Annotated in this window: 46 protein-coding genes and 1 pseudogene (1 of these 47 running past the window's edge); 13 read left to right on the top strand and 34 right to left on the bottom strand. The window is 71.9% G+C overall.

What is annotated here, in order from left to right; translation table 11 throughout:
- Nucleotides 1–13: 13 nt before the first annotated feature.
- Both IAG44_RS10480 and dapA read right to left on the bottom strand, forming a co-directional pair.
- Nucleotides 14–1,699, bottom strand: coding sequence for a ribonuclease J (locus IAG44_RS10480; RefSeq protein ID WP_187746863.1), 1,686 nt, complete (start codon nucleotides 1,697–1,699; stop codon nucleotides 14–16).
- 150 nt (nucleotides 1,700–1,849) lie between these two features.
- Nucleotides 1,850–2,749 carry a 4-hydroxy-tetrahydrodipicolinate synthase gene (gene dapA / locus IAG44_RS10485; protein ID WP_187746864.1) on the bottom strand — a complete coding sequence of 300 codons (900 nt, stop codon included), beginning with the start codon at nucleotides 2,747–2,749 and terminating at the stop codon, nucleotides 1,850–1,852.
- A 315-nt stretch (nucleotides 2,750–3,064) separates the two neighbouring features.
- Between dapA and IAG44_RS10490 the strand changes: the two genes are divergently transcribed.
- Nucleotides 3,065–3,631 carry a hypothetical protein gene (locus tag IAG44_RS10490; protein WP_187746865.1) on the top strand — a complete coding sequence of 189 codons (567 nt, stop codon included), beginning with the start codon at nucleotides 3,065–3,067 and terminating at the stop codon, nucleotides 3,629–3,631.
- On the opposite strand, the gene IAG44_RS10495 is transcribed toward IAG44_RS10490, so the two are convergent.
- The 5 genes from IAG44_RS10495 to rpsO form a co-directional block, all read right to left on the bottom strand.
- A complete protein-coding gene (locus IAG44_RS10495; RefSeq protein WP_187746866.1) occupies nucleotides 3,618–4,076 on the bottom strand; it encodes a tetratricopeptide repeat protein in 459 nt (152 codons plus the stop codon). The genes IAG44_RS10490 and IAG44_RS10495 overlap by 14 nt on opposite strands.
- A 1-nt stretch (nucleotide 4,077) precedes the next feature.
- Complete coding sequence (gene dapB, locus IAG44_RS10500) at nucleotides 4,078–4,830, bottom strand: 4-hydroxy-tetrahydrodipicolinate reductase (RefSeq protein WP_187746867.1); 753 nt, start codon at nucleotides 4,828–4,830, stop codon at nucleotides 4,078–4,080.
- A 28-nt stretch (nucleotides 4,831–4,858) separates the two neighbouring features.
- Complete coding sequence (locus IAG44_RS10505; protein ID WP_187746868.1) at nucleotides 4,859–6,238, bottom strand: M16 family metallopeptidase; 1,380 nt, start codon at nucleotides 6,236–6,238, stop codon at nucleotides 4,859–4,861.
- The gene (locus IAG44_RS10510; RefSeq protein ID WP_187752610.1) at nucleotides 6,235–8,454 is read right to left on the bottom strand and encodes a polyribonucleotide nucleotidyltransferase; all 2,220 of its coding nucleotides are present in this window, start codon (nucleotides 8,452–8,454) and stop codon (nucleotides 6,235–6,237) included. The genes IAG44_RS10505 and IAG44_RS10510 overlap by 4 nt, the downstream gene beginning before the upstream one ends.
- A 302-nt stretch (nucleotides 8,455–8,756) precedes the next feature.
- On the bottom strand, nucleotides 8,757–9,047 hold the full coding sequence (rpsO, locus tag IAG44_RS10515) for a 30S ribosomal protein S15 (RefSeq protein ID WP_187746869.1): 291 nt from the start codon (nucleotides 9,045–9,047) through the stop codon (nucleotides 8,757–8,759).
- A 271-nt stretch (nucleotides 9,048–9,318) separates the two neighbouring features.
- On the opposite strand from rpsO, the gene IAG44_RS10520 reads away from it, so the two are divergent.
- Nucleotides 9,319–9,618 carry a DUF397 domain-containing protein gene (locus IAG44_RS10520; RefSeq protein ID WP_187746870.1) on the top strand — a complete coding sequence of 100 codons (300 nt, stop codon included), beginning with the start codon at nucleotides 9,319–9,321 and terminating at the stop codon, nucleotides 9,616–9,618.
- A gap of 58 nt (nucleotides 9,619–9,676) precedes the next feature.
- On the opposite strand, the gene eccD is transcribed toward IAG44_RS10520, so the two are convergent.
- Entirely contained in the window at nucleotides 9,677–11,158 is a 1,482-nt protein-coding gene (gene eccD / locus IAG44_RS10525) for a type VII secretion integral membrane protein EccD (RefSeq protein ID WP_187746871.1), read from the bottom strand.
- Nucleotides 11,159–11,458: 300 nt separating this feature from the next.
- Here eccD and eccCa point away from each other — a divergent pair, with 300 nt between their 5' ends.
- Complete coding sequence (eccCa, locus tag IAG44_RS10530) at nucleotides 11,459–15,427, top strand: type VII secretion protein EccCa (RefSeq protein WP_187746872.1); 3,969 nt, start codon at nucleotides 11,459–11,461, stop codon at nucleotides 15,425–15,427.
- A gap of 72 nt (nucleotides 15,428–15,499) precedes the next feature.
- On the opposite strand, the gene IAG44_RS10535 is transcribed toward eccCa, so the two are convergent.
- The 8 genes from IAG44_RS10535 to eccB form a co-directional block, all read right to left on the bottom strand.
- On the bottom strand, nucleotides 15,500–15,799 hold the full coding sequence (locus IAG44_RS10535) for a WXG100 family type VII secretion target (protein ID WP_187746873.1): 300 nt from the start codon (nucleotides 15,797–15,799) through the stop codon (nucleotides 15,500–15,502).
- A gap of 45 nt (nucleotides 15,800–15,844) precedes the next feature.
- Nucleotides 15,845–16,183 carry a WXG100 family type VII secretion target gene (locus IAG44_RS10540; RefSeq protein ID WP_187746874.1) on the bottom strand — a complete coding sequence of 113 codons (339 nt, stop codon included), beginning with the start codon at nucleotides 16,181–16,183 and terminating at the stop codon, nucleotides 15,845–15,847.
- A gap of 469 nt (nucleotides 16,184–16,652) precedes the next feature.
- Nucleotides 16,653–17,195, bottom strand: coding sequence for a hypothetical protein (locus IAG44_RS10545; RefSeq protein WP_187746875.1), 543 nt, complete (start codon nucleotides 17,193–17,195; stop codon nucleotides 16,653–16,655).
- Nucleotides 17,173–18,429: a WXG100 family type VII secretion target gene (locus IAG44_RS10550; RefSeq protein ID WP_187746876.1), complete on the bottom strand. Its 1,257-nt coding sequence runs from the start codon at nucleotides 18,427–18,429 to the stop codon at nucleotides 17,173–17,175. Before IAG44_RS10550 ends, IAG44_RS10545 begins: the two co-directional genes overlap by 23 nt.
- Nucleotides 18,429–18,725 carry a DUF6317 family protein gene (locus IAG44_RS10555; RefSeq protein WP_187746877.1) on the bottom strand — a complete coding sequence of 99 codons (297 nt, stop codon included), beginning with the start codon at nucleotides 18,723–18,725 and terminating at the stop codon, nucleotides 18,429–18,431. Before IAG44_RS10555 ends, IAG44_RS10550 begins: the two co-directional genes overlap by 1 nt.
- Nucleotides 18,725–19,138, bottom strand: a complete 414-nt coding sequence (locus IAG44_RS43420; protein ID WP_246561629.1) for an SAV_915 family protein — start codon at nucleotides 19,136–19,138, stop codon at nucleotides 18,725–18,727. Before IAG44_RS43420 ends, IAG44_RS10555 begins: the two co-directional genes overlap by 1 nt.
- Nucleotides 19,139–19,315: 177 nt before the next feature.
- Entirely contained in the window at nucleotides 19,316–20,572 is a 1,257-nt protein-coding gene (mycP, locus tag IAG44_RS10565; RefSeq protein WP_187746878.1) for a type VII secretion-associated serine protease mycosin, read from the bottom strand.
- 1 nt (nucleotide 20,573) lies between these two features.
- On the bottom strand, nucleotides 20,574–22,097 hold the full coding sequence (eccB, locus tag IAG44_RS10570; protein ID WP_187746879.1) for a type VII secretion protein EccB: 1,524 nt from the start codon (nucleotides 22,095–22,097) through the stop codon (nucleotides 20,574–20,576).
- 204 nt (nucleotides 22,098–22,301) lie between these two features.
- Here eccB and eccE point away from each other — a divergent pair, with 204 nt between their 5' ends.
- The 4 genes and pseudogenes from eccE to IAG44_RS10585 all read left to right on the top strand — a co-directional run bounded on the left by eccE (nucleotide 22,302) and on the right by IAG44_RS10585 (nucleotide 28,327).
- Complete coding sequence (gene eccE / locus IAG44_RS10575) at nucleotides 22,302–23,564, top strand: type VII secretion protein EccE (protein WP_246561632.1); 1,263 nt, start codon at nucleotides 22,302–22,304, stop codon at nucleotides 23,562–23,564.
- Nucleotides 23,561–24,304: a hypothetical protein gene (locus IAG44_RS10580; protein WP_187746881.1), complete on the top strand. Its 744-nt coding sequence runs from the start codon at nucleotides 23,561–23,563 to the stop codon at nucleotides 24,302–24,304. The genes eccE and IAG44_RS10580 overlap by 4 nt, the downstream gene beginning before the upstream one ends.
- 747 nt (nucleotides 24,305–25,051) lie before the next feature.
- Nucleotides 25,052–25,180, top strand: a pseudogene (locus tag IAG44_RS44730) (SCO5717 family growth-regulating ATPase); the annotation flags it as partial.
- A gap of 189 nt (nucleotides 25,181–25,369) precedes the next feature.
- Complete coding sequence (locus IAG44_RS10585) at nucleotides 25,370–28,327, top strand: nucleotide-binding protein (protein ID WP_246561634.1); 2,958 nt, start codon at nucleotides 25,370–25,372, stop codon at nucleotides 28,325–28,327.
- Between the two features lie 51 nt (nucleotides 28,328–28,378).
- Here the strand turns inward: IAG44_RS10585 and IAG44_RS10590 are convergent, their stop codons facing one another.
- From IAG44_RS10590 to rimP, 9 genes are all read right to left on the bottom strand, one after another.
- On the bottom strand, nucleotides 28,379–29,332 hold the full coding sequence (locus IAG44_RS10590) for a bifunctional riboflavin kinase/FAD synthetase (RefSeq protein ID WP_187746883.1): 954 nt from the start codon (nucleotides 29,330–29,332) through the stop codon (nucleotides 28,379–28,381).
- A 118-nt stretch (nucleotides 29,333–29,450) separates the two neighbouring features.
- On the bottom strand, nucleotides 29,451–32,999 hold the full coding sequence (locus tag IAG44_RS10595) for a trypsin-like peptidase domain-containing protein (protein WP_187746884.1): 3,549 nt from the start codon (nucleotides 32,997–32,999) through the stop codon (nucleotides 29,451–29,453).
- A 252-nt stretch (nucleotides 33,000–33,251) separates the two neighbouring features.
- Complete coding sequence (gene truB, locus IAG44_RS10600) at nucleotides 33,252–34,157, bottom strand: tRNA pseudouridine(55) synthase TruB (RefSeq protein ID WP_187746885.1); 906 nt, start codon at nucleotides 34,155–34,157, stop codon at nucleotides 33,252–33,254.
- Nucleotides 34,154–34,600 carry a 30S ribosome-binding factor RbfA gene (gene rbfA, locus IAG44_RS10605; protein ID WP_187746886.1) on the bottom strand — a complete coding sequence of 149 codons (447 nt, stop codon included), beginning with the start codon at nucleotides 34,598–34,600 and terminating at the stop codon, nucleotides 34,154–34,156. Before rbfA ends, truB begins: the two co-directional genes overlap by 4 nt.
- Before the next feature lie 39 nt (nucleotides 34,601–34,639).
- Nucleotides 34,640–34,933, bottom strand: coding sequence for a DUF503 domain-containing protein (locus IAG44_RS10610; RefSeq protein ID WP_055719360.1), 294 nt, complete (start codon nucleotides 34,931–34,933; stop codon nucleotides 34,640–34,642).
- A gap of 233 nt (nucleotides 34,934–35,166) precedes the next feature.
- Nucleotides 35,167–38,274: a translation initiation factor IF-2 gene (infB, locus tag IAG44_RS10615; RefSeq protein WP_187746887.1), complete on the bottom strand. Its 3,108-nt coding sequence runs from the start codon at nucleotides 38,272–38,274 to the stop codon at nucleotides 35,167–35,169.
- Nucleotides 38,275–38,422: 148 nt separating this feature from the next.
- Nucleotides 38,423–38,719 carry a YlxR family protein gene (locus IAG44_RS10620; protein ID WP_187746888.1) on the bottom strand — a complete coding sequence of 99 codons (297 nt, stop codon included), beginning with the start codon at nucleotides 38,717–38,719 and terminating at the stop codon, nucleotides 38,423–38,425.
- Nucleotides 38,720–38,819: 100 nt separating this feature from the next.
- Complete coding sequence (gene nusA, locus IAG44_RS10625) at nucleotides 38,820–39,818, bottom strand: transcription termination factor NusA (RefSeq protein WP_187746889.1); 999 nt, start codon at nucleotides 39,816–39,818, stop codon at nucleotides 38,820–38,822.
- Between the two features lie 2 nt (nucleotides 39,819–39,820).
- Nucleotides 39,821–40,354 (bottom strand): ribosome maturation factor RimP, encoded by a 534-nt coding sequence (gene rimP, locus IAG44_RS10630; RefSeq protein ID WP_187746890.1) that lies wholly within the window; start codon nucleotides 40,352–40,354, stop codon nucleotides 39,821–39,823.
- Between the two features lie 196 nt (nucleotides 40,355–40,550).
- Between rimP and IAG44_RS10635 the strand changes: the two genes are divergently transcribed.
- The 3 genes from IAG44_RS10635 to IAG44_RS10645 are packed head-to-tail and all read left to right on the top strand — an operon-like array spanning nucleotide 40,551 to nucleotide 42,462.
- Nucleotides 40,551–41,078: a hypothetical protein gene (locus tag IAG44_RS10635; protein WP_187746891.1), complete on the top strand. Its 528-nt coding sequence runs from the start codon at nucleotides 40,551–40,553 to the stop codon at nucleotides 41,076–41,078.
- The gene (locus IAG44_RS10640) at nucleotides 41,075–41,509 is read left to right on the top strand and encodes a ferritin-like domain-containing protein (RefSeq protein WP_187746892.1); all 435 of its coding nucleotides are present in this window, start codon (nucleotides 41,075–41,077) and stop codon (nucleotides 41,507–41,509) included. Before IAG44_RS10635 ends, IAG44_RS10640 begins: the two co-directional genes overlap by 4 nt.
- Before the next feature lie 38 nt (nucleotides 41,510–41,547).
- A complete protein-coding gene (locus tag IAG44_RS10645; RefSeq protein WP_187746893.1) occupies nucleotides 41,548–42,462 on the top strand; it encodes an aminoglycoside phosphotransferase family protein in 915 nt (304 codons plus the stop codon).
- 71 nt (nucleotides 42,463–42,533) lie between these two features.
- Here the strand turns inward: IAG44_RS10645 and IAG44_RS10650 are convergent, their stop codons facing one another.
- The 6 genes from IAG44_RS10650 to dxr form a co-directional block, all read right to left on the bottom strand.
- Entirely contained in the window at nucleotides 42,534–44,234 is a 1,701-nt protein-coding gene (locus IAG44_RS10650; RefSeq protein WP_187746894.1) for a proline--tRNA ligase, read from the bottom strand.
- 42 nt (nucleotides 44,235–44,276) lie between these two features.
- Nucleotides 44,277–44,843, bottom strand: coding sequence for a GNAT family N-acetyltransferase (locus IAG44_RS10655; RefSeq protein ID WP_187746895.1), 567 nt, complete (start codon nucleotides 44,841–44,843; stop codon nucleotides 44,277–44,279).
- A 78-nt stretch (nucleotides 44,844–44,921) separates the two neighbouring features.
- Nucleotides 44,922–45,770, bottom strand: coding sequence for a GNAT family N-acetyltransferase (locus tag IAG44_RS10660; protein WP_187746896.1), 849 nt, complete (start codon nucleotides 45,768–45,770; stop codon nucleotides 44,922–44,924).
- 734 nt (nucleotides 45,771–46,504) lie between these two features.
- On the bottom strand, nucleotides 46,505–47,665 hold the full coding sequence (ispG, locus tag IAG44_RS10665; RefSeq protein WP_187746897.1) for a flavodoxin-dependent (E)-4-hydroxy-3-methylbut-2-enyl-diphosphate synthase: 1,161 nt from the start codon (nucleotides 47,663–47,665) through the stop codon (nucleotides 46,505–46,507).
- Nucleotides 47,666–47,837: 172 nt separating this feature from the next.
- Nucleotides 47,838–49,142 (bottom strand): M50 family metallopeptidase, encoded by a 1,305-nt coding sequence (locus IAG44_RS10670; RefSeq protein WP_187746898.1) that lies wholly within the window; start codon nucleotides 49,140–49,142, stop codon nucleotides 47,838–47,840.
- Nucleotides 49,139–50,386 (bottom strand): 1-deoxy-D-xylulose-5-phosphate reductoisomerase, encoded by a 1,248-nt coding sequence (dxr, locus tag IAG44_RS10675; RefSeq protein WP_187746899.1) that lies wholly within the window; start codon nucleotides 50,384–50,386, stop codon nucleotides 49,139–49,141. Before dxr ends, IAG44_RS10670 begins: the two co-directional genes overlap by 4 nt.
- A gap of 141 nt (nucleotides 50,387–50,527) precedes the next feature.
- On the opposite strand from dxr, the gene IAG44_RS10680 reads away from it, so the two are divergent.
- Nucleotides 50,528–50,980 carry a lamin tail domain-containing protein gene (locus IAG44_RS10680; protein WP_187746900.1) on the top strand — a complete coding sequence of 151 codons (453 nt, stop codon included), beginning with the start codon at nucleotides 50,528–50,530 and terminating at the stop codon, nucleotides 50,978–50,980.
- A gap of 47 nt (nucleotides 50,981–51,027) precedes the next feature.
- On the opposite strand, the gene IAG44_RS10685 is transcribed toward IAG44_RS10680, so the two are convergent.
- Entirely contained in the window at nucleotides 51,028–52,977 is a 1,950-nt protein-coding gene (locus IAG44_RS10685; protein ID WP_187746901.1) for an acyl-CoA dehydrogenase family protein, read from the bottom strand.
- Between the two features lie 253 nt (nucleotides 52,978–53,230).
- Between IAG44_RS10685 and IAG44_RS10690 the strand changes: the two genes are divergently transcribed.
- Nucleotides 53,231–54,238, top strand: a complete 1,008-nt coding sequence (locus IAG44_RS10690) for a LacI family DNA-binding transcriptional regulator (RefSeq protein WP_187746902.1) — start codon at nucleotides 53,231–53,233, stop codon at nucleotides 54,236–54,238.
- A 78-nt stretch (nucleotides 54,239–54,316) separates the two neighbouring features.
- Nucleotides 54,317–56,371: a glycoside hydrolase family 31 protein gene (locus tag IAG44_RS10695; RefSeq protein ID WP_187746903.1), complete on the top strand. Its 2,055-nt coding sequence runs from the start codon at nucleotides 54,317–54,319 to the stop codon at nucleotides 56,369–56,371.
- Between the two features lie 67 nt (nucleotides 56,372–56,438).
- Here IAG44_RS10695 and IAG44_RS10700 read toward each other — a convergent pair whose 3' ends face one another.
- Entirely contained in the window at nucleotides 56,439–57,068 is a 630-nt protein-coding gene (locus IAG44_RS10700) for a chorismate mutase (protein ID WP_187746904.1), read from the bottom strand.
- 34 nt (nucleotides 57,069–57,102) lie between these two features.
- Nucleotides 57,103–57,671, bottom strand: partial view of a glycoside hydrolase family 12 protein gene (locus tag IAG44_RS10705; protein WP_187746905.1) — the 3' portion only. Its footprint extends 145 nt past the window's final position; only the last 569 of its 714 coding nucleotides appear in the window; the start codon falls outside the window, past its right edge — the gene reads right to left on this strand; it ends in the stop codon at nucleotides 57,103–57,105.

A 57,671-nucleotide genomic window follows, 5' to 3' on the forward strand; every position in this document is an offset into this window, starting at 1 on the left:
ACTCAGGCTTCGCTCAGACCTCGACGACCACCGGCAGGATCATCGGCCTGCGCCGGTACGTGTCGGAGACCCACTTGCCCAGCGTCCGGCGGATGAGCTGCTGGAGCTGGTGGGGTTCGACCACGCCGTCCTGGGCGGAGCGCTCCAGGACCTCGGTGATCTTCGGGAGGACCGCGTCGAAGGCGGCGTCCTCGATGCCGGAGCCGCGGGCCTGGACGTGCGGGCCCGCGGTGATCTTGCCGGTGGAGGCGTCGACGACCACGAAGACCGAGATGATGCCCTCGTCGCCGAGGATCTTCCGGTCCTTCAGCGCCGGCTCGCCGACTCCGCCGACGGAGAGGCCGTCGACGTAGACGTAACCCGCCTGGACCTTGCCGGAGATCTTGGCCTTGCCCTCGATGAGGTCGACGGCGACGCCGTCCTCGGCGATGACGATGCGGTCGTGGGGGACGCCGGTCATGGCGCCCAGTTCGGCGTTGGCGCGCAGGTGGCGCCATTCGCCGTGGACCGGCATCAGGTTCTTCGGGCGGCAGATGTTGTAGAAGTACAGCAGCTCGCCGGCCGAGGCGTGGCCCGAGACGTGGACCTTGGCGTTGCCCTTGTGGACGACGTTGGCGCCCCAGCGGGTCAGGCCGTTGATCACGCGGTAGACCGCGTTCTCGTTGCCGGGGATGAGGGACGACGCCAGGATCACGGTGTCGCCGTCGACGATCCGGATCTGGTGGTCGCGGTTGGCCATCCGGGAGAGGGCGGCCATCGGTTCGCCCTGGGAGCCCGTGCAGACCAGGACGACCTCGTGGTCGGGCAGGTCGTCGAGGGTCTTGACGTCGACGACCAGGCCCGGGGGGACCTTGAGGTAGCCGAGGTCGCGGGCGATGCCCATGTTGCGGACCATGGAGCGGCCGACGAAGGCGACCCGGCGGCCGTACTCGTGGGCGGCGTCCAGGATCTGCTGGATGCGGTGGACGTGGCTGGCGAAGCTGGCCACGATGATCCGCTTGCGGGCGCCGGCGAAGACCTGCCGCAGGACGTTGGAGATGTCCCGCTCGGGCGGGACGAAGCCCGGGACCTCGGCGTTCGTGGAGTCGGCGAGGAGGAGGTCGATGCCTTCCTCGCTGAGCCGCGCGAAGGCGTGCAGGTCGGTGAGGCGGCCGTCCAGCGGGAGCTGGTCCATCTTGAAGTCGCCGGTGTGGACGACCATGCCCGCCGGGGTGCGGATGGCCACGGCCAGCGCGTCCGGGATGGAGTGGTTGACGGCGATGAACTCGCAGTCGAAGGGGCCGATGCGCTCGCGGTTCCCCTCGGCGACTTCGAGGGTGTACGGGCGGATGCGGTGTTCCTGGAGCTTGGCCTCGATGAGGGCGAGGGTCAGCTTGGAGCCGATCAGCGGGATGTCCGGCTTCTCGCGCAGGAGGAAGGGGACGCCGCCGATGTGGTCCTCGTGGCCATGGGTCAGGACGATGCCCTCGATGTCGTCGAGGCGGTCCCTGATGGACGAGAAGTCCGGCAGGATGAGGTCGATTCCGGGCTGCTCCTCCTCGGGGAAGAGCACTCCGCAGTCGACGATCAGGAGACGGCCGCCGTACTCGAAGACCGTCATGTTGCGGCCGATCTCGCCGAGGCCGCCGAGCGGCGTGACGCGCAGGCCGCCTTCGGGGAGCACCGGGGGACGGCCCAGTTCGGGATGCGGATGACTCAAAAGACTCTCCTCACCACGACACGCCACGTACCCGGGGCACGTGGCGCGTGTGACGTTCGTGCTTGAACAGTTGTCGGTGAATGACGGCGGGCGCTGTCGGCCCGTTCCGTTTTCTTTTCGGTTATGGGGATTCAGTTGTGAAGTCCGTTGTCAGAGCTGTACCCCGCCCGCGGCAAGATCGATCTTGAGCTGGGCGACCTCTTCGGGTGAGCACTCGACCATGGGCGCGCGCAGCGGTCCCGCCGGCAGGCCCTGGAGGGTGAGCGCGGCCTTGGTGGTCATGACGCCCTGGGTGCGGAAGACGCCCGTGTAGACGGGCAGCAGCCGGTGGTGGATCTCGGCGGCCTTCTGGACGTCGCCCGCGGTGTACGCGTCGACGAGGGCGCGCAGTTCGGGGGTGACGAGGTGGCCGACGACCGAGACGAAGCCGACCGCGCCGATGGACAGCAGCGGGAGGTTGAGCATGTCGTCGCCGGAGTACCAGGCGAGGCCGGAGCGGGAGAGGGCCCAGCTCGCGGCGGCGAGGTCGCCCTTGGCGTCCTTGTTGGCGACGATCCGTGGGTGCTCGGCGAGTCTGACGAGGGTGTCGGTGCTGATGGGGACGCCACTGCGGCCGGGGATGTCGTAGAGCATGACCGGCAGGCCGGTCGCGTCGGCGACGGTGGTGAAGTGGCGGTACAGGCCCTCTTGCGGGGGCTTGTTGTAGTACGGGGTGACGACGAGGAGGCCGTGGGCGCCGGTCTTCTCGGCGGCCCTGGCCAGTTCGGCGCTGTGGTGGGTGTCGTTGGTGCCGACGCCGGCGATGACGTGGGCGCGGTCTCCGACGGCCTCCCGGACGGCTCGTACCAGGTCCGATTTCTCCGCGTCCGACGTGGTCGGGGACTCGCCGGTGGTGCCGTTGACGATCAGTCCGTCGTTGCCGGCGTCCACCAGGTGGGTAGCGAGTCGCTGCGCGCCGTCGAGGTCGATCGCGCCGTCCGCCGCGAAGGGCGTGACCATGGCGGTGAGGACCCGCCCGAAGGGGGTCTGCGGAGTGGAGGTCGGAGCCATGGGTTACACGCTACTCGGTGTGCATGGCGCGGTCTGCCCTCGGCCCGGGGAAAAGTCATGACAAAGGTGGAGCCCGGCACTGCCTGCTCGGGGGTTCAAGCAGTGCCGGGTCCGTTTGATCAGGCTAGATGAACTTCGCTAAATGCCGCAATACGGACACTTCGCTCGGCTGATCCGTACATCTGTGCCCGCGCACGCCGGAGCACCCGGGGGCGCCCGGCCGACGCGGCACGCGCACCCGATGGTGGTGGGCGGGGACGGCGGCGGATAGCCTCACCGGCACTGCCCCCTGTGCACAGCGAGTGAGGACCAGTCGTGCCCCTGCCCTTCCTGACGGCCGACCGCACCTTCGAGTCCGTGGACCCCGAGGACGGCGAGGCGCTGCCCTTCGCCGGCCGTGAGCAGTGGCGGCGGCCCTACCGCCCCGGGCCCTGGCGGGTCGGGGTGGCGGCCGTGTGGCTGCTCGTCGCGTCGTTCGTGCTGTTCGCGGCGGTGCTGATCGCGCTCACCGGGTCCGTGTCCGAGGCGGGCGCCGTGTTCGCCGTCGCCGGGGTCGTCATCGGCTGTGCGCTGCGGTTGCTCCGGGTGGGGGTGTGGGTGAGCGCGCGGGGGCTTCGGCACGTCGGGTTCTTCGTGACGCGGACCGTCGCGTGGAGTGACGTGAGCGGGGTGCGGACCGTGCAGCAGCCGGTGCGGTGGCTGGGGTTGCCGCGGACCGTCCAGGGGCAGGCCCTGGTGCTGGCGCGGCGCGGTGCGGAGGGCGTGGCGGTGCTGCTGACCACGCACAACGCGGACTTCCTGGCGCGCGGCGAGGCGTTCGACCGGGCGGCGGACACGGTGGAGGCGTGGGCGGCGGAGAGCCGTGGGGTCACGGCGTCGTAGCGGCCTGGTCGTGCTCGTGCAGCGCTATCGCCCGCTGCATCGCCTTGCGCGCCCTCGGGGTGTCCCGGGCGTCGTGGTAGGCCACCGCCAGGCGGAACCAGGTGCGCCAGTCCTGGGGGGACGCCTCCGTCTCGGCCTTGCGTCTGGCGAAGACCTCGTCGGCGGAGTCGCGGTCGATACGGCCGGACGGGGTGCGCTTGAGTTCGTCGACCGGCAGGCCGCCCTCGGCCTCCAGCTCCGCGGCGAGCGCGTTGGCCCTGCGGACGAACTGGGTGTTCTTCCACAGGAACCAGACGCCGATGACCGGCAGGATCAGGACGGCGACACCGAAGGTGACCGTCAGGAGCGTGCCGGTCTGGATGAGCATGACGCCACGGCTGCCGACCAGCGCGAAGTAGAAGAGCAGGACGGCGGCCGTGACGGCGTAGGAGAGCTTGGCGCGCATGTCAGCCGAGGTCCAGGAAGTGCTCCAGGCCGAAGGTGATGCCGGGGGCCGACACCACGCGGCGGGCGCCCAGGAGGATGCCCGGCATGAAGCTGCTGTGGTGCAGAGAGTCGTGCCGGACGGTCAGGGTCTCCCCCTCGCCGCCGAGCAGGACCTCCTGGTGGGCCAGCAGACCGCGCAGCCGGACCGCGTGGACGGGGACGCCGTCGACGTCGGCGCCGCGCGCGCCGTCCAGGGCCGTCACCGTGGCGTCGGGGGCCGGGGCGGTGCCGGCGGCGCGGCGGGCCTCGGCGATGAGCTGGGCCGTGCGGGTGGCGGTGCCCGAGGGGGCGTCGACCTTGTTCGGGTGGTGGAGTTCGACGACCTCCACCGACTCGAACCACGGCGCCGCGATCTGGGCGAACTTCATGGTGAGGACCGCGCCGATGGAGAAGTTCGGGGCGATCAGGACACCGGTCCTCGGGGACTGGGCGAGCCAGCCCCTCAGCTGTGCGAGGCGGTCGTCGGTCCAGCCCGTCGTCCCGACGACGGCGTGGATGCCGTGCCGGACGCAGAAGTCGAGGTTGCCCATCACCGAGGCGGGGGTGGTGAGTTCGACGGCGACCTGGGCGCCGGTCTCGGCCAGCGTCTCCAGTTTGTCGCCGCGGCCGAGGGCGGCCACCAGCTCCATGTCCTCGGCGGCCTCGACGGCCTTGACGGCCTCGGAGCCGATGCGGCCCTTGCAGCCGATGACCGCCACGCGCAGCTTGCTCATGTTCGTGCTTCCTTCAACCAGGAGGGGGTTAGGCGACGGCGTCGTGCAGACGGGCCGCCTGCTTGTCCTTCAGGGGGCCGATGACCGACAGCGACGGACGCTGTCCCAGGATGTCGCGGGCCACCGCGCGGACGTCGTCCGGGGTGACCGACGCGATGCGGGCCAGCATGTCGTCGACGGACATCTGGTCGCCCCAGCACAGCTCGCTCTTGCCGATGCGGTTCATCAGGGCGCCGGTGTCCTCGAGGCCGAGGACGGTGGAGCCGCGGAGCTGGCCGATGGCGCGGACGATCTCGTCGTCCGTCAGACCGTGCTGGGCGACCTGGTCGAGTTCGTCGCGGCAGATCTTCAGGACGTCGTGGACCTGGGAGGGGCGGCAGCCCGCGTACACGCCGAACAGGCCGCAGTCGGCGAAGCCGGAGGTGTACGAGTAGACGCTGTACGCAAGCCCCCGCTTCTCGCGGACCTCCTGGAAGAGGCGCGAGGACATGCCGCCGCCGAGGGCGGTGTTGAGGACGCCGAGGGCCCAGCGGCGGTCGTCGGTGCGGGCGAGGCCCGGCATGCCGAGGACGACGTGGGCCTGCTCGGTCTTGCGGGCGGTCAGCTCCACGCGTCCGGCGGTGCGGATCGTCCGCTTGCCGTCGCGCGGGGCGATCGGCGTCGCGTCGAGGTTCTTGAGGGCGCCCGCCTTCTCGAAGGCGGCGCGGACCTGGCGGACGACCTTGTTGTGGTCGATGTTGCCGGCCGCGGCGACGACGAGGTGGGTGGGGTCGTAGTGCTTCTTGTAGAAGCGGCGGATGCGGTCGGCGGTGAGGGCGTTGACCGTGTCGACCGTGCCGAGGACCGGGCGGCCCAGCGGGTTGTCGCCGAACATCGTGTGGGCGAAGAGGTCGTGGACGCAGTCGCCCGGGTCGTCCTCGGTCATCGCGATCTCTTCGAGGATGGCGCCGCGTTCGACGTCGACGTCCTCCTCCAGGATCAGGGAGCCGGTCAGCATGTCGCAGACGACGTCGATGGCGAGGGGGAGGTCGGTGTCGAGCACGCGTGCGTAGTAGCACGTGTACTCCTTGGCGGTGAACGCGTTCATCTCGCCGCCGACCGCGTCGAGCGCGGCGGAGATGTCGAGGGCGCTGCGCCGGGTGGTGCCCTTGAAGAGCAGGTGCTCCAGGTAGTGCGTGGCGCCGTTGAGGGCCGGGGTCTCGTCGCGGGAGCCGACGTGGGCCCAGATGCCGAAGGTCGCGGAGCGCACGGAGGGCAGGGTCTCGGTGACGATGCGCAGGCCGCCCGGGAGGGTGGTCTTGCGGACCGTGCCGATGCCGTTCTCGCCGGTGATCAGGGTTTGGGTACGGGCGACGGCCCGCGCCTTCGAGGAGGCGCGGGCCGTCGTCGCAGAACTGCTCGACGTCACTTGTCGGTGTCGTCCTTCTTGTCGTCAGAAGCGTCTTCGCCCTCGACCACGGGGATCAGGGAGAGCTTGCCGCGGGAGTCGATCTCGGCGATCTCGACCTGGACCTTGGCGCCGACGCCGAGGACGTCCTCGACGTTCTCCACGCGCTTGCCGCCGGCGAGCTTGCGGATCTGCGAGATGTGCAGCAGGCCGTCCTTGCCGGGGAGCAGGGAGACGAACGCGCCGAAGGTGGTCGTCTTGACGACCGTGCCCAGGTAGCGCTCGCCGACCTCCGGCATGGTCGGGTTGGCGATCGAGTTGATCGTGGTGCGGGCGGCCTCGGCAGCCGGGCCGTCGGCGGCACCGATGTAGATGGTGCCGTCGTCCTCGATCGTGATCTCGGCGCCGGTGTCCTCCTGGATCTGGTTGATCATCTTGCCCTTCGGGCCGATGACCTCGCCGATCTTGTCCACGGGGATCTTGACGGTGATGATCCGCGGGGCGTTGGGGGACATCTCGTCCGGCGTGTCGATCGCTTCCATCATCACGTCGAGGATGTGGAGGCGGGCGTCACGGGCCTGCTTGAGGGCGGCGGCCAGGACGGAGGCGGGGATGCCGTCGAGCTTCGTGTCGAGCTGGAGGGCCGTCACGAACTCCTTGGTGCCGGCGACCTTGAAGTCCATGTCGCCGAAGGCGTCCTCCGCACCGAGGATGTCGGTGAGGGTGACGTAGTGCGTCTCGCCGTCGATCTCCTGGGAGATCAGGCCCATGGCGATGCCGGCGACCGGGGCCTTGAGGGGCACACCGGCGTTCAGCAGCGACATGGTGGAGGCGCAGACCGAGCCCATGGACGTCGAGCCGTTGGAGCTCAGCGCCTCGGAGACCTGGCGGATCGCGTAGGGGAACTCCTCGCGGGTCGGCAGGACCGGGACGAGGGCGCGCTCGGCGAGGGCGCCGTGGCCGATCTCGCGGCGCTTCGGGGAGCCGACGCGGCCGGTCTCGCCGGTGGAGTACGGCGGGAAGTTGTAGTTGTGCATGTAGCGCTTGCGGGTCACCGGGGAGAGGGTGTCCAGCTGCTGCTCCATGCGGAGCATGTTCAGCGTGGTGACGCCCAGGATCTGGGTCTCACCGCGCTCGAACACCGCGGAGCCGTGCACGCGCGGGATCGCCTCGACCTCGGCGGCGAGCGTACGGATGTCCGTGAGGCCACGGCCGTCGATGCGCTTCTTCTCCTTGATCACGCGCTCGCGGACGAGCTGCTTGGTCAGGGAGCGGTAGGCGGCGGAGATCTCCTTCTCGCGGCCCTCGAACTGCGGGAGCAGCTTCTCGGCGGCGAGGCCCTTGACGCGGTCCAGCTCGGCCTCGCGCTCCTGCTTGCCGGCGATGGTGAGCGCGGCGGCCAGCTCGGAGCGGACGGCGGCGGAGAGCGCGTCCAGGACGTCGTCCTGGTAGTCCAGGAAGATCGGGAACTCGGCGGTCGGCTTGGCGGCCTTCGCGGCGAGGTCGGCCTGGGCCTTGCACAGGACCTTGATGAAGGGCTTGGAGGCTTCCAGGCCGGCGGCGACGACCTCCTCGGTGGGGGCCTCGACACCGCCCTTGACCAGCTGGATGGTCTTCTCGGTGGCCTCGGCCTCGACCATCATGATCGCGACGTCGCCGTCCTCCAGGGTGCGGCCCGCGACGACCATGTCGAAGACGGCGTCCTCGAGCTCGGTGTGCGTCGGGAACGCCACCCACTGGCCGCGGATCAGCGCGACGCGGACGCCGCCGATCGGGCCGGAGAAGGGCAGGCCGGCCAGCTGCGTGGACGCGGAGGCGGCGTTGATCGCCACGACGTCGTACAGGTGGTCGGGGTTGAGGGCCATGATCGTCGCGACGACCTGGATCTCGTTGCGCAGGCCCTTCTTGAAGGACGGGCGCAGCGGGCGGTCGATCAGGCGGCAGGTGAGGATCGCGTCCTCGGAGGGGCGGCCCTCGCGGCGGAAGAAGCTGCCGGGGATCTTGCCGGCGGCGTACATCCGCTCCTCGACGTCCACCGTGAGGGGGAAGAAGTCGAGCTGGTCCTTGGGGTTCTTGGAGGCGGTGGTGGCCGACAGCACCATGGTGTCGTCGTCCAGGTAGGCCACCGCGCTGCCGGCGGCCTGCTTGGCGAGGCGGCCGGTCTCGAAGCGGATGGTGCGGGTGCCGAAGGCGCCGTTGTCGATGACGGCCTCGGCGTAGTGGGTCTCGTTCTCCACTAGCGTTTTCTCCATTTTTTCGTCTGTTTGTCGTCTTTTGTCCCGGCTGCCCGTGTGACAGGGGGACGGTGTGGAGAAGCGCGCCGTGCGGTGCGGGCCGGTCTTCGATCGAAGCCTCCGGGCCGATTGCCCGGGGGCCACTACCGAGGACCGGCGGCGGTCGAGGTGCGCTTCTCCCCGTTACGTACTGCGTTGTGCTACCACACTACAAAGGGGCGGTGACACTCCGCACGTTTCCGTACCTGCGTACAGCAAAAGGAGCGGTTCCCGATGATCACGGGAACCGCTCCCTGCGCGCTGTGCTACTTCGCGCCGCCGGCCGCGCCGCGGCGGATGCCGAGGCGGTCGACCAGCGTACGGAAGCGCTGGATGTCCTTCTTCGCCAGGTACTGGAGAAGACGGCGGCGCTGACCGACCAGGATCAGCAGACCCCGGCGGGAGTGGTGGTCGTGCTTGTGCGTCTTCAGGTGCTCCGTCAGGTCGGAGATCCGACGGGAGAGCAGCGCGACCTGGACCTCGGGGGAGCCGGTGTCGCCCTCCTTGGTACCGAACTCGGAGATGATCTGCTTCTTCACCGCTGCGTCGAGCGACACGCTGTACTCCTCAATGCTGTGTGGTTGCCCGCGAGTGCCCCCGGTCTGACTCTCGGGGGAGCTTCGGTTACTCGCCTGGGCGATGCCGCCGGGTCCACCCGGTGAGGGGTGCGTGCACGCGACGGCCGAGGGCAAGGGTACCAGGGTACGGACCGCGCCCCGTCCGGATTTCCGTCGCCCCGGTGACCTCGGGGAACCTCCGACCTGGGGCATTGACCGCAAGTAGGGTGTCCGTACCGCCTGTTGGCACCGAGGAAAGGACCGAGCCGCCATGGCCGAGACCGAAGAGGAACGCAAGGCCCGCAAGGACCGGGAGCGGGACGAGTTGTACGCGCTCGACATCTCCGGCGTCGAGTGGCGCAGCGCGCCCGGTACCGAGGAGCACGAGGAGCGCGTCGAGATCGCCGACCTGCCGGGCGGCGCCGTCGCCATGCGCTCCTCCCTCGACCACGACACCGTGCTGCGCTACACGGAGGCCGAGTGGACGGCGTTCGTGCTGGGCGCGCGGGACGGGGAGTTCGACCTGGAGCCCACCGAGCGCAACGGGGGTCTGGCCGCGCAGGAGGGCTGAGACCGACGCGAAAGGGGGGCGGTGTGAATGTCATACCGCCCCCCTCGCATGTCCGGCCTCAGCTCGTCAGTGACCGCACCGTCGCGTACACGTCGAAGACGGCCAGCGCGAGCGGGATCAGGGTCAGCAGGACGAACGCCTCGGCGATCTCCAGGAAGCGGCCCCAGAACGGGGTGAGGGCGCCCCGGGAGAGCATGAGGCCGACCATGGTGACGAGGGCGATGGCGAGGCCGGTCGCGGCGACGAGCCAGATCGTGCGCAGGTCGAAGCCCGAGAGGTCGCCGTTCGCCGCCGACTTCTGGACCGACTCGGGCGGGTTGAGCGCGAGCCCGAGGCCGAGCAGGACGAGCGAGGCGAGGCCGGCGGCGACGACCGGGGCGACCTGGGCGGTGTAGCGGAAGAGGTGGGCGCGCATCAGCAGGGCGACGCCGGTCGCGAAGGCGAGGAGCTGGGCCCAGACGTTCGTGGAGAAGCCGAGGACCGCGGTGGCGCCGACGGCGACGACCGCGCAGCCGCCGACGAGGCCGACGAGCAGTTCGTGGCCGCGCCGGGCCTGGGCGGCGACGCGTTCGGCGTCGACCGGTTCCGGCGCGGGCGCCTCCGTCTCGTAGCGGCTGCGGGCGGCGCCGCTGGGGGCGTCGAAGCCGATCGGCAGGCGGGCGAAGCGCATCGAGAGGCCCGGCAGGAAGGCGAGGCCCACGACGGCGACGGGCGCGCACAGCGCGGCGGTCTCGGCGGGCGTCCAGTCCTTCGCGAGGAGCGCCAGGAACACGGCGGCCAGGCCGACGGTGGAGGCGAGGACGAAGGCGACGAAGGGGCCGTCGCCGCTGGGTGAGCAGAGGGTGAGGACGACGGCGGCGACCAGGACGGCCGCGCAGGCCAGCAGGAACTGGAGCTTGCCGATGCCGTGGCCGTCGGTGAGCGGGAGCAGGCCGGAGCCGGCGACGGCGGCGTTGGGCAGGGCGCCGAGGCCGAGGGCGACGGCGGAGGCACGGTCGTCGTAGATCCGGGCCCGGACGCAGCCGAGGACGAGCAGGAGGGCGCCCGCGACGCCGGCGAGGATGCCGGGCAGGCCGTGCATGTCGTGGCGGGGATCGCCGTTCCAGGCGACGAAGGCGAGCAGGGCGGACAGGACGCCTGCGCCGGTGAGGCCCGCGGCGCGGGTCAGGCCGCCGTCCCACAGGGTGCGCTCGCCGGTGACGGCGGAGGCGACGGCCTCGGAGACGTCGTCGAAGACGGCGGGCGGCAGGGAGTCGGAGAAGGGGCGCAGGGTGAGGAGTTCGCCGTCGAGGAGGCGCTGGGCGGCGAAGGAGCGGGAGCTGTCGAGGACGGTGCCGTCGCGGCGTACGAGGTGGTAGCCGACGGGGGCGCCCTCGGCGGGGCTCTGCTGGGCGAGGCGCAGGACCTCGGGGTAGAGGTCGGCGACGGGGACGTCGTCGGGCAGGGCGACGTCGATGCGGCTGTCGGGGGCGACGATGGTGACCCGGCAGAAGCCGAGCCCTGTGCCGGCTCCTGTCGCGCCGGGTGCCGTGATGCTCACCTGCTGATCCCCCTCGGTGACGATGGTGCGGCTGTGGTGTGAAGGTTTGGGTCCTTGGTGCGCGCGTGGGTGCGGATGGTGGTCGCACATGTGCGATCGCGTCGGCCTCGGTGCCCGCCACCGCACCGGATTGCCCGGTACTCCCGGCTTTGTCCGGCCCCCGCTCGTGTGTGCTCACGCGAACATCCGGCACCCTACCGCCCTCCCGTCCCGGGCGAGGTCAGTAGGATCGCGCGGCGGCCCGCGTCCGGTTCTGACGGACGGACTTCCGGGGGCCGGCCAGTGAATCTTGGGGGAGCAGTGAGCCACATCGTCGTCAAGCGCCCGCCGAGGGTGCTGCCGTCCGAGGTGCCCACGCACGAGATCGTCCTTCAGCCGCCGCCGGAGCTGCCGCGCGGGCCCCAGGAGAGCGTGCTGATGCAGCTCCTGCCGACGCTCGGCATGGGCGGCTCGGTCGTCTTCTTCTTCACCAGCGGCCAGCCGTTCATGCGGATCATGGGCATGGTGATGATCGCCTCGACGATCGCCATGACGGTCGCGATGGTGGTGCGCTTCCGGCGCGGCTCGCAGGGGCAGCTCGCGGACATGCGGCGCGACTACCTGAGCTACCTGTCGCAGACCCGGCGCGCGGCGCTCGGCACCGCGCGGGCGCAGCGTGACGCCCAGTACTTCCTGAACCCCTCCCCCGAACAGTTGTGGGCGCTGGTCGCCGAGGGCAGCCGGGTGTGGGAGCGGCGGCCCGGCGACGAGGACTTCGCGCAGGTGCGGGTCGGGCTCGGCGCGCAGGCGCTGTCGACGGCGCTGGTGGCGCCGGAGACCGCGCCCGTCGAGCAGTTGGAGCCGCTGACCGCGGGCGCCCTTCAGCGGTTCCTCGCCGTGCACGGCACGCTGGAGGACCTGCCGATGGCGGTGTCCCTGCGCGCCTTCTACCACGTCACGATCAGCGGCGACCCGCAGTGCGTGCGCTCTTCCGCGCGCGCGATGGCCGGTTCGCTGGCCGCGCTGCACTCCCCCGAGGACCTGGTGCTGGCCGTCGCCGCGGGCCGGGACGTGCTCCCGCACTGGGAGTGGGCCAAGTGGCTGCCGCACGCCCAGTCCCCCGGTGACGTGGACGGCGCCGGCAGCCGCCGGCTCATCGGCTGCGACGTCCAGGAGCTGGAGGACCTGCTCGCCGGGCGGCTGACCGGCAGGCCGCGGTTCCACCCCAACGGGGCGCCGGTGCCGGACATGCCGCACCTGGTCGTCGTCCTGGACGGTATCTCGCTGCCGCCGAACTCGGTCCTCGCGAACCCCGAGGGGTTGCAGGGCGTCACGGTCGTCGAGGTGATCGCCGGGGAGCTGACCGGGGCCGGCGGGGAGCTGGACATCGTGGTGCGGCCCGGGGAGCTGCGGCTGGAGTCCGGGCCCGGCGGGATGGTGTACGAGGGGACGCCGGACGCGCTGTCGCAGGAGTCCGCCGAGGCGCTGGCCCGGCAGCTCGCGCCGCTGCGGATGGCGTCCGGCGGGGACGACGACGAGCCGCTGCTGGCCAACCTGGAGTTCACCGACCTGCTGAACCTGGGCGACGCGGCGTCCGTCGACACCAAGCGGACCTGGCGTCCGCGTTCGCTGGCCGAGCGGCTGCGGGTGCCGATCGGGGTCGGCGAGGACGGCCGTCCGGTGATGCTGGACCTCAAGGAGGCGGCGCAGGAGGGCATGGGTCCGCACGGGCTGTGCGTGGGCGCCACCGGGTCCGGGAAGTCGGAGCTGCTGCGGACGCTGGTGCTCGGGCTCGCCGTCACGCACTCCTCGGAGACGCTGAACTTCGTCCTCGCGGACTTCAAGGGCGGGGCGACGTTCGCGGGCATGGCGCAGATGCCGCACGTCGCGGCCGTGATCACCAACCTCGCGGACGACCTCACGCTGGTCGACCGGATGCGGGACTCCATCAGCGGTGAGCTGAACCGCCGGCAGGAGATGCTGCGCGACGCGGGCAACTACTCCAACATCCACGACTACGAGAAGGCGCGGGCGGCGGGCGCGGCGCTCCAGCCGATCCCGACGCTGGTCCTCGTGATCGACGAGTTCAGCGAACTGCTGTCCGCGAAGCCGGACTTCATCGAGATGTTCGTGCAGATCGGGCGCATCGGCCGCTCGCTCGGCGTGCACCTGCTGCTGGCCTCGCAGCGCCTGGAGGAGGGCCGGCTGCGCGGGCTGGACACCTACCTCTCCTACCGGATCGGGCTGCGGACGTTCTCCGCCGCCGAGTCGCGGGCCGCGCTCGGGGTGCCCGACGCGTACGAGCTGCCGAACGTGCCCGGCTCCGGGTTCCTCAAGTTCGGCACGGACGAGATGGTGCGGTTCAAGGCCGCGTACGTGTCCGGGGTGTACCGCACCGGGCCGCAGCGGACGGCCGTCGGCGGGCCGCTGCCCGTGGACCGGCGTCCGGTGCTGTTCACGGCGGCCGAGGTGCCGGTCAGCTATGTGCGGGCGCCTGCACGGCGGACGGCGGCGGAGCCCGAGGTGGACGACGCGCTCGCCGACACCGTGCTCGACGTGATCGTGCGCCGGCTGGAGGCGCAGGGGCCCGCCGCGCACCAGGTGTGGCTGCCGCCGCTGGACAGCCCGCCGTCGCTGGACGCGCTGCTGCCGGGGCTGACGGCGGTGCCGGGACGCGGGCTCACGCAGCCGGGGTACGAGGGTGCCGGGCGGCTGGTGGTGCCGATCGGGATCGTCGACAAGCCGTTCGAGCAGCGCCGGGATCCGCTCTGGCTGGACTTCTCGGGGGCGGCCGGGCACATGCAGATCGTGGGCGGGCCGCAGTCCGGGAAGTCGACGCTGCTGCGCACGATCATCTCGTCGTTCGCGCTCACCCACACGCCGCACGAGGTGCAGATCTACGGCCTCGACTTCGGTGGCGGCGGCATGGTGTCCGTGGAGGGGCTGCCGCACGTCGGCGGGGTCGCCTCGCGGCTCGATCCCGAGCGGGTGCGGCGGACGGTCGCCGAGGTGTACGGGGTGCTGACCCGGCGCGAGGAGTACTTCCGCTCCGCCGGGATCCCGTCCATCGCGGACTTCCGCGCGCGGCGGGCCCGGGGGGACATCTCGGTCGCCGACCAGCCGTGGGGGGACGTGTTCCTCGTCATCGACGGGTGGGGGAGCTTCCGCACCGAGTACGAGGCGCTCGACCCGGTCGTCCTCGACATGGCGGCGCGGGGGCTCGGGTACGGCGTCCATGTGATCCTCACGGCGTCGCGGTCCATGGAGGTGCGGTCCTCGCTCAAGGACCATCTGATGAACCGGCTGGAGCTGCGGCTCGGCGACACGATGGACTCCGAGCTGGACCGGAAGGTCGCGGCGAACGTGCCCACGGGGGTGCCGGGGCGGGGGCAGACTCCGCAGAAGCTGCACTTCATGGCGGCGGTGCCGCGGATCGACGGGCTCACCTCCGACAGTGACCTGTCCGACGCGACGCAGGCCCTCGCGACCGAGGTCACCCGGCACTGGCAGTCCTCGCCGGCGCCGGCCGTGCGGCTGCTGCCGCGGGAGTTCCCCGCGAAGGAACTGCCGTCCGGGGAGCGGTTCCCGGCGCGCGGGGTCGCCTTCGCGCTCGACGAGGACAACCTCGAACCCGTCTTCGTCGACTTCGAGCAGGACCCCTTCTTCCTCGTCTTCGGGGAGAGCGAGTCCGGGAAGTCGAACCTGCTGCGGCTGCTGATCAAGCAGATCACCCAGCGGTACGGCGGGGACGAGTGCAAGCTGTTCGTCGTCGACAACCGGCGTTCGCTGCTCGATGTGACGCCGGCCTCGCATCTCGCCGAGTACATCCCGATGTCCAACAACATGGACCATCACATGGCGGCGCTGGCCGACCTGATGACGCGGCGCACGCCCACCGCGGACGTGACGGCCCAGCAGCTCCGGGAGCGCAGCTGGTGGCGGGGGCCGACCGTGTACGTCGTCATCGACGACTACGACCTCGTCTCCACCTCCAGCGGCAATCCGCTCGCCGGGCTCACGGAACTCCTGCCCTTCGCCCGCGACGTCGGCGTCCGCTTCATCATCGCCCGGTCCACCGCCGGGGCCGGGCGGGCGGCCTACGAGCCCTTCATGCAGCGCATGAAGGAACTCGGCGCGCAAGGTGTCGTCCTCGCGGGCGACCCCTCCGAGGGAGACCTCCTCGCGGGCGTCCGCCCCCGGCCCATGCCGGCCGGGCGCGGCGTCTTCGTCTCCCGACGCCGGGGGAAGCCGTTGGTTCAGGTGGGGTGGGTGCCGGAGGGGGCTTACTGAGGGGCGGCGGGTACGCGCAAGGGGTGGGCACCTCCCGTGTGTGCCCACCCCTTCGTTTGTCGCGTGGTGCGGTCAGAAGTAGCTGGCTGCCTTCAGGTCGCTGCCGCGGTAGTCGCCGCTCGCGTCGGTGACCTTGTGGCCGATGGTGACGAGGGCGGAGTGGATGTTGGCGGCGTTGGTGTCCCACTCCTTCATCTTCTGGCCGAATGCCTCGGCGGCCTCGCCCTCCCAGCCGGCGGCGACGCGCAGGACGGCGGACTTGAGGGCCTGGAGGTCCGCTTCGAGCTTCGCGGCCTGGGCGCCGAGTTCGGTGGTGATCGCGTCGAGACCGCCGTACTTGACGGCCATCTCGCCGTCGTGGACGTTAGCCATGCCGGTACCTCATCTCTGCTCTGTGTCGGTGGGGGTGGAGGGCGCTCAGTAGCTGCTCAGGGCGGACTTCGACGCGCCGTACTGGACGTCGATGCTCTGCACGGAGGCGTGGACCGCGTCGTCGGTCTTGCCGGAGAGCTTGCGGGTCTGGTTGATGTTCTCCAGGAACCAGGTGAGCAGGTCGCCGATGTTCTTGACGCCCTCGTTGATCTCGATCTGCTTCTTGTTGAAGGCGTTGGCGCCGATGCCGCGCCAGTTGGTCTCCATGGTGTCCAGGGTTCCCTGGAGCCGGCTCAGCTGGCCGCGGATCGACTCGTACCGCTCGACCATTTCCTTTTCGAGCGCGATGACTTGCTGGTCATTGAGCTTCTGCCCAGCCACCATTGGCGGACTTCCCTTCGTGAACTGGCCTGAGGGCCTGGTGTAGTGCCTGTCACCGAGCGGTGAGGTACCGGTGCGGGGCAGGGGGGCGGTGCGGGGGAGTCCGTGACGTCTCCCGGACAGGCGCGGCGGCCTCTCCTCGGACAGGCATGACGGCCTCTCCTCCCCCGTTCCGTTCCCCGTTTTCCCCGTTTTCCCTGCTCGCGGTCACGGTCGCGCCGGGCGCCGGACGGCATGTGGCCTGTGCGGCACACTCGACGACCACTGTAGTCTTTGCGGATTTCGCGGCCAACCGAACTTCGTGTTGCCTCAGTTACGAAGTTGTCGAGATGTGGGGGGTGTGGTCAGGTCTCGGGGTCCGCGGTGTGATGAGGGCTGCGAGGACGCGGCCCAGAAGAGCCAAGCCCGTGGCGCGGCCGGTCTCCGCGCGTTTGCGGGTGCGGAACTCGGCCGGGGTCGGGGGGTGGTGAGGTCATGTGAGGTGGGAGTGGGTGTTGAGGCCGGTGGGGGTGTGTTGTGCCAGCCAGCGTCTTGCGCCGACTTCGCTCGGGTACTCGCGGACCAGCGTCCATGCCGTGAGGCGGCTCACGAGGTAGGCGGCGATCGCGGGCATGACGGGAGCGGCGATGAGGAGGACGGCTCGGCCGAGGGCCAGGATGCCGGGGGCGCGGTGGTTGTGGGCGCGTTTGGCGTGCCAGGCGTCGTCGGGGGTGGGCGGGTTGCGCAGGCCCTCGTGGTGGCTTCGGCGTTGGGTGACCCAGCCCGCGACGAGGGCCGCCGCGCACAGGACGGCCTGGATGATGTTCGCCGGGGTGTGGAGGGCGGCCGGGAGGAGGTCGCGGAAGCCTTCGTAGAGGCCCAGCGCGAAGGCGCAGTAGGCGAGCATGAACAGGAGGAAGAAGAGGGTGAGCCCGGCGCGGCGCAGCCAGTACGGGACGCCTCGCCGGTACCAGGTGGTGCCCAGTCGGGGGAGGCTCGGTATCGCCGGGGTCTCAGAAGATGCTCGTGACGCCATGCCAGATGTCCTTCGCCAGTCGTACACCGTCGTCCTTGGTCCCCTCCAGGACGTGCCCCGTCCCGGTCAGCACACCGCCGACGACTCCGTGGTCGTGGATGTCCTCGCTCCAGTGCTCGTGGACGGCGTGGTCGAGGACGCTCGTCGCGAGGACCGTGGCGCCCACACCGACGGCGGCCACCGCCGCGGCGCCCTCGGCCGGCGCGGCGAGGACGGCGACGGCGCCGACGGCGAGCCCGCCGAGCGCGACGCCTCCGTCGACGACCGCGGCGTGTCCCCAGGACCACCCCTTGTCGTGGTCCTCCTTCGCCTCGATCGCCCCGCTCGCCGCTGCCGCCGCGACGTCCAGCACCGGCAGCTCCCGCAGGAACTCGGGGAGTTCGGCCACTCCCCGGCCCAGGCGGAGAGCGTCGGCCGCGTCGCCGAGTTTGAGGTTGAGGACGCGGTCGTAGGGAAGGGCGGTGCTGCCGCGGTCGGCGCGGGTGATGGCTTCTTCGAGGGAGTCGACCTTCATGAGGGCGTCGCGGTAGGCGCTCTTGGCGGGGAGGTCGGCGGGCAGGGAGCGGCCCGCTTTCTGGAAGGCCCTGCGCTCGGCCCGGAGTTCCTTCTTCGCCGCCTGGGCGTCCGCCTTGGCCTGGTCGATCTCCGTGCGGGCCTCCCGGCCCTTGGCGCGGGCGTCCTCCGCGTCGTAGGCGTAGAGACCGCGCAGGGCGTCCGCGAGGGTGATCTTGTCGATGGGGCCGACCGGTTCCGTCACCTCGGCGCACAGGGCCGTCAGCTGCTGGGCCGCCACCAGGCGCGCGTGCTGGGCCGTGTGCTGGATCTCGGTGCGGGCCGTGGTGTATTCGGTGAGGGCGGAGAGGGCTTTGTGGTCGGCAGTGGTCAGGGGGAGGGGGGTGCCTTTGGAGTCGGTGGGGACGCCTTGGCGGGTGGCTGTGTGTTCGGCGTTCTGGAGGGCTGTTTCGCAGGAGGAGAGTTGATCGGCGAGGGTTTCGAGGATGCCGCCGACCGCTTCGACGAGGCCGCCGAAGGCGCCGGCGGTCAGCGCGTCCCGCGTCCAGCTCGCGCGGAACTTCTCGGCGGCCTCGCCCTGCCAGCCGGTGTCCTTCACCAGGGATTCGACCTGGTCGGTGAGGGGGGTGATGACGGCTTCGAGGGAGGGTTTCGCCGTCTTGTAGGACGTGCCCATGGCCCGCAGGCCGCCGATGTCGCCGCCGATCCAGCTGTCGGTCATCAGCCCTCGCCCTTCATGAGGTCCTCGAAGAGGCCGTGGACGTCGATGTCGTGGCGGTGGAAGGAGTCGCGGGCGTAGGCGACCTTGTCGCCGTGGTCGTCGAGGCGGTCGGCGAAGAGGGTGTGGAGGGCGGAGATGAGGTGGGCGGCCTCGGAGATGGCGTGGTCGAGGCCGGGGTCGCCGCCGGCGGCGACGGCGGGGGTGAGCTGGGGGTGGAGGGCGCGGTAGTCGGCCGCCCGGGTGTGGAGGCCGGAGGCCATGGAGGTGAGGTCGGCGAGGACCACCTTGAAGTCCATCAGCGCACCGCCCCGGCGTACGCGGCGAGGTCGTCCGGCGTCCAGTGCGGGGCGGTGACCACGGGGTCGAGGCGGACCGTCACACCGTGCTCGCGCATGCCCTCCGCGAGGACGCCCAGCGAGGTCGCGACCCAGGGCTGGGCCTCGCCGAGGGCGTCCGCGAGGTGGCGCGGGCTCGTGAAGGCGAGGGCGACGGTGCCGGCGTCCGGGTGGGCGAAGAGTTCGTAGACGATGTACGCGGCGCCGTCGGTGTACCGGGGATGCGCGGGTACGAAGACCGGGGTGTGGTACGGCGGGAGGGTGGGGGCGGGGAGGTCGTAGTCGAGGAAGCAGGACCTGCGGGGCGGCTCGGGCGCGGGGGTGGCCGGGGCCTCCAGGTAGTCGAGCAGGCGTGACGCGTTCACTGTCCCCACCACCGTCTCCTTCTGTGTGCGCGGGCGTTGCGGCGCGCTCACAGTAGTCAGCGGGAGAAGGGGCGAATGCCGACATTTCAGGGTCGGGGCAGTGGTCCCACACCTAGCTCATACGGGGGCTTGGGGGCCGCCAGGCCAGCACTTGACCCCACCATGACCAGCACCCCCGTCACCCCCTCACGCCACCCCCCGCACCCGCTCCCGCCTCCTGCGCGCGTCCCTGATCGCCACCGCTCCCCCACCGATCCCGGCAACCAGCACCGCCGCCCCCACCGCGACATACGTCCCGAGCCGCGCGTCCCGCTGGGCCGGCGTCTCGCCGAGGTGGAACTTCGCCGGCGTCGGGGCCTCGGCGCCGGCCAGTCCCCGGTCGGGGTTGGGGGACTCGATCGGGCGGTCGTCCTCGGTCAGCGCGCGGACCGGGTCGACGACGCCCCAGCCGACGAGCCGGTCGTGCCCGGCGATCGTCCGCTCGGCCGTCTGCTCGATCTGCGCGACGACCTCACGGGCGGTCCAGTCGGGGTGCTTCGCCTTGACGAGGGCGGCGACACCGGCGACGTACGGGGCCGAGAAGCTGGTGCCGTTGTCGGAGCAGTGCCCGCCCCCGGGGACCGTGGAGATCATGTCGACGCCGGGCGCGGCGACGCCGACGAAGTCGCCGGACTGGGAGAACGCGGCGCGCTCGTTGTTGCGGTCGGAGGCGGCGACCGCGAGGACGCCGTCGTAGGAGGCGGGGTAGGTCTTCTTGACGTTGCCGCCCGTGCCGTCGTTGCCGGCGGAGGCGACGACCACGACGCCCTTCTCCAGGGCGTCCTCGACGGCCTGCCGCAGACTGTCGGACGGCTTACGGGCGCCCGTCGTGTCCTGGGAGATGTTGATGACGCCGGCCCCGGCGCCCACCGCGTAGCGGATCGCCTGCGCGAGCGTGTCCGGCGTCCCGTGTCCCTCGGCGTCGTTCTGCTTGACCGGGATGATCGTCGCCTCGGGGGCGAGGCCGACGAAGCCGGTGCCCTCGGCGGGGCGGGCCGCGATGATGCCGGCGACCTTGGTGCCGTGGCCGACGGTGTCGGTGGTGCCGCTGTCGTTGCCCCAGTCGAGGGGCTGGCCGTCGTCGCCCTTGGCGCCGGGCGGCTTGAAGGTGCGGCCGTCCTTGACGTCGACGGCGCCCTTGAGCTGCGGGTTCCTGACGTCGACGCCGGTGTCGATGACGGCGACCTTGACGTCCTTGCCCCTCGACTGGGTCCACAGCTCGTCCAGCATGACGCGCTGGAGGGACCAGGGGCGGCCGGGGTACTTGCCGTTGGGGAACGTGCACTGCTCGGAGTACTTGGGCTCGGCGGCGGAGGCGGTGGAGGGCGCGAGGGACAGGCCCGTCGCGAGGACGACCGCCAGCGCCGACGTCGTCCGCGCGCCCTTGTTCACGAGGTCGCGCATGTCAGGACCCCTGCGGCTGGCGGGCCGCCGCCGTCGAGAGGCGGGGGCCGGTGGGCAGGAACTCGGACCACGACGCGGGGATCGGCGTCGGGTCGACGTTCGCGTAGCCGAGGAGGGTCTGCGCCTGCTTGGCCTCCTGCTGTTGCTGCTTCAGCTTCTCGGGGGTGACGCCGATGCCGGCGTCGTCGGTGGCGCTGTCGGCGTTGGACTGCAGGACGTAGCGCAGGCCGGTGTCGGTGACGAGGAAGACCGGGCCCGCCTTGGTCTCGGTGCCCTGGAACTGGCGGTAGAGCTGGCCGGAGCCGGGGGTGACGTAGCCGCTGGAGGAGCCGGTGGGCAGGCTCTCGGGGAACCCGGTGCCGGCCCAGGTGCTGAGGGTCGTCGCGCCGGTGCCGCCGTCCACGGAGCGCAGCACGTTGCAGACGGTGCTGCGGGAACCGGCGTCGGTGGAGGGGTCGTTGACCGGCTGGGGCAGTTCGGTCGGCCAGGTGTACTCGGTACCGAAGGGGGCGCCCGGGACGATCTCGCCGGGGCTCATCGCCTTCGCCTTGCCGTCCTGCCCCAGGGGTTTGGCCAACTCCTTGCTGAACAGCAGGAGTTGGGCGACGAACGGGGTGATCGGGGCGACCCGGCCGGGCAGGACGACGTAGTACTGGTCCTTGTTGAGGTCGGACGCCTTGAGGACCATGCCGACCCGGTCGGTGTCCTCGTCGAGCTGGCCGGGGGCGTTCGCCTTGTCGCCGACGCCGCTGCCGACGGACGGGAACGTGATCGCGTTGCCCGTGTGGAGCGTCGCCATCCACTCCTTGGAGACCTTCTGCGCCTGCCGCCCCGAGCCGACGACCGCGCGCAGCAGCAGTTCGTCGGACTTGTCGACGCCGTACGCGCGCCCGCCCGCGTCGACGACGTACCGCTTGCCCTCGGGGTCCTGGACGTACAGGAGCTGACCGCCGGTGAGCCTGTTCGCGCCCTCGGTGGCGTCCATGTCGCGGGAGGCGAGGACGAGGGCCGCGCGCTGGATGGACTCGCCGCCCGCGCTGGGGCGTTCGCAGATCGCCCAGCGCTTGGCCTTGCCCGCCTCGCCGGGGTCCGGGAGGCGGTCGGGGGCGTAGGGGATGCCGATGGTGACGCCGTGCTTGATCTTGCCGCTGTCGAGGACGGACTCGGCGACCTGGACGACGTCGCCCTTGCCCGCGTCGAGCAGCAGCCGGGCCGAGGCCATGTTGAGGACGGGGTGCAGCTGCTTCTGGCCGCCGGTGGTCAGGACGACGTACCTGGTGGTCGACTTGCTCGCGACGATCACCTTGGCGCCGGGCTCGTCCCAGCCCTTGGGCGCGGTGGGTTTGAACATGCCCCAGGCGCCGAAGACGGCCATGACGACGACGCCGACGATCGCCCCGGGGATCACCCCGCGCAGCGGCCGGGGAGCGCCTTCCTCCGAGCCGGGCGACGAATGCGTGAACGCCGCGAGCATGCGGCGCTTCGCAAAGGTGTAGGCATTGAGCTCGTCACGCCGGGATGCCATCGGTGCCTGTCTCCCCCTAGGTCGCACGGGATGTGCCGGCGGGCGGGGCCCGCGTGCCGGACGCCCCCGCCCGCGATGTCAGAGCGGCCCCCTACTATGCCTGGTATCCACCGGGACGTGGGGCGCGGGTAGGTTGTCCGGGCACCGAAGGGCCTTGTGCGGTGCGGGAGAACCAGCGAGTTGTGAGGAGAACGGGGGGATGGAGTGAGGGCTTCCAGGACACGCGGCCGCTCGCCGGCCGAGGCGAGCGCACCGCACCTCACGTCGCGTTCGGGGCAGGCCGGGGCATTCCGGTTGCAACGACTGGTCCTGCTGGAGATCGCCGCCGCCGCTCTCGTCGTCGGCTGGGCGGTGAACACGGTCGCGCTCGCGGGCGCGGGCGTCCTCGCCGTCTGCCTGGTCCTGGTCGCGTTCGTCCGGCGCCGGGGGCGCACGCTGCCCGAGTGGGTGGCGACGGCCTGGGCGCTGCGCGCGCGGCAGCGCCGGGCCGCGAGCCTTGAGATACCGCCGGGCACCGAGCCGGGGCTCGCGCCGGCCGTCGAGTGCGACCCCACGCTGCGGACGTACACGTACGCGGGCCGCGACCGCCGTCCGGTCGGGATCGTCGGGGACGGCACGTTCGTCACCGCCGTCCTCCAGGTCGAGGCGGACTCGACGGCCCTGCGCGTGGAGCGCGACCGGCAGCCGCTGCCGCTGCGGCTCGTGTACGACGCGCTGGAGGTCGACGGGATCCGGCTGGAGTCGGCGCAGGTGGTCCTGCACACGCAGCCCGCGCCCGCGCTGCACCTGCCCCAGCAGTCGGTGGCCATCGCCAACTACGCGCCGCTCCAGGAGCAGACGGGGGCGCCGGCCGTGCGGATCACCTGGATCGCGCTGAAGCTGGACCCCGAGCTGTGCCCGGAGGCCGTCGCCGCGCGCGGAGGCGGGCTGACGGGTGCGCAGAAGTGCGTCGTCCGCGCCGCCGACCAGCTCGCGAGCCGGCTCACCGGGGCGGGCTTCCGGGCGACGCTGCTCGACGAGGAGGAGCTGACGTCCGCGATCGCGACGTCCGCGCACGCGAACCCGCTGGTCACGGCCGAGGCGGGGCGCACGGAGACGCGGGAGCGGCGGACCGAGGAGTCCGGGCGGGGCTGGCGGTGCGACAACCGCCGGCACACCACGTTCTGGGTGCGGCGCTGGCCCGCGCTCGGCGGGAACAGGGCGCCGTCGCTGCCGCAGCTCATCGCCCTCGTCACCGCGGTGCCCGCGCTCGCGACGACCTTCAGCCTCAGCCTCACGCGCGGGGAGCGACAGAACGCCTCCCTCGCCGGGTACCTGCGGGTGACCGGGCGCAGCGACGCCGAACTCGTCGCCGCGCGGCGCGCGCTCCAGGGGGCCGCGCGGCACACCGGGATGGGGCTCGTCCGGCTCGACCGGGAACAGGTGCCGGGGATGCTCGCCACGATGCCGCTCGGAGGGGTTCGATGACGACCGCGGTTTCTGTCGCCGGGGAGCGCGCGCGTGCGCTTCTGCGCTCCGGGTTCGGGCTCATCGGGCCCCGCCATGCCCGGCACTCCGTCTCCGTCGACCAGCTCGACGCGCTGTCGCTGCCCATCGGGGACGACGGGGTCGTCATCGGGGTCGATCCCGAGGGGCGGCCCTCGGTGCTCGGGCTCAACCGGCCCACGCCGTACGACGTGACGCTCATCGGCGGGCTCTGGACCGCCCAGGTCATCGCCCTGCGGGCCGCCGCGACGGGGGCGCGGGTCGCCGTCGAGACGGGGCGGCCGGGGGCCTGGATGCAGATGGTCCACGCGATGGGGGGCGGGCAGAACGGGCTCGCAGTCCACGAGGTGGGGCGGGTGCCTCCGCAGGGCACGTCGCCGGGGACTCCCGTGCTGGTCGTGCGGGACTGCGGGATGCAGCCGCCCCGGGGGCGGGTGGCCTCCGGGCCCTGGCAGTCCGTACTGACGCTGCTGCCCTATCTCAGCCCCGTCGCACCCCGGCTGATCCGGCAGGCCCGGCTGGTGGGGGTGCAGCGGATCTCGCCCGACGAGGCGGCCGAGCTGAGCCGGGCGATGCCGTTGCCCGCAGCCGATCGGGAGGCGCTGCCGACGCTGCCGGACGGGGTGACGCTGTGGTGCGGGGACCGGGACCGGCAGTACGTGATGACTCAGCCGACGGAGGCGGAGGTGGGGTTGCTGGGGATGGCTCGGCGGATGGACTGAGGGGGTGGGTCGAGGGGGTGGGCTGAGAGGGCAGGCTGAGGGGCGCGCGGAGAGAGCGGGCTGAGGGGGTGGGGCGAGGGGCGCGCGGAGGAGGCGGGCCGAGAGGGCGTGCGAAAGGGCGCGCGGAGAGAGCGGGCCGAGGGGGTGGGCCGAAAGGCGCACGGAGGAGGCGGGGCGAGGGGCACGCGGAGAAGGCGGGCCGAGAGGGCGGGCCGAGAGGGCGGGCTGAAGGGCGCGCGGAGGGGGCAGAGCGAGGGGGTGGGCCGAAGGGCGTGTGAAGGGGCGGGCTGAAGGGCGTACGGAGGGGGCGGGGCGAGGGGTGTGCGGGGGTTGTTGCGGTCCGCTTTCGTTTCCTCGGTTTCGCATGACCTTCACTTGGGCCTATGTGCCGGTTCGGTGCGGATTGTTCGGTGGGGTGGGTGGGGGCGGGTGCCGGTTTCGGGTGGTGTGTGGTGCGTTGGGGTCGTGCTGGGGGGTGGACGGGCCTGCCGGGGTGGGGCTTGTGGTGATTAGGCTGGTACCGGGCGCGTCGCCGGAACCCGTGGACCGGGGGCGGTGCCTCAGGGGGAGCCGGCGGGCAGGCGCGGTACTGGCCTCGGACGTCCCCCGCTGACCTCGGTCGGGCCTTCGGCGTCCGGTCGGTACGGGTCGGCTTCGACCACTTCGGATGTGACGCTACGAAATGGTCGTTCCTGGTGCGGTGTACGGAATGCCGCGTCCGGGGGAACGGCCACCTCAGGAGGAACTGTGAGCAGCGATCGGGACGGGATGCGCGGGGGCTGGGCCACGCCCGGCGATGACCAGCCCGACGCGGACTCCGGGGTCGACACGACGGGGGAGTTCACGATCGATTACGCCCCGCCGGCTTGGTATACGCAGAACGCGGGCGCGGGGGCCGGGGGGACCGGAGGGGCTGGGGCGCCTGTGACGCCGGGGGCGCCGGTCGGGCCGCCGGTGGGGGCTCCTGTGCCGGGGGTTCCTGCTCCGGGGGTGCCCTTGGGGAGCGGGTTCGAGCTTCAGGCGCCGGGGCAGGGCGGGAGTGGGGATCTGGACAGTCCGGCGACCATGCGGATCTCCTCCGCCGCGTTGAAGCGGGAGATCGCCGAGCGGGGTGGCGAGGCCGAGGGTGGCGCGCCTGGTGCCGCCTCGGCGGAGTCCTTCGGGAACGGTTCGGACAGTGGTGCCGGAGCAGAGGGTGTCGCTCAGGGCGCCCCCGCCGACGGTGGTTCCGCCGGCCCCGCCGCCGATCTCGCCGGTTCCGCCGACCCCGTCAGCCCGATCAGCCCCGCCGAGCAGGGCACCGAGCCGGGCTCCGAGACCCCGGCCGCCGAAGAGCAGAGCGGTGACGACGAGGCCGTCCAGGGACAGGGCGTCGAGTCCGACGCCGAGAGCGGTGACTCCGCCGCCAGCCCTCAGGCTCAGGCCACCGGCCCGGACGCCGAGTCCGCTGACCAGGTCGCTGCTCAGGCCGCCGACTCGGGCACCGCGCCCGAGGGCCAAGCGTCCGCACCTGAGACCGAGGCGCAGACGTCCGCGTCTGAGGCCGGGACCGACGCTCAGGTGACCGCGCCCGAGGACAACGCCCAGACGCCCGGGCCCGGGGCCGACACCCAGACGTCCGCACCTGAGGCCAACGCCCAGGTGCCCGCGTCTGAAACCGGCGCCCAGGACTCCGCGCCCACCGCCGAGTCCGACGCCCCGGCCGCTCCCGAAGCCCAGCCCGCCGCCCCGGCCCCCGCAGCCGACGGTGCCACCCCCGCGCCCCAGGACGGCTCCTGGCCTCTGCCCGCGCCCGCCGTCCCCCCGCTCCCCCCGTCCTACGAGCCCGCTGCCCCGGCTCCGGCCGCCCAGTGGCCCGCTCAGCCTCAGCTGGGCGCCCAGCCTCAGCCGGGTGCCCAGCCCCCGCAGGTTCCGCCGGGCGCACCAGGCACGCCCCCGAACTGGCCCCCGGCGCAGCCGGGTTACGGCTTCCCGCAGCCGTCCGCGACCCCCCAGCAGTCGGCCACTCCCCCGGCGGGCTACGGCTTCCCCCAGCCCCCGGCCACGGCCCCCGACGCCAACCCCCAGGCCGGTTACGGCTTCCCGCAGCCCCAGCAGCCGGGCACGCCCCCGACGCCGCCCGGCGCTCCGGCGGGCTACGGCTTCCCCCACCCCCAACAGCCTGGCGCCACACCCCCCAACGCCCCGGCGGGCCCCGGTTTCCCGCAGCCGCCGGCCGCGAGCCCGGCATCCACGAGCCCGGCATCCGCAGCACCCACCGCGCCCCCGGCGACCCCGCCCACACCCCCCGGCCCTCCGGCCGGTTACGGCTTCCCCCACCCCGCGACCACCCCCACACCGCACCCCGGCGCCGCCCCCACGCCCCCCGCCGGTCACGGCTTCCCCCAGCCCACGCCTCCCGGCACCCCGGCTGGCCAGCCCCTCCCGGACGCCCAGCCGCCCACGGCACCCCCCACTCCCCCGGCGGGCTACGGCTTCCCCCAGCCGGGAGCCACCCAGCAGCCGACACCCCCCGCTCCCCCTGCGGGCCACGGCTTCCCCCAGCCGGAAGGCGCCCAGCAGCCGACACCCCCCGCTCCTCCGGCGGGTTACGGCTTCCCGCAGCCGTCCGCGAACCCCCAGCAGCAGCCGGCCACTCCCCCCGCGAGCTACGGCTTCCCCCAGCCGGGAGCCACCCAGCAGCCGATGCCTCCCGGCGCCCCGGCGGGCTACGGCTTCCCGCAGCCGCAGCCCCCGGCCACGGCCCCCAACGCCAACCCCCAAGCCGGTTACGGCTTCCCCCAGCCCCAACAACCGGCCCCCCAGCAGCCGGCACCCCCGCAGCCCGCCCCCAACCCCGGCTTCCCGCAGCCCCCCGCCGGCCAAGCGGCCCCCGTCGACCCCCGCACCGGCATGGCCTGGCCGCAGCCCCTCCAGCACGACCAGCGGCAGCCGGTGAACCCCGGGGCGGCGCCGCTCGGTTACACCGCCGCCGTCGAGCTCTCCTCGGACCGGCTGCTGAACAACAAGAAGCAGAAGGCGAAGAGCAGCAGGCCGGGCGCGGGTGGCTCGCGGTTCAAGCTGGGCGGGAAGAAGGAGGAGGCGGAGCGGCAGCGGAAGCTGGACCTGATCCGGACGCCCGTGCTGTCGTGCTACCGGATCGCGGTGATCAGCCTGAAGGGCGGCGTGGGGAAGACCACGACGACGACGGCGCTCGGCTCGACCCTGGCCACCGAGCGGCAGGACAAGATCCTCGCGATCGACGCGAACCCGGACGCCGGCACGCTGGGCCGGCGTGTGCGGCGGGAGACGGGGGCGACGATCCGGGACCTCGTCCAGGCGATCCCGTACCTCAACTCGTACATGGACATCAGGCGGTTCACCTCGCAGGCCCCCTCGGGCCTGGAGATCATCGCCAACGACGTCGACCCGGCCGTCTCGACGACGTTCAACGACGAGGACTACCGGCGGGCCATAGACGTCCTGGGCAACCAGTACCCGATCATCCTCACGGACTCCGGCACCGGTCTGCTCTACAGCGCGATGCGCGGTGTCCTCGACCTCGCCGACCAGCTGATCATCATCTCCACCCCGTCCGTCGACGGCGCGTCCAGCGCGAGCACCACCCTGGACTGGCTCTCGGCGCACGGTTACGCGGACCTCGTCGCCCGGTCCCTGACGGTCATCTCCGGGGTCCGCGAGACCGGCAAGATGATCAAGGTGGAGGACATCGTCAGCCACTTCGAGACCCGTTGCCGCGGCGTCGTCGTCGTGCCCTTCGACGAACACCTCGCGGCCGGCGCGGAAGTCGACCTCGACATGATGCGCCCCAAGGTCCGCGAGGCGTACTTCCACCTCGCCTCCCTGGTCGCCGAGGACTTCGTCCGCCACCAGCAGTCCCACGGCCTGTGGACAAGCGACGGCAACCCACCCCCGGTAGCGGCCCCCCCGATGCCGGGCCAGCAGATGCCGCCGTACCCCGGCCAGCCGTACCCGCAGCAGGGGCAGCAGCCGTATCCCCCGTACCAGCCGCCGCGGCAGTAGACGACAAGAGGGCCGGTGCTCGAAGGAGCACCGGCCCTTTTTGTTCGACTCTCAGCCCTCTTCGGCCGCCGCCACCAACTCCCGGCACTTCTTCACATCCAGCGCCATCTGCTCCAACAACGCGTCCAGCGAGTCGAACTTGGCCTGCCCCCGCACGTACGCCAAAAAGTCGACGCACACATGCAACCCGTACAGATCAAGCCCCACCCGGTCGATGGCGTACGCCTCAACCGTACGCGTCGTCCCGTCGAACTGCGGATTCGTACCGACGGAGATCGCGGCCGGCATAGCCTCCCCCGCCGCGTGCAACCACCCCGCGTACACCCCGTCCGCCGGAACGGCCGTGTGCGGCAGGGTCTCGACGTTGGCGGTGGGGAACCCCAACTCCCGCCCCCGCTGGGCCCCGTGGACGACGACACCCTCAACTCGATGCGGCCGCCCCAGGATTTCACCGGCCCCCTCGACATCCCCCTCGGCGACCAGACGCCGCGTCAGAGTGGACGAGAACGGCTGTCCCCCGCCCGCCTCCCCCGCGACGAACAGATCCACGACCTCGACCTCGAAGTCGTACACCTTCCCCTGCTCCGCCAGAAACTCGACGTTCCCCGCCGCCCGGTGCCCGAACCGGAAGTTGGGCCCCTCGACGACCGCCTTCGCGTGCAGCTTGTCGACGAGGACCTTGACGACGAACTCGGCCGGCGAGAGCTTGGAGAACTCGGTGGTGAACGGCAGCACCAGCACCGCGTCCACCCCCAGCCCGGCCATCAGGTCGGCGCGCCGGTGATGCGGCGCGAGCAGCGGCGGATGACTCCCCGGCCGCACGACCTCGCTGGGGTGCGGATCGAACGTGACGACGACGGCCGGCACCCCGAGTTCCCGCGCCCGCTCCACCGCGTGCCGGACGATCAGCTGGTGGCCGCGGTGGACGCCGTCGTAGGAACCGATGGTGACGACGCTGCGCCCCCAGTCCTGGGGGATGTCCTCCAAGCCACGCCAGCGCTGCACTGTGACCGCTCCTCGAACCCGTGTCCGTACCGTTTCTTAAGACTGCGCAGGTCTAAGGGTGCCATGTCCGACGGCCCCCGTTCTCATCGGCATCCGCGCTGTGACAGGGCGCACGCGTTCACGCCGGGGCGCCGGCTCCCGCCAGGTTCTCGATCATGCGGCGGGCGGCGGGGCCGACGACCGTCGCCCACTCGTCCGGCGCCTCGGTGAGCCAGCCGGCGACGCGCGCGGCGAAGCCGGGCACGTGGCGGCCGAGGTCGACCAGGCCGCGGTCGAAGCGGGTGGCGCCGTCGGGCGTGCGGACGAGGAGGCGGCCGGTGCGGTGGACCAGGTCGCGGGAGCGGTGGCGGGCGGCGGCGTGCAGGAAGGTCGTGAGGACGGCGGGGTCGTCCTCGTGGGCGAGCAGGAACTCGCGCAGTTCCGCGCGCAGGGCGGAGTCGTCCGGGGTGGCGAGGACGGCCGCGAGCGCGGAGCGCACCTGGTGGGGGGCGGTCGTCAGGAGCGAGGTGACCAGGGGGTGGAGGACGGCCCGCGCGGGCGTGCCCTGGGCGAGCCGCGCGTCGACGTAGCCGGCGACCGCCTCCGCCGTCTCCGGGCGGCGTTCCACCGTCTCCCGCACCATGATCGCGATGCGGCGGGTCAGGGGGTGGGTGGTGACGCCGGCCAGGGCGCGCAGGGTGGTCGCCGGGTCGGTGTCGGGGCGGTTCAGGCGGGTGCGGAAGGCTTTCAGGACCGGTTCGGGGTGGGTTGTCAGCGCCGGGAGCAGGGCGGTCGCGGGGAGCCCGGGGTCGGCGGCGGTGAAGTGGGCCAGGGCCTGCGGGAGATGGGTGGCGCGGATCCGGGGGTCCTGGACGAGGAGGGCCAACGCGCCGCCCTCCAGCGGGAGTTCGGTGCGCAGTTCCTCCGCCGCGTACCTCAGGAGGTCGCGGTCGGCGTCCGTGCGGACGTGCGGGGCCGCCTTCAGGCCGTACGAGACCGCCGCGACCCGGCGCGCCGGGCGGGTGTCCCGCGCCCAGCGGTCCACCGCCCGGCACAGCGCCGAGGGCTCGTCCTCCGCGAGCGCGCCGAGCAGTTCGTCGGCCCTGCGGTGGCCGCAGCCCACCAGGACGTCCGTCAGGTCGTCCAGCGCCCGGTGCCGGTGCGCGTACAGCAGCGCCTGCGCCGCCTCGGCCACCGTCGCCTCCGGGGCGCCGGGCAGCGGGCGGTCGTCCTCGAACCACAGGGTCAGGTGGGGCTGGACGGTGGTGGGGTCGGCGGCCAGCAGCTCCGCCACGGCGTCCAGGTAGCGGGGGGCTCGCGTGTCCGGGGGCGGGTCCGCGCGCAGGAGGTGGCGCAGGAGGGTGAACAGCGGGGCCGCGGGGAGCGGGAGCGCCGTCCAGAACGCCGGGGGGAACGCCGTCGCCGGCTTCCCGGCGGCCGTCCGCGCGACCACGTGGTCCGCGACGGCGTGCAGGACCTCCAGGTACGCGGTCGCGTCCGGGACCCTCAGCAGCGTCTCCGTCAGCAGGTGCGCGGGCCACCACGCGTCCGGGGTCTCCGCCAGGGCGGACGTCAGCTTCCCCAGGTGCCGGGCCAGCCGGGGCGGTCCCTGGTGGCGTGCCGACAGGAGCAGGGCCTCCACCACGGGGCCGATCCTGTGGTGCGGGACGGGGACGAGGTGGGGGCTGCGGGGGCGGTGAGCCAGCGCGTTCAGCGCCTCCTCCAGGTCCAGGTGCGTGCCCTGGATCCAGTCGGCCAGTTCCTCGTGGGCGAACCTGTACCCCGTGCCCGCCGGTACCAGCAGGCCCTCCGCCAGCACCGCCGACGCCCACCCCGTGCCGCCGCCCAGCCTCGCCGGGGCCTGGCCCCACGGGAACACGTCCTCGAACGCCGCCCTGTCCAACTCCCCCTGTCCCGGGCCCAGGCTGCGCCTCGCCGCCTCGTGCACCTGCCCCGACACCCGCGCCGCGAGGCGCCTCACGGCGGTGCCCCTGAGCCCGTTCTCCACGGCCAGCCGCACGGCGATCCGCAGGCACATCAGGTCCAGGTAGGCGCCGAAGACGTCGTCCCTGTCCGCGTCGACGGGCGCCGGCGTACGGGGCATCGCCTCCCGCACCTCCCCGAGCAGCCGAAGACTGAGCGGATGCAGCCCCGCCCTCCCCCCGAGCGCCCCCTCAGGCACCCGATACCGCACCCGAGCGACCCTCGCCTCCTCCTCCGTGAACTCCCCGACCTCCACACACGCGGGCAACTCCGGCCGAGAGGAACGGACTTCGTCCTCGACCGCTGGACGCTCCGAGGAGCAGAGAGCGAGGGGCGTGAGCTGGTGAACGGCGGAAGGGGCCGGCGAGTTGTCATCTGATGCTGTCGCCCCCCTCCCCCCACTCCCCCTCCCCCGCCCACCCCCGTACAACATCTCCCCCGGAAACTCCGCCCCCGCGTGCTCCCAGAACTCCGGGCGGCAGGCCAGCACGAGCCGAGCGCCGGTCTCACGGAGCCAGGTCGCTGTGGCGCGGGTCCAGGAGGGGAGGCGGTGGGAGAGGAAGGGCGGCATCTCCTCGGGGGCATCGAGGAGGAGGTAGAGAGGGCGCCCGTAGCTGAGGGAGAGCCGGGAGACGATCGCGGGGGTGATGGTCTCGGCGTCGGGAGGCGCGGTGGGCGCGTCCGACGTCGTGACGATCCGCGCGGCCCGCCGCAGCGCCCGCCCCACCGCGTCCGCCAGGGACTCGTCGTCGTCCCGCAGATCCGCCCCGCGCAGCCACAGCGTCGGCGCCGGCTCGGACGACCGGTGCCGACGGGCCGCCAGCGCCGCGAGTTCCGTCGTCCGCCCGCTCCCCGGTGCCCCCACCAGCGCCAGCACCGACGCGTCCCCCCGCGCGAACGCCGCGAACTCCCGCACGACGCCGCCCCGTTCGACCGGCAGCACGGCAGAGCCCTCCGCCTCCCCGCCGCCGGGCCACCCCCCGACCCACCCCACGAGCGCCCCCACCGGCCCGTCCGACCCCACCGACGTGGCCGTCACCTCCAGCACCCCCGCCAGATTCAGGTCCGCCCCGTACGCGGGCACGGTCGCCGCGTTGCGGGCCAGCACTTCCGCGAGGGCCCCGCTGCGGCGGGCCCCCGGCCGCAGCTGCACGGCGAATCCGACGTCCCGGTGGCCGGTCTGGAGGGCCGTGCCGAGGACGGCGACGACCGTGCCCGTCGCCGCGTCGAGGACGGGACCCCCCGCGGCCCCGCCGCCGAGGCGGAGCGCGTCGCGGCCGGCGGTGCCGATGGCGAGTTCGAGGGTGTCGTCGAGGAGGTGGAACCGGTCGGTGGCCGTGTACGTGGCCTGCGCGGCGGCGAGGACCCGCGCCTCGCGCCAGCCGCCGGCGGCGACGCGGACGTACGTCCCCGTGGCGGCCCGCTCCCGGACGGAGACGGGCAGCGGGGCCATGTCCAGCCCCTCCGTGTGGACGAGCGCGAGGTCCAGCTCGGGGAGGGGGGTGACGGCGGCGGAGGTGACGACGCACGTGCGGTCCCCGGCGCCGTGCAGGACGATCCGGGGCAGCCCGTCGACGACTTCGTGCGCGGTGATCAGCGTGCCGTGGTGGTCGGCGAGGAACCCGGTGCCGCGGGGGCGCCCGGCGAGATCTCGGATGCGGACGACGACGTCGTCCGTGCCGTCCTGAGCTGCCCGTCCCCCCACCGTGTGCCTCCCGCCCGCGCCCGTCGCCCTGCTTCGACGGTAGGGCGGCGGTGATCAGCGGGACAGATCGCGGGGCGAACGCGCCCCCTCGCACTCCCTCGGTTCACTCCGAGCGCCCGCCCGGACGGGTGAACAAACACCGGCCGATGGACAACCCTGGAGTCGGGGGAACCGAGGGGGGACCGTGGAGCGGCAGGCACCCCGTGCTCGCCGCTCCACGGACAACACCCTCGGCCGAGACGGGCAAGGCCCTCAGCCGAAGACGGCCAGGCTCTTCGCCTTCCCCTTCTCCGACTCGACGAGCGCGAGAAAGCGCCCCTCCGGGTCGAAGACGGCGACGGCCCCGCGCCCGGCGTACTCGTCGGGCAGGTCGAGGCGGACCCCGTTCAGCAGCAGCCGCGCCCGCTTCACGTCGACGTCCCAGCGGGGGAACGCGGCGGCGGCGGCCTCGGCGATCGGCATGACCGTCAGCTCCTGCTGGAGCTGGTCGAGGGTGCGCGCGGAGTCCAGCTTGTAGGGCCCGACCCGGGTGCGCCGCAGCGCGGTGAGGTGCCCGCCGACACCGAGCCCGGCGCCCAGGTCGCGGGCGAGGGCGCGGATGTAGGTGCCGGAGGAGCAGACAACGGAGACGACCAGGTCGAGGACGGGTGTGCCGTCGTCGGCGACGGCCTCGCGGACGTCGTACACCTGGAAGGAGGAGATCCGCACCGGGCGGGCCGGGATCTCGAAGTCCTCGCCGTCGCGGGCCCGCTTGTAGGAGCGGACGCCGTCGATCTTGATGGCGCTGACCTTGGAGGGCACCTGCATGATGTCGCCGGTGAGCTGGGCGACGCCTTCGAGGACGGCGTCCTTGGTGACGCCGGACGCGTCGGCGGACGCCGTGATCTCGCCCTCGGCGTCGTCCGTGACCGTGGTCTGGCCGAGGCGGACGGTGCCCAGGTACTCCTTCTCGGTCAGCGCGAGGTGCCCGAGGAGCTTGGTCGCCTTCTCGACGCCCAGGACGAGGACGCCCGTCGCCATCGGGTCGAGCGTGCCGGCGTGGCCGACGCGACGGGTGCGGGCGATGCCGCGCATCTTGGCGACCACGTCGTGGGAGGTGAAGCCCGACGGCTTGTCGACGATGACGAGGCCGTCGGGCGGGGTGGGCTTGCTGGTCATTCGGCGGCGCTGTCCGTCTCGTCGTCGGGCTTCTTGTACGGGTCGGCGCCGCCCGCGTAGTCCGCGCCGGCCGATGCCTCGCGGACCTTCTCGTCGGACAGCCGTGCCTTGTCGAGCAGGTCCTCGATGGTGCGGGCGTTGTCCGGGAGGGCGTCGGCGACGAAGGTCAGGGTCGGCGTGAACTTCACGCCGGCCGCGCGGCCCACCTCGGAGCGCAGGATGCCCTTGGCGCTCTCCAGGCCCGCCGCGGCCTCGGCCCGCTCCTCCTCACCGCCGTACACCGTGTAGAAGACGGTCGCCTCCCGCAGGTCGCCGGTGACCCGAGCGTCCGTGATGGTGACGTGCGTACCGAGCCGTGGGTCCTTGATCCCGCGCTGGAGCTTGTTGGCCACCACCTCTCGGATGAGGTCCGCCAGCCTCTTGGCGCGCGCGTTGTCGGCCACTGGTCCGTCTCCTTCGTCCTACTTCACTTGCCGCTTGCTTCAGTCTTCGTCGCCGTGGAGCCTGCGTCGAACCGAAAGCAGCTCCACCTCTGGCCGCGCGGCGACAAGTCGCTCACAGCGGTCCAGTACATCTGTCAGGTGTTCCGTGTCACCCGAGACCACCGCGAGCCCGATCTCGGCCCTGCGATGGAGGTCCTGATTCCCCGTCTCCGCCACGCTCACCGCGTACTTGCGCTGTAGCTCGGCCACGATCGGACGGACGACGGAACGCTTCTCCTTCAGCGAGTGAACATCGCCGAGAAGAAGGTCGAAGGACAGAGTCCCCACGTACATGTACGGCCGGTTCACCCGCCGGCTCGGGCTCGAAGGCCCTGTCCGCCGGATGGGGACAGGGACATCGAGAACGGTACATCGATCGGGCCGGCCGGCTCGACGGATATTCCGGCACCCCCAAAGCGCCGGTCGAGCATTCTCAGCCCGTCTGGGGGCGGCAGCCCCCACAAACAACGGCGCGCTGGCCGACGGAAGCGAACTCCCGCCGGCCAGCACGAACCGTCGGCCAAGAACTAGACGCGCGGCTTCTCGCGCATCTCGTACGTCGCGATGACGTCGTCGATCTTGATGTCGTTGAAGTTGCCGAGGTTGATACCGCCCTCGAACCCTTCGCGGATCTCGGTGACGTCGTCCTTGAAGCGCCGCAGACCCTCGATGTTGAGGTTCTCCGCGATGACCTTGCCGTCGCGGACGAGGCGGGCCTTCGTGTTGCGCTTGACCTCGCCGGAGCGGATGAGGACACCGGCGATGTTGCCCAGCTTGGACGACTTGAAGACCTCGCGGATCTCCGCCGTACCCAGCTCGACCTCTTCGTACTCCGGCTTCAGCATGCCCTTCAGGGCCGCCTCGATCTCCTCGATCGCCTGGTAGATGACCGAGTAGTACCGGACGTCGACACCCTCGCGCTCGGCCATCTGCGCCGCGCGGCCGGCCGCGCGGACGTTGAAGCCGATGACGATGGCGTCCGAGCCCATGGCCAGGTCGATGTCGGACTCCGTGACCGCACCGACGCCGCGGTGCAGGACCCGGATGTCGACCTCTTCGCCGACGTCGAGCTGGAGCAGGGAGGACTCGAGGGCCTCGACGGAACCGGAAGCGTCACCCTTGATGATGAGGTTGAGCTGCTGGATCTCGCCGGCCTTGAGCACCTTGTCCAGGTCTTCGAGGGAGACCCGGCGGACACGCTTGGCGAACGCCGCGTTGCGCTCGCGAGCGGCGCGCTTCTCGGCGATCTGGCGGGCGGTGCGGTCCTCGTCGACGACGAGGAAGTTGTCGCCCGCACCCGGGACGTTGGTGAGACCGAGCACCTGGACCGGGGTCGAGGGGCCGGCTTCCGTCACGTTGTTGCCGTTGTCGTCGAGCATCGCCCGGACACGGCCGTACGCGTCACCGACGACCATCGTGTCGCCGACCCGCAGGGTGCCTCGCTGGACGAGGACCGTGGAGACGGCACCGCGACCGCGGTCGAGGCGCGACTCGATGGAAATACCCTGCGCGTCCTGGTTCGGGTTGGCCCGCAGGTCGAGCGAGGCGTCGGCGGTGAGGACGACGGCCTCCAGCAGGGAGTCGATGTGCAGACCCTGCTTGGCGGAGATGTCGACGAACATGGTGTCGCCGCCGTACTCCTCGGCCACCAGACCGTACTCGGTGAGCTGACCGCGCACCTTGGTCGGGTCGGCGCCCTCGACATCGATCTTGTTGACCGCGACGACGATCGGGACGTCGGCCGCCTTGGCGTGGTTCAGCGCCTCGACCGTCTGCGGCATGACGCCGTCGTTGGCCGCGACGACCAGGATCGCGATGTCCGTCGACCGGGCACCACGGGCACGCATGGCGGTGAACGCCTCGTGACCCGGGGTGTCGATGAAGGTGATCGCGCGGTCCTCGCCGTTGACCTCGGTCGCGACCTGGTAGGCACCGATGTGCTGGGTGATGCCACCGGCCTCGCCCGCGATGACGTTCGTCTTGCGGATCGCGTCCAGGAGTCGGGTCTTACCGTGGTCGACGTGACCCATGACGGTGACGACCGGCGGACGGACCACCAGGTCGTCCTCGTCGCCCTCGTCCTCGCCGAACTCGATGTCGAAGGAACCGAGAAGCTCGCGGTCCTCCTCCTCCGGGCTGACGATCTGAACGGTGTAGTTCATCTCGCCGGCCAGCAGCTCCAGCGTCTCGTCGGAGACGGACTGGGTGGCGGTGACCATCTCGCCGAGGTTCATCATGACCGCGACGAGGGACGCCGGGTTGGCGTTGATCTTCTCCGCGAAGTCGGTGAGTGACGCGCCGCGGGAGAGACGGATGGTCTCGCCGTTGCCGCGCGGCAGCATCACGCCGCCGACGCTCGGGGCCTGCATGGCCTCGTACTCCTGGCGCCGCTGCCGCTTCGACTTGCGACCACGACGCGCGGGACCGCCGGGACGGCCGAAGGCGCCCTGCGTGCCACCACGGCCACCGGGACCACCGGGACGACCGCCGAAGCCGGGACGGCCACCGCCGCCACCGCCACCGAAGCCGCCGCCACCACCGGGACGACCGGCGCCACCACCGGCACCGCCACCGCCGCCGGGACGGGCGAAGCCGCCACCGCCACCGGGACGGCCGGCGAAGCCGCCGCCACCGCCGGGACGACCGCCACCGCCGCCGGGACGGCCGGGACCGCCACCGGGACCACGGCCACCGGGGCCGCCGCCGGGACGCGGGCCGGCAGCCGGACGCTGCGGCATCATGCCGGGGTTGGGACGCGGACCGCCGGGACGGGGACCGCCGGGACCCGCGCCCTGCGGACGCGGCATGCCACCGGGCGAGGGGCGAGGACCGCCGGCACCGGGACCCTGCGGACGGGGACCGCCCTGCTGGCCGGGGGCCTGCGGACGCGGACCGGCGCCGGGAGCGCCACCGGGGCCGGGACGCGGACCCGCGCCCTGCGGACGGGGGCCCTGCGGACGCGGAGCACCCATACCGGCGTTGCCGCCGGACGTGAACGGGTTGTTGCCCGGACGGGGACCGGCCGGACGGGCACCGGGACGCGCGCCGGGAGCGCCACCGGGGCGCGGACCACGGTCACCGGACGGACGCTGGCCGCGGTCGCCCTGGCCCTGCGGGGCCGGACGGGCACCGGGCTTGGGGGCCGGACCGGGACGCGGACCCGCGGGACGCGGAGCCTGCGCGGCGGGCGTCTGCGGAGCCGGGGCCGACGGCGGAGCGGTGAACTCCGGGGCGGCCGGGGCCGGACGCGGCGCGGGCCGGGGGCCCGGACGCGGACCCGAGGGAGCCGGGGCGGCCGGAGCCGGCGCGGCGGGTGCCTGGGCGGCGGGCGCGGGGGTCACCGGGGCGGCCGGAGCCGCGGGTGCCTGCGCCGCCGGGGGCTTGGGGGCGGCCGGCTTCGGCGGAGCCGGTCGTGCCGACGTCGCCGGAGAGGGCGCGCCGGGCTTGGGGGCAGCCTTGCGGGGGGCGGGCTTGCCGCCGCCCTGGAAGGCGTCCGTCAGCTTGCGTACAACGGGCGCTTCGATGGTCGAAGACGCCGAACGGACGAATTCACCGAGTTCCTGGAGCTTGGCCATGACGACCTTGCTCTCCACACCGAACTCCTTGGCGAGTTCGTATACCCGGACCTTAGCCACTTCGCTCCTTTGAGGTCCGGGTTCAGTCCGGACCGTCGCTACTTCATGGGCGTACTCATCGCGTGCTCATCGAGTGCTCATCGCAATCTCGACCTACTTCCAACTCGCGCGGGGTACCTGGTCGCACGGACGGTCCGTGCACCACTTCTTACGGTGTCGCCTCGTCGGCAACGGTGGCCTGCTCGACGTATCGGCGCAACGCCTTTGTGTCGAGCGCTCCCGGGGCGCGCAGCGCCCGCGTGAACGCCCGTCGGCGTACCGCCTGGTCGAGACAGCCGAGGACGGGATGCAGATACGCACCCCGGCCGGGCAGCGTACCGCGAGGGTCGGGAGCGCATTCGTCCCCGACCGCCACGATGCGCAGCAGTCCTGTCTTGGCCGCCCGCTCCCGACACCCCACACAGGTGCGTTCAGGGCATGCTCGGGCGTGCGTCCGGCCAGACACTCTTAAGTCTACCTCCCCGCGGCGACCTCACCCCTTTGGGTCAGGAGTCGAACACGTGCCGCGATATAACTGACGTGATCCAGCCGTTGACCGGCGTGATCTATTCCCCGGCCTGCGGCTCCGGCTGCTCGGTGTCCGGCCGGATGTCGATCCGCCAGCCGGTGAGGCGGGCGGCGAGACGGGCGTTCTGCCCCTCCTTGCCGATCGCCAGCGACAGCTGGTAGTCCGGCACGGTCACCCGCGCGGAGCGCGCGGCGAGGTCGACGACCTCCACCTTGGACACCCGGGCGGGCGACAGGGCGTGCGCCACCATCTCCGCCGGGTCGTCCGACCAGTCGACGATGTCGATCTTCTCGCCGTTCAGCTCGCCCATCACGCTGCGCACCCGGCTGCCCATCGGGCCGATGCAGGCGCCCTTGGCGTTCAGGCCGCTGCGGGTGGAGCGGACGGCGATCTTCGTGCGGTGACCGGCCTCGCGGGCGATCGCGGCGATCTCGACCGAGCCGTCGGCGATCTCCGGCACCTCCAGGGCGAAGAGCTTCTTCACCAGGTTGGGGTGCGTGCGCGAGAGCGTGACCGAGGGGCCGCGGACGCCCTTGGCGACCCGGACGACGTACGACCTCAGGCGCAGGCCGTGCGGGTAGTCCTCGCCGGGGACCTGCTCCTGCACGGGCAGGATGGCCTCCAGCTTGCCGATGTCGACCAGGACGTTCTTCGGGTCGCGGCCCTGCTGGACGACGCCGGTGACGATGTCGCCCTCACGGCCGGCGTACTCGCCGAGCGTGGCGTCGTCCTCCGCGTCGCGCAGGCGCTGCAGGATCACCTGCTTGGCGGTGGAGGCGGCGATGCGGCCGAAGTCCGACGGGGTGTCGTCGAACTCGCGGGGCTCCTGGCCCTCCTCCAGGTCGTCGGGGTCCTCCTTCGCCCACACGGTCACATGCCCGCTGTCGCGGTCGAGCTTCACGCGCGCGCGGCGGCGGCTTCCCTCGGTGCGGTGGTAGGCGATGAGGAGGGCCGACTCGATCGCCTCGACCAGCAGGTCGAAGGAGATCTCCTTCTCCCGTACCAAGCCCCGCAGGGCACTCATGTCGATGTCCACGGCTACGCCTCCTCTTCCTTCTCGTTGCTGTCTTCGAAGCTGTCTTCGGAGCTCTTGCTGTCTTTGCGGTTGAACTCGACCTGGACGCGGGCCTTGTCGATCTCGGTGAAGGCGAGCCTGCGGGCGGTGGGCTTGCGGCCCTTCACGCCGGGCACCTGCACGTCGAGGCCGTCGTCGTCCACGGTGAGGATGCGGGCGGTGACCTCGCCGCCCTCGGTGAGCTGGAACTTCACCAGCCGGTCGACCGCGCGCACGTAGTGCCGGTGCTCCTTGAGGGGGCGCTCGGCGCCGGGGGTGCCGACCTCCAGGTCGTAGGCGGCGTCACCCATCGCGTTCGTCTCGTCGAGCTTCGCCGAGAGCGCGCGGCTCACATCGGCGACGGCGTCCAGGTCGGCCCCGGTGTCCGAGTCGACGACGACGCGCAGCACACGCTTGCGGCCCACGGTCTCCACGGCGATCTCTTCGAGGTCCAGCCCCTGCGAGGTGACGAGCGGTTCCAGGAGCTCTCGCAGCCTCTCGCTCTGGGTGGTGCTCATCCGGGTGACTCCTCGGCCGCGTGTGCTGTTGTGGAATGGTCGCGTGTCTGGTCAAAGGGTATCCGGTCGCGGGGAGTGTTGCCGTCCACCCTGTTGGGGGACAGCGCCTGCCGACGCCGGGTGCCCGACCCGCCGGTACGGTGATCCCCGACGGGCCCGACCATCCCTTCGTACGACCATCCAGAGGACGTCTGACGTGCCGTACCCCTCGCCGCGCTTGCCCTCCGGGCCGCGCCGGAGAACCCTTCTGACCGGGGCCGCGGGCTCCGCCGTCCTGCTCGCGGGCTGCTCGTCCGGCCCCTCCACTCAGGAGACGGCCGCGGGGGCGCCCTCCGTCTCCCAGCGTGTCCGCGCGCGGGCCGTCCAGGACAGTACGGGGCTGCTGGAGCAGTACGACGCCGTCCTGGCCGCGCGGCCGGCGCTGGCGGGGTTGTTGGCGCCGCTGCGGGGGGAGGTGGCCCGGCATGTGGGGGCGTTCGGGGGGAGTACAGGTACTCCAAGCACCCCAAGCACTTCGAGTGCTACTAGTACCAGCCCCTCCCCCGCTGCCACGCCCGTCGACGACAAGACCGCTCTCGCTCAACTCGCCGCCGCCGAGCGGGCGTTGGCGGATCGGCGGGGAGCCGAGCTGCTGACGGTGCCCGGGGAGCTGGCGCGGCTGCTGGCGTCGGTGGCGGCGGCCGGGGCCGTGCACGCGTACGTGTTGACGGAGGGGGCGCGATGAGCGCGGAGTTGGACGCCGTCCAGGCGGCGCTGGCCGCGGAGCACGCGGCGGTCTACGGGTACGGGGTGGTCGGCGGGCAGGCCGGGGAGGCCCGGCGGGCGGAGGCGCGGGCCGCGTGGGACGCTCATCGGGCCCGGCGGGACGCCCTCGCGCGGGCCGTGCGCGACCTCGGGGGCGAGCCGGTCGCCGCGAGCGCCGGGTACGCGCTGCCGTTCCCGGTGGACGGGCCCGACGCGGCCGTCCGGCTCGCCGCCCGGTTGGAGGAGCGGATCTGCGGGGTCTACTCCGACCTGGTGCGGGCCACGTCCGGGGACCGGCGCAAGGACGCCGCCGGGGCGCTGCGGGAGGCCGCGGTGCGGGCGGTGCGGTGGGGCGGGGGCAGCGTAGCCTTCCCTGGGCTCGCCGAGCGCGGGGTGAGTCCGTCGGGTTGACCGGTCGCGACCGGCTGGAAGAAGGGAACACCTCACGCATGCCGCACATCGAACCGCCCCAGCGGTTGGTCCGGGCGCTCTCCGAGAGCGTGCCGGGGACTGCCGCCTCGGCCTGGCTGGAGGGGTTGCCCTCCGCCGTCGAGCGGGGCGTCGCCGCGTGCGGGGTGACCGTCGAGCGGGTCCAGGTGCCCGGCGGGCGCAGCAGTCTCGTCGTCCTCGTGCGGCGGGGGGACGGGAGTCCCGCTGTGCTGAAGATCGCGCCGGAGCGGTTCCGGCCCGCCGCCGAGCTGGCCGCGCTGGTGCACTGGGGCGGGCTCGGGGCCGTCCAGGTGCTGGCGGGGGCCGGGGACGGGGTGCTGCTGCTGGAGCGGCTTCGGCCCGACGTCTCCGTGCGGACCCTGCCGGAGGCCAAGGCGACGCTGGAGGCGGCGGGGGCGCTGCGGCGGCTGTGGGTGGAGCCGCCCGCCGGGTGGGGCGAGGTGTTCGAGAGCGTCACCGAGCGGACCGGGCGGCAGGCGGCGGCCATGCGCGGGGCCGGGCAGGCGGACGCGGAGGTCTCCGCGCTGGTCGACGCGGCGCTCGCGGTGCGGGAGGAGCTGGTCGCGTCCGCGCCCGAGGAGCGGCTGCTGCACGGGACGTTCCGGCAGAGCAAGGTGCTGGCCGGGGAGCGGTCGCCGTGGCTGGCCGTGGGGCCGGATCCGGTGGTGGGCGAGTGCGCGTTCGATCTGGCGCGGCTGGTCCGGGACCGGGTCGAGGATCTGGTGGGGTCGCCGTCGGGGGCCGCCATCGCCCGGCGGCGGGTGAAGAAGCTGGCGGAGGTCCTGGAGGTGGACCAGGACCGGCTGCGGGGGTGGGTGCTGTTCCGGGCCGTGGAGTCGGGGGTGCGGGCGCGGAGGGTCGGGCGGGACCGGGACGCGGAACTGCTGCTGGAGTTCGCGTCCTGGCTCTCCTGAGCCCGGCTATCCACGCCGCCGACCGTTCCCCGGCCCTGATGCCACGGCCGGGGAACCGTCTGAAGGGTTTCTCAGGCGGTCAGGCGGGCGATCGCCTCGTCCACCGTCAGTTCCTCGCGCTCACCGGTCCTGCGGTCCTTCAGCTCGAGGACGCCCTCGGCGGCCCGCCGGCCGGCGACGAGGATCTGCGGGACGCCGATCAGCTCGGAGTCGGTGAACTTGACGCCCGGCGAGACCCCCGCGCGGTCGTCGACGAGGACCCGCAGTCCGGCCTCGCGCAGCTTCTCCGAGACGTCCAGGGCGAGTTCCGTCTGGAGGGCCTTGCCCGCGGCGACGACGTGGACGTCGGCCGGGGCGACCTCGGCGGGCCAGCACAGCCCCTTGTCGTCGGCGGTCTGCTCGGCGAGCGCGGCGACGGCGCGGGAGACGCCGATGCCGTAGGAGCCCATGGTGACGCGGACGGGCTTGCCGTGCTGGCCGAGGACGTCGAGCTTGAGGGCGTCGGCGTACTTGCGGCCGAGCTGGAAGATGTGGCCGATCTCGATGGCGCGGTCGAGCTTGAGGCCGGTGCCACAGGCGGGGCAGGGGTCGCCCTCCTGGACGACCACGACGTCGACGTACTCGTCCACCTCGAAGTCGCGGCCCGCGACGACGTTCTTCGCGTGCGTCTGGTCCTTGTTGGCGCCGGTGATCCAGGCGGTGCCGGGGGCGACGCGCGGGTCGGCGATGTACTTCAGCTTCTCCTGCCGGCCCTGGGGTCCGACGTAGCCGCGGACCAGGTCGGGGCGGCCGGTGAAGTCCTCGGCGGTGACCAGTTCGACGGTCGCGGGGGCGAAGTGGGCCTCGACCTTGCCGAGGTCGACCTCGCGGTCACCGGGGACGCCGACGGCGACGATCTCGCCGTCCACCTTGACCAGCAGGTTCTTCAGGGTCGCGGAGGCGGGGACGCCGAGGGCGGCGGCCAGGGTCTCGATCGTCGGGGTGTCGGGGGTGGGGATCTCCTCCAGCGCGGGGGCGGTGGGCTCCTGCGGGGTCAGGGGGAAGTTCACCGCCTCCGTGTTCGCGGCGAAGTCGCAGTTCGGGCAGTCCGCGAAGGTGTCCTCGCCGGCCTCGGCGGGGGCCAGGAACTCCTCGGACTTGGAGCCGCCCATCGCGCCGGCGGTCGCCGCGCAGATGCGGTAGTCGAGGCCGAGGCGGGCGAAGACCTTCTGGTACGCCTCGCGGTGCAGGGCGTAGGAGTGGGCCAGGCCCTCGTCCTCCGTGTCGAAGGAGTAGGAGTCCTTCATCAGGAACTCGCGGCCGCGCAGGATGCCGGCACGGGGGCGGGCCTCGTCACGGTACTTGTGCTGGATCTGGTAGAGGATGACGGGCAGGTCCTTGTACGACGACGCCTGGTCCTTCACCAGGAGGGTGAAGATCTCCTCGTGCGTCGGGCCCAGCAGGTAGTCGCCTCCCTTACGGTCCTGGAGGCGGAACAGCTCCGCCCCGTACTCGTCCCAACGGCCGGTCGCCTCGTAGGGTTCCCGGGGCAGCAGGGCGGGGAGCAGGACCTCCTGGGCGCCGATGGCGTCCATCTCCTCGCGGACGATGCGCTCGACGTTGGCCAGGACCTTCTTGCCGAGCGGCAGCCAGGACCAGATGCCGGCGGCGGTGCGGCGCACGTAGCCGGCGCGGACCAGGAGCTTGTGGCTCAGGACCTCGGCGTCGGCCGGGTCGTCGCGCAGTGTTTTCGCCATCAGCTGGGACATGCGCTGGACCGGTGCGTTCGCCATGGTTCTCGTATCTCCTGCCGGATAAAGGTGATGGCTAGGAGATTAACCGTCGGCCCTGGGTGGTCGGAAATCCGTACTCCGCCGCCGCAGGGGCAGGGGGGCGCCCATCACGGCGTAGGGGCGGGGGGCGCTCGGGAAGAGGACGCGGCGGGCCAGGTCGTGGTAGCCGAGCGAGCGGTACAGGCCCCTCGCCGGGCTGTCGATGTCGATCGCGGAGAGGATCGAGCGGGGCTGTGGGGCGTCGTCCGTGATCGCGGTGATCAGGGCGCGGCCGGCGCCCCGGTTCTGGTACGCCGGGTGGACGTGGAGTTCGGTGATGACGAAGGAGTCGTCCAGCCAGTGGGCGTTGCCGAGGGCTCTGAGGTAGGGCTCGACGACGGTGGACCACCAGTGGGAGCGGTCGTTCGGCATGCCGTACACGAAGCCCGCGAGGCGGCCCTCGGGGGTGGTGGCGCCGAGGGCCCGCGCGCCGGGGTTGGTCATGTGGCGCAGGACGATCTGACGTCGTACGGCCACTTCGTCGGGGGCCAGGCCGAATGCGATCGCCTGGACCGACAGCGCCTCGTCGACGTGGGCCGCGAGGTCCAGGGGGCCGATCACCAGGTCCATGCCGGGGAGCCTACAGGGGGGTTCGTGGTGTCTGCCGGGGGCGTGGGGCGTGGGGGTGTGTGGCGGCGGGGGTGTGGTTCAGAACAGCACGCTCATGAACGCGCCGACCTCCTGGAAGCCGACCCTTCGGTAGGTCCTTCTCGCGGGCGTGTTGAAGTCGTTGACGTACAGGCTGACCACGGGGGCGACGTCGGCGAGGGCGTAGCGCAGGACGGCGGCCATGCCGGGGGCGGCGACGCCCATGCCGCGGTACTCGGGGGCCACCCACACGCCCTGGATCTGGCAGGCGTCCCTCGTCGCGGCGCCGATCTCGGCCTTGAAGACGACCCTGCCGTGGTCGTCGAGGCGGGCGAAGGAGCGGCCCGTGCCGACGAGTTCGGCGACCCTCGCCTGGTAGAGGAGGCCGCCGTCGCCGGCCAGCGGGGAGACGCCGACCTCCTCGGTGAACATCGCCACGCACGCCGGCAGGATCGTTTCCATCTCGTCCTTGCGGACGCGGCGGACGTAGGGGTCGGGGGTGATGTCCGCCGGCATGCGGTCGGTGACCATCAGGGGCTGGTGGGCGCGGACGTCCCTCGCCGGGCCCCAGTGGGGTTCCAGCAGGCGCCACAGCTGGGACGTCGGCTCCGCCGGGCCCACGATCGACGAGCAGCGCCGGCCCGCTCTCCTCGCCCGGTCCGCGAACGCGCGGACGGCTCGGGGGGTGGCGCAGATCGGGACGAGGTTCGCGCCCGCGTAGCACAGGGACGTCAGCATGCCGGATTCGTACCAGCCCCACATCTCGCCGCCCAGCCGCCAGGGGTCGAGTCCCGCGACCTGCACCCTCGACGTCACGAACGCGTTCGCGACCGGCTCTCTGCCCAGGACGGCGAGAGCTGCGTCCAGGTCGCTCGGTTCGAGGACCCGGGAGGTGGTGTGGGTCAGCACGTGGCGGGGCCTCACAGTGGGGACGGCTAATCTCCCGCACTGTACCCGCGGATCCCTCCCCCCGCCTCTCCCTGCCGGGGGCTGGGCCGGGGGGTGCGCTGTGCCGTCCGCCGGGTGCGGGTGCGTCGTGGTTGTTCGCGCAGTTCCCCGCGCCCCTAAAAAACGTGGCTGCGGCCGGAGGAACAGTGCCGCTTCGTGGGGCGCGCGTCAGGGGGTGCCGCTGTGTGTTGTTCGGCGGGTGCGGGTGCGTTGTGGCTTGTCGCGCAGTTCCCCGCGCCCCTAAAAAACGTGGCTGCGGCCGGAGGAACAGTGCCGCTTCGTGGGGCGCGCGTCAGGGGGTGCCGCTGTGTGTTGTTCGGCGGGTGCGGGTTCGTTGTGGTTGTTCGCGCCCCTGAAGAACGTGGCTGCGGCCGGTGGGGCGGTGCTGCTGTGTGTTGTTCGGTGGGTGCGGGTTCGTTGTGGCTTGTCGCGCAGTTCCCCGCGCCCCTGAAAGACGTGGTTGCGGTTCGGGGAGTCGCGCCCGGCAGACTGCAGTCACCACCACGCACCTTAGGGGCGCGGGGAACTGCGCGAACAGCCACGACGCGCCCGCAGCCCGCGACGCACCGCCCCACCCACCCCGAACCCGGCTCTCACTCACACCCGAAACCCACCCACCCCTCCCACTCGCCCCGGGGTTGAAGGGGCGGAGCCCCTGGGGGATGGGGTGGGTAGGGGCGGCGGGGGCGAGGGAGTCAGCCGGCTACGGAGACTGTGGGTTCGCCGGAGGGGAGGGTGCCTTCGGACTGCATTTTTTCGGCCAGCTTCAGGGCTTCGTCGATCAAGGTTTCCACGATCTTGGATTCCGGGACCGTTTTGATGACCTCGCCCTTGACGAAGATCTGGCCCTTGCCGTTGCCGGAGGCGACGCCGAGGTCGGCTTCGCGGGCTTCGCCGGGCCCGTTGACGACGCAGCCCATGACGGCGACGCGGAGCGGGACCTCCATGCCGGTGAGGCCGGCGGTGACCTCTTCGGCGAGTTTGTAGACGTCGACCTGGGCCCGCCCGCAGGAGGGGCAGGAGACGATCTCAAGGCCACGCTGCTTGAGGTTGAGGGATTCGAGGATCTGGTTGCCGACCTTGACCTCCTCGACGGGAGGCGCGGAGAGGGAGACCCGGATGGTGTCACCGATCCCCTGGGAGAGCAGCGCGCCGAAGGCGACGGCGGACTTGATCGTGCCCTGGAAGGCGGGCCCCGCCTCGGTGACCCCGAGGTGGAGCGGGTAGTCGCACTGCGCGGCGAGCTGCCGGTACGCCTCGATCATGACGACGGGGTCGTTGTGCTTGACGGAGATCTTGATGTCCCGGAAGTCGTGCTCCTCGAACAGCGACGCCTCCCACAGCGCGGACTCGACCAGCGCCTCCGGCGTCGCCTTGCCGTACTTCTGGAGCAGCCTCCGGTCCAGGGACCCGGCGTTGACGCCGATCCGGATCGGCGTCCCGTGATCGTTCGCGGCCTTGGCGATCTCCCGCACCTTGTCGTCGAACTGCTTGATGTTCCCGGGGTTGACGCGGACGGCCGCGCAGCCCGCCTCGATCGCGGCGAACACGTACTTGGGCTGGAAGTGGATGTCCGCGATGACGGGGATCTGCGACTTCCGGGCGATCGTCGCGAGCGCGTCCGCGTCGTCCTGCGTGGGACAGGCCACACGCACGATCTGGCAGCCGGACGCGGTCAGCTCGGCGATCTGCTGGAGCGTCGCCCCGATGTCGGACGTCCGCGTCGTCGTCATGGACTGCACGGACACCGGCGCGTCCCCGCCCACCGCGACCGACCCGACCTGGATCTGCCTGCTCTTGCGCCGCTCGGCGACCTTGGTCGGAACGGACGGCATGCCGAGAGAAATCGCAGTCATCTGCTGTGCAACCCCAAGTCGTGGTTCAAGACGGGTCTGGCTGAGCGCGCGGGCTCGCAGGACCCCGAGGTTACGGCACGCACACCACGCCGAGCACATTTCCCCGGTCAAACCCACTGGACGGACGGCGGCCGGGCCCCTAGGGTGCCCGGCCGTCGTGAACAGCGGGCGACTAGGAGATTTTCACCGGGTTCACCACGTCCGCGATGAGCACGAGGATCGTGAAGCAGATGAACACCCCGGCGACGACGTAGGCGAGCGGCATGAGCTTGGCGACGTCGAAGGGCCCGGGGTCGGGGCGGCGCAGCACGCGCGCGAGACCCCGCCGCAGCGATTCCCAGAGCGCGCCCGCGATGTGTCCGCCGTCGAGCGGGAGCAGCGGGAGCATGTTGAAGAGGAACAGGGAGAGGTTGAAGCCGGCGACCAGCATGAGCGCCATGGCGAGCTGCTGGGAGGCGGGGATGTCGAGGGTGAAGATCTCGCCCCCGACGCGGGCCGCGCCGACGACGCCCATCGGGGAGTCGGCCTCGCGCTTGCCCCCGTCGAACGCGGCGTCCCACAGCGCGGGGATCTTGCCGGGGAGGGCGACGATGGAGTCGGCGGCCTCGCCGACGCGGTCGCCCATCCAGGTCACGGAGTCGCCGAAGTCCTGCTTGACGATGCCGGTGGCGGCGCTGAAGCCGAGGAAGCCGGCCTTGACGAACTGGCCCTGGACGATCTGGCCGTCGGAGTCCTTCTTGGCGACCTGGTTCTCGGCGATCGTCGCGTGGAGGGTGACCTCCTTGCCGTCGCGCTGGACGACGATCGGGACGGTCTTGTCGGCGCTGGCGCGGATGAGGTCGGAGAGGGAGTCCCACTTCTCGGTCCGTACGCCGGCGAAGGAGACGATCTTGTCGCCCGCCTTGAGGCCGGCGGCGGCGGCCGGCGAGGGCGCGTCCCCGGCCTTGCAGGTGTCGCGGTTCTCGCTCTGGTTGATGACGCACTGGGAGACCGAGCTGACGGTGGTGGTCTGCTGGGAGATCCCGAAGCCCATGAGGACGGTGAGGAAGAGGACGACCGCGAGGATCAGGTTCTGGACGGGGCCGGCGGCCATGATGATGACGCGCTTCCAGGGCTTGCGCGTGTACATCATCCGCGTCTCGTCCCCGGGGCGGATCTCCTCCATGGAGGCCGAGCGGGCGTCCTCGATCATCGTGCGCCACGGGGACGTGGACCGGGTGGAGACGCGGCCGTCCTCGCCGGGCGGGAACATGCCGATCATGCGGATGTAGCCGCCCATGGGGATGGCCTTGACGCCGTACTCGGTCTCGCCCTTCTTGCGGGACCAGACGGTCGGTCCGAAGCCGACCATGAACTGCGGCACGCGGATGCCGAAGAGCTTGGCGAAGGTGAAGTGCCCCAGTTCGTGCCACGCGATCGAGAACAGCAGCCCGAGCACGAAGACGACTATGCCGAGGATCATCATCAGAGCGGTCATGCGCGAGCCTCCGCGGTCGCCGTCAGTTCTCTGGCCCGGGCCCGTGCCCAGGTCTCTGCTTCGAGGACGTCCGCCACGGTGAGTGAAGTTCCCGGCACGCCGTGTTCTTCCACCACACGGGTGACGGTCTCCATGATGCCGTTGAACGGCAGCGCGCCCCTGCGGAACGCCTCCACGCTCTCCTCGTTGGCGGCATTGAACACCGCCGGGGCCGTCCCCGCGAGCTCGCCCACGTGCCGGGCGAGGTTCACCGAGGGAAAGGCTTCGTCGTCCAGCGGGAAGAACTCCCAGGTGGACGCCTTGCTCCAGTCGAAGGCGGGCGCCGCGTCGGGGACGCGCAGGGGCCAGCCGAGCCCGATGGCGATGGGCCCGCGCATGTCGGGGGGTGTCGCCTGGGCGATCGTCGATCCGTCCGTGAACTCAACCATCGAGTGGACATACGACTGGGGATGCACGACCACCTCAATGCGGTCGAAGGGAATGTCGTAGAGGAGGTGCGCCTCGATGACCTCCAGTCCCTTGTTGACCAGGGTCGCCGAGTTGATCGTGATGACCGGGCCCATCGCCCAGGTGGGGTGCGCGAGGGCGTCCTCGACGGTGACGTGGGCCAGCTGCTCCTTCGTCCGCCCCCGGAACGGCCCGCCGGAGGCGGTGACGACGAGCTTGCGGACGTCGGCGCGGGTGCCCGAGGCGAGCGACTGGAACAGGGCCGCGTGCTCGGAGTCGACGGGGATGATCTGACCGGGCTCGGCCAGCGCCTTCACCAGGGGGCCGCCGACGATCAGCGACTCCTTGTTGGCCAGCGCCAGCGTGCGGCCGGCCTCCAGGGCGGCGAGCGTGGGGGCGAGGCCGATGGAGCCGGTGATGCCGTTCAGGACGGTGTGGCAGTCGGAGGCGGCGACCTGTGTGGCCGCGTCCGGGCCGGCCAGGATCTCGGGCAGCGGTTCGCCGTCGCCGTACTCGGCCGCGAGGGCTTCGCGCAGGGCCGGGACGACGTCCTCGCGGGCCACCGCGACGGTCCGCACCCGCAGCCGGCGGGCCTGCTCGGCGAGCAGGGCGACCCGGGCGCCGTGCGCGGACAGGGCGGTCACCCTGAAACGGTCCGGGTTGCGCAGGACCAGATCGATGGCCTGGGTGCCGATCGACCCGGTGGAGCCGAGGATCACCACGTCCTTGGGCCCGTCGCCCGCGACGGGGTCGAAGACGAGATGTGGATCGGCGAGAGGGGCTGGACTGTCGGTCATCCCCCCATTGTGGCCGCATCGGCTGTGCGGGCGGACCTCCCCCTCACAAGGGTGTGATGCGTATGACCGTTTATGAGTTTCTGGTGAAGATCGTGTGATAGGACTTCTTCTCGCATACGACATCCAGGGGGGATCTCTTCCATGCGCGTGAAGCACCTTTGTGCTGCTTTCGGCGGCGCCGCTCTGCTCTTCGGCACCGCTTTCTCGACCCCGGCCCAGGCGGCCGGCGGGGGCGTCGAGCTGTACCACGTCTGGTTCGACAGCCCCGGCAAGGACACCCGCACCAACGCGAGCCTCAACGCGGAGTGGGTCCAGATCAAGAACACCAGCAAGAGGGCCGTCAACGTGAAGGGGTGGGTCCTCAAGGACGCCTCCAACCACAAGTACGTCTTCAAGAACATCACCGTCGGCGCGGGCCGGACCGTCAAGGTCCACACCGGCTCCGGCAGGGACACCGCCGCCGACACCTTCCAGAACCGCAAGGCGTACGTCTGGAACAACGACGGTGACACCGCGACCCTGACGAGGGCGAACGGGTCGAAGGTGGACTCGTGTTCGTGGACGAAGAGGACGAAGGACCACAAGTGGTGCTGAGGTCCTGAGAGTTGGGGCACGGCGATGATGCCGTGCCCCGACTCCGTTCACCGGATCGGCCGGTGGACGTTCTCCTTCGTGGACGGTCCCGGTGTGGCGTCCGCGATCCAGGGGCCCTCGCCCGAGGGGTCGACGATGCCGGACTCCAGCCACTCGTAGGCGCCGCCGAGGACGCCCTTGACGACCTTGCGGTCCACGTCGTCCGTGTTGGCCCACAGGCGGCCGAAGAGTTCGTCGACCCGGAGGCGGGACTGGCGGCAGAAGGCGTCGGCCAACTGGTACGCCTCGCGCCCGTGTTCACCGCGGGAGCGCAGGTGTTCCGCGCGCACGCAGGCCGCGCTCATCGCGAACAGCTCGGCCCCGATGTCGACGATCCGGCCGAGGAACCCCTGTTTCGTCTCCAGCCGACCCTGCCAGCGGGACATGGCGTAGAAGGTGGACCGGGCGAGCTTGCGGGAGTGGCGCTCGACGTACCGCAGGTGCGCGGCGAGGTCGATACCGTGCTTGAAGTCGTCGTAGGCGGTGGGCAGTTGGCCCGCGCCGAGGACGAGTTTCGGCAGCCAGCGGGCGTAGAAGGCGCCGGCCTGCGCGCCCGCCCTCGCCTTGTCGCCGAGGGACTTGTCGGGGTCGATGAGGTCGCCGGCGACGGAGAGGTGGGCGTCGACGGCCTCGCGGGCGATGATGAGGTGCATGATCTCGGTCGAGCCCTCGAAGATGCGGTTGATGCGCAGGTCGCGGACCAACTGCTCGGCGGGCACGGCCCGTTCACCGCGCGCCCGCAGCGACTCGGCGGTCTCGAAGCCGCGTCCGCCGCGGATCTGGACGAGTTCGTCGGCGATGAGGCAGCCCATCTCGGAGCCGTAGAGCTTCGCGAGGGCGGCCTCGATGCGGATGTCGTTGCGGTCCTCGTCGGCCATCTGCGAGGAGAGGTCGACAACGGCCTCCAGGGCGAAGGTCGTTGCGGCGATGAAGCTGATCTTCGCGCCGACCGCTTCGTGCAACGCGACGGGTTTTCCCCACTGTTCACGCGCCCCGGACCACTCGCGGGCGATCTTCAGGGCCCACTTGCCGGCGCCGACGCACATCGCGGGCAGGGAGAGCCGGCCGGTGTTGAGGGTGGTGAGCGCGATCTTCAGACCGGCGCCCTCGGGGCCGACGCGGTTCGCGGCGGGCACCCGTACCCGGTGGAAACGGGTGACGCCGTTCTCGATGCCGCGCAGGCCCATGAAGGCGTTGCGGTGCTCGACGGTGATCCCCTCGGAGTCCGCCTCGACGACGAACGCCGTGATGCCGCCCTTGTGCCCCTCGGACACCGGGACGCGGGCCATGACGACCAGCAGATCGGCGACGACCCCGTTGGTGGTCCAGAGTTTCACGCCGTCGAGGACATAATCGTCCCCCTCAGGTATGGCTGTCGTCGCGAGGCGGGCCGGGTCGGAGCCGACGTCCGGTTCGGTGAGCAGGAACGCGCTGAGGGCGGTCGTCGCGCAGCGCGGCAGGAACGTGTCCTTCTGCTCCTGGGTGCCGAAGATCTTCAGGGGCTGGGGGACGCCGATCGACTGGTGTGCGGACAGGAGCGCGCCGAGCGCGGGGTTCGCGGAGCCGACGAGGGCGAGGGCCTTGTTGTAGTGGACCTGGGTGAGTCCGAGGCCGCCGTACTTCGTATCGATCTTCATGCCGAGCGCGCCGAGGTCCTTGAGCCCGTTCACCGTCTCGTCGGGGATGCGCGCCTCGCGTTCGATGCGGGCGGAGTCCACCTTCGTCTCGCAGAAGTCGCGCAGCGCCGTGAGGAATTCCTCGCCGCGGCGGGCGTCGTCGTCGGGCGGGACGGGGTGCGGGTGGATCAGGTCGAGGCGGAAGCGGCCGAGGAAGAGTTCCTTGGCGAAGCTGGGTTTGCGCCAGTCCTGTTCCCGGGCCGCCTCGGCGACCTGCCTGGCCTCGCGTTCAGAAACGGAGGAGCCGGAGGAGCCGGACGGCTGTGCGTGTGGTGCGGACATGAGGATCACCTCGCCGCGGATCGGGGTGTTCGGGACGTCTGGTTACCGATCGGTTCTACTGGATCGTTTACCCGATAACGGCCGCCCCGACCACCCTTCGCGCGGCCGCCCGGCCCGCTCCGGAGTGATAATCGAAGCGCTTCGACAACCTATGGACACCCGTCCCCCACTGAAGCTACTGTCAAAGCACCCTCTCACCCGCCCTGTTCGCAACGCGCACTGTCGAAGCGCTTCACAAAGCTTGGAGAGCTGGATGGTCACCCTCGCCGAGGTCGCCCAGCACGCCGGAGTCTCGGCGAGCACGGTGAGCTATGTCCTCAGCGGAAAGCGGTCGATCTCCGCGACCACCCGGCAGCGGGTCGAGCAGAGCATCCGGGAGCTGGGGTACCACCCGAACGCGGGCGCGCGGGCGCTGGCGAGCAGCCGCTCGAACATCGTCGCGCTGATGATCCCGCTGCGCACCGACATGTATATGCCGGTGATGATGGAGATCTCCATCGCGGTGGCGACGGCCGCGCGCGGCTACGGCTACGACATCCTGCTGCTGACCGGCCAGGAGGGCCCGGACGCGGTGCGCAGGGTGACCGGCAGCGGGCTGGCCGACGGGATGATCCTCATGGACGTCCAACTCGACGACGAGCGGCTGCCGTTGCTGCGCACGACCAAGCGTCCGTCGGTACTGATCGGGCTGCCCGCCGACCCCTCCGGGCTGACCTGCGTCGACCTCGACTGGAGCGCGACGGGCGCGCTGTGCGTCGACCACCTCGCGGGGCTCGGGCACCGGGACATCGCCGTCATCGGCGAGGCGCCCGGCGTCTACGAGCGGCACACCGGGTTCGCGGTCCGCACGCTGGACGGACTGCGGGAGCGGGCGCGGGAGTTGGGCGTGCGGGCGCTGCACCGGCCGTGCGAGGCCGGGTACGACGCGCTCGCGGCGACGCTGGCCCGGATCTTCGACGAGCGGCCCGCGACGACGGGGTTCGTCGTCCAGAACGAGTCGGCGGTCGAGCCGCTGCTCTCGCTGCTGCGCCAGCAGGGGCGGGCGGTGCCGGAGGACGTGTCGGTGGTCGCGATCTGCCCCGACCAGGTGGCGACCCAGGCCCCGGTCCGGCTGACGTCGGTGGCGATCCCGGCGGCCGAGATGGGGCGGCGGGCGATGGAACAGCTCGTCGCCAAGCTGGAGGGGCGGGGCAGTGCCGAAGTGGCGCTGATCGCCCCGGAGTTGACGGTCCGGGCGAGCACGGGTCCGGGCCAGGTCTGACGCACTGTCACTTCTGTTTACCGGGCGCCTTGTCGAAGGCGTCCACAGGTCCGCACGCCTCCCTTCAGGAGCCGCCTCATGACTCTGCCTGTCGACAAGCCGCTCACCGAGACGCCGCCCAAGGTCAGTCTGGCCCAGTCCTCCCCCACCGTCGGGACGTTCCGTGAGCGCGGTGGCGCGCTGGAGTGGAGCGGCCGGCAGGAGACCGTACGCGTCGAGCCGTGGGGGCCGGACGCCGTCCGGGTGCGGGCCAGGCTCGGCGGGCCGGTGCTGCCGGAGCTGCCGGGGGCCCTCCTTGAGACGCCGCCGCCGTCCGAGTCCGTCGTCAAACTCGCCGAGGGCGTGGGGCGGTTGACGGTCGGCGCGCTGACCGTCGAGGTGAGCGGCGAGGGGCTGATCCGGTTCCTGTCGACCGACTCCGGCGAGGAGATCCTCGCCGAGGAGCGGGCGCACTTCTGGTGGCCGGGCTCGCGGCTCTACACGGCCGTCGGCAACGGCTACCACCGGCTGGAGCAGCGGTTCGCCGCCTACGACGACGAGCGGCTGTACGGGCTCGGGCAGCACCAGCACGGGAAGTTCGACCAGAAGGGTCTGGTCCTCGACCTGGTGCAGCGCAACGCCGAGGTCAACATCCCGGTCCTGACGTCGAGTCGGGGCTACACGCTGCTGTGGAACAACCCGGCGGTCGGGCGCGTGGAGCTGGCGCACAACGGGACGCGGTGGGTCGCGGACTCGGCGCGGCAGATCGACTACTGGATCACCGCCGGCACCCCGGCCGACGGGCAGCGGCGCTACAGCGCGGTGACCGGGCGCACCCCGATGCTGCCGGAGTGGGCGGCCGGGTTCTGGCAGTGCAAGCTGCGCTACCGCACGCAGGACGAACTCCTGGGCGTGGCACGGGAGTACAAGCGCCGGGGGCTGCCGCTGGCGGCGATCGTGTGCGACTTCTTCCACTGGACGCACCTCGGGGAGTGGAAGTTCGACCCGGCGGAGTGGCCCGACCCGGCCGGGATGGTCCGTGAACTCGCCGAGATGGGCGTCAAGTTGGTCGTCTCCGTGTGGCCGTCCGTGTCGCCGCTGTCGGAGAACCACCCGGTGATGGAGCAGCGCGGGTACTTCATCGGCACGCAGTACGGGCCGATGGCGCACGCCGACTGGCCGGACAAGGGCGTCGCCTCGACCGTGCAGGTCGCCTTCTACGACGCGACCAACCCCGAGGCGCGGGAGTTCGTGTGGTCGCGGATCCGCGACAACTACCTCGCCCCGTACGGGATCACGGCGTTCTGGCTGGACGCGTGCGAGCCGGAGCTGAAGCCGGGCTTCTCGGAGAACCTGCGGTACTGGGCGGGGCCGGGACTTGAGGTCGGCAACCTCTATCCGCTGGAGAACGCGCGGGCGTTCGCGGAGGGTCTGGGCGCGGAGGGCGAGGAGGTCATCACCCTCAACCGGTCGGCGTGGGCGGGCAGTCAGCGCTACGGGGCCGCGCTGTGGTCGGGCGACATCGGCACGGACTTCCCGACGCTGCGCCGGCAGATCGCCGCCGGGCTCAACACCGCGCTGTCCGGCATCCCCTGGTGGAACACGGACATCGGCGGCTTCCACGGCGGCGACCCTGACGACCCCGCGTACCGCGAGGTCATGGTCCGCTGGTTCCAGTTCGGGGCGCTGTCGCCGCTGATGCGGCTGCACGGGTTCCGTGACCCGGGGATGCCGCTGGGCCCGGAGATGACCGGCGGGCCCAACGAGATCTGGTCGTACGGGACCGAGGCGGCCACGATCATGGCCGAGTACCTGCGGCTGCGCGAACGGCTGCGGCCGTACGTCCTCGACGTCATGCGCGAGGCCCACGAGGAGGGGCTGCCGCCGATGCGCCCGCTGTTCCTGGAGTTCCCCGAGGACCGGGCGAGTTGGGGCGTCGACGACACGTACCTCTTCGGCCGCGACCTGCTCGTCGCGCCGGTCCTGACGGCCGGGGCGACGACCCGCACGGTGTACCTCCCGGCGGGGGCGCGGTGGACGGACGCGTGGACGGGCGCCGCGTACGAGGGGGGTGCGACGGTGACCGTCGACGCGCCGCTGGAGCGGATCCCGCTGTTCCTGCGGGACGGGGCGCGGTTGCCGATCGCGCGGTAGAAGGCGCGTGACGTGAGAAGCCGGCCCTCGTCCTCGCGGACGGGGGCCGGCTCGTTCTCCGGGTCGGTCAGCTCTCGCAGACCGACGGCAGCGCCCGGACCAGGGCCTTCGTGTGGAGGCGGTCCAGGTGGCGCTCGTGGCGGACCTGGGCGGCGGAGACAGCCAGCTCGGGGTAGCAGAGGAAGGACGCGCGGTCGTCGGCGGTCGCGGCGAGCGCCTTGACCAGCTCGGTGTTGATCCGGTTGATCTCGACGCGGACGACGCTGAGGTCGGGGCGCGTGGTGGGCGCCTCGTCCGGGTGGTCGGTCCAGCGCTGGAAGAGGGCGCGCTGGACCAGCTTGTTGGCCTCGATCTGGTCGCGGAAGACCGCGCGGACGGCGTCGGGGTCGGCGCCGAGCTGCTGAGCCTGCGCGGCGACCGTGTCGAGGACCTGCTGCTCGCGGGCCGGGTCGTCGATGGGGCTGCTGGTGCCGAACTTGGCGGCCGCGACCAGGTCGGCGGTGGCCAGGCGCTGGGCGGCGAGGTCGGCGATGGTGTGGAGGGTGGGGGCGTCGGCCGTCGCGGTGTCCGCGGTGGCCGTGCGGGAGGCCGCCTGGGTCGCCGGAGCCGCGACCGCGGTGCCGGTCGCCCCGAGGGCGACGGCCGCGGCCACGGCCAGCGTGGTCAGGGCGCGGCGTGTGGGGGTGGTGTTGTGCATACCCTCATCAAACCCTGCCCCGGCCATGGTTTGGTCAACTACTGCTGACGGTCAGGTTGTTTGTCGTAAAGTTCAGACCACCGGACGAGCTGGTGATCTCGTACCCGAACTGCACGTCACCGATGGTGACGTTGCCGAACCAGCCCTTGGTGTCCTTGATCCACTTCAGGATCGGCAGGATCTGGACGGTGCCGGAGGTCGAGTTCGAGGTCCGGATGAACGAGAAGACCTGGTTCGCGCCGTTGGTCCCCTTGTAGACGGACCAGGAGTGCCCGCCCAGCGTCACGTTGCCCTGGGCGGTGCCCAGCGGCCCGACCGCCCCGGTCTTGTTGACCCAGAGCATGATCTCGTACGCGTGGTTGGTGTCCCAGATGTCGTACGACGTGTTGTACGCGCCGGACGACGGGACCGAGACGTTGTAGCTGCTGTTCAGCGAGCCCAGCGAGGTGATCGTCTTGTTGATCGCCTTCGTGGAGTTCGGGTACGACTTGATGCCGCCGGTGTTGGGGTGGTTGGCGTTCACGCCCCAGTTGGTGCCGGAGTTGGCCCAGAAGCACTGGCTGCCTGCGCCCGAGCCCCAGATGTTGTTGTAGAGCGTGTAGC

This window comes from Streptomyces roseirectus (genome assembly GCF_014489635.1).
In the GTDB taxonomy this organism is placed as follows: Bacteria; Actinomycetota; Actinomycetes; order Streptomycetales; family Streptomycetaceae; genus Streptomyces; species Streptomyces roseirectus.

Coding starts and splice junctions, on each gene's coding strand:
- IAG44_RS10650 (WP_187746894.1), bottom strand. CDS start 44,234: ATGGCGAACGCACCGGTCCAGCGCATGTCCCAGCTGATGGCGAAAACA.
- IAG44_RS10540 (WP_187746874.1), bottom strand. CDS start 16,183: ATGGTGGCTGGGCAGAAGCTCAATGACCAGCAAGTCATCGCGCTCGAA.
- IAG44_RS10520 (WP_187746870.1), top strand. CDS start 9,319: ATGGCCGAGACCGAAGAGGAACGCAAGGCCCGCAAGGACCGGGAGCGG.
- IAG44_RS10585 (WP_246561634.1), top strand. CDS start 25,370: ATGCGGATCTCCTCCGCCGCGTTGAAGCGGGAGATCGCCGAGCGGGGT.
- rimP (WP_187746890.1), bottom strand. CDS start 40,354: ATGAGCACCACCCAGAGCGAGAGGCTGCGAGAGCTCCTGGAACCGCTC.
- IAG44_RS10695 (WP_187746903.1), top strand. CDS start 54,317: ATGACTCTGCCTGTCGACAAGCCGCTCACCGAGACGCCGCCCAAGGTC.
- ispG (WP_187746897.1), bottom strand. CDS start 47,665: ATGACTGCGATTTCTCTCGGCATGCCGTCCGTTCCGACCAAGGTCGCC.
- truB (WP_187746885.1), bottom strand. CDS start 34,157: ATGACCAGCAAGCCCACCCCGCCCGACGGCCTCGTCATCGTCGACAAG.
- mycP (WP_187746878.1), bottom strand. CDS start 20,572: ATGCGCGACCTCGTGAACAAGGGCGCGCGGACGACGTCGGCGCTGGCG.
- IAG44_RS10690 (WP_187746902.1), top strand. CDS start 53,231: ATGGTCACCCTCGCCGAGGTCGCCCAGCACGCCGGAGTCTCGGCGAGC.
- IAG44_RS10550 (WP_187746876.1), bottom strand. CDS start 18,429: ATGACCGACAGCTGGATCGGCGGCGACATCGGCGGCCTGCGGGCCATG.
- eccB (WP_187746879.1), bottom strand. CDS start 22,097: ATGGCATCCCGGCGTGACGAGCTCAATGCCTACACCTTTGCGAAGCGC.
- IAG44_RS10700 (WP_187746904.1), bottom strand. CDS start 57,068: ATGCACAACACCACCCCCACACGCCGCGCCCTGACCACGCTGGCCGTG.
- IAG44_RS10685 (WP_187746901.1), bottom strand. CDS start 52,977: ATGTCCGCACCACACGCACAGCCGTCCGGCTCCTCCGGCTCCTCCGTT.
- IAG44_RS10545 (WP_187746875.1), bottom strand. CDS start 17,195: ATGGCGTCACGAGCATCTTCTGAGACCCCGGCGATACCGAGCCTCCCC.
- IAG44_RS10670 (WP_187746898.1), bottom strand. CDS start 49,142: ATGACCGCTCTGATGATGATCCTCGGCATAGTCGTCTTCGTGCTCGGG.
- IAG44_RS10680 (WP_187746900.1), top strand. CDS start 50,528: ATGCGCGTGAAGCACCTTTGTGCTGCTTTCGGCGGCGCCGCTCTGCTC.
- IAG44_RS10535 (WP_187746873.1), bottom strand. CDS start 15,799: ATGGCTAACGTCCACGACGGCGAGATGGCCGTCAAGTACGGCGGTCTC.
- dapA (WP_187746864.1), bottom strand. CDS start 2,749: ATGGCTCCGACCTCCACTCCGCAGACCCCCTTCGGGCGGGTCCTCACC.
- IAG44_RS10495 (WP_187746866.1), bottom strand. CDS start 4,076: ATGCGCGCCAAGCTCTCCTACGCCGTCACGGCCGCCGTCCTGCTCTTC.
- IAG44_RS10580 (WP_187746881.1), top strand. CDS start 23,561: ATGACGACCGCGGTTTCTGTCGCCGGGGAGCGCGCGCGTGCGCTTCTG.
- IAG44_RS10555 (WP_187746877.1), bottom strand. CDS start 18,725: ATGGACTTCAAGGTGGTCCTCGCCGACCTCACCTCCATGGCCTCCGGC.
- dapB (WP_187746867.1), bottom strand. CDS start 4,830: ATGAGCAAGCTGCGCGTGGCGGTCATCGGCTGCAAGGGCCGCATCGGC.
- dxr (WP_187746899.1), bottom strand. CDS start 50,386: ATGACCGACAGTCCAGCCCCTCTCGCCGATCCACATCTCGTCTTCGAC.
- IAG44_RS10655 (WP_187746895.1), bottom strand. CDS start 44,843: ATGGACCTGGTGATCGGCCCCCTGGACCTCGCGGCCCACGTCGACGAG.
- IAG44_RS10640 (WP_187746892.1), top strand. CDS start 41,075: ATGAGCGCGGAGTTGGACGCCGTCCAGGCGGCGCTGGCCGCGGAGCAC.
- IAG44_RS10645 (WP_187746893.1), top strand. CDS start 41,548: ATGCCGCACATCGAACCGCCCCAGCGGTTGGTCCGGGCGCTCTCCGAG.
- IAG44_RS10610 (WP_055719360.1), bottom strand. CDS start 34,933: ATGTACGTGGGGACTCTGTCCTTCGACCTTCTTCTCGGCGATGTTCAC.